The 57,671-nt window shown below is 31.7% G+C and carries 47 protein-coding genes and 1 tRNA gene (1 of these 48 running past the window's edge); 18 read left to right on the forward strand and 30 right to left on the reverse strand.

Annotated elements, in window-relative coordinates; genetic code table 11:
• Positions 1-376 precede the first annotated feature (376 nt).
• The 3 genes from ACFQ0S_RS12180 to ACFQ0S_RS12190 are packed head-to-tail and all read right to left on the reverse strand — an operon-like array spanning position 377 to position 3,508.
• Positions 377-1,141, reverse strand: a complete 765-nt coding sequence (locus ACFQ0S_RS12180) for a TIGR02757 family protein (protein WP_379757929.1) — start codon at positions 1,139-1,141, stop codon at positions 377-379.
• On the reverse strand, positions 1,134-2,837 hold the full coding sequence (locus ACFQ0S_RS12185; RefSeq protein WP_379757932.1) for an LIC_10190 family membrane protein: 1,704 nt from the start codon (positions 2,835-2,837) through the stop codon (positions 1,134-1,136). The genes ACFQ0S_RS12180 and ACFQ0S_RS12185 overlap by 8 nt, the downstream gene beginning before the upstream one ends.
• A gap of 5 nt (positions 2,838-2,842) precedes the next feature.
• Positions 2,843-3,508, reverse strand: coding sequence for an ABC transporter ATP-binding protein (locus ACFQ0S_RS12190; protein ID WP_379757935.1), 666 nt, complete (start codon positions 3,506-3,508; stop codon positions 2,843-2,845).
• 189 nt (positions 3,509-3,697) lie between these two features.
• Here ACFQ0S_RS12190 and msrA point away from each other — a divergent pair, with 189 nt between their 5' ends.
• From msrA to ACFQ0S_RS12205, 3 genes are read left to right on the forward strand one after another with little or no spacing between them, the layout of a single operon-like run.
• The gene (msrA, locus tag ACFQ0S_RS12195) at positions 3,698-4,291 is read left to right on the forward strand and encodes a peptide-methionine (S)-S-oxide reductase MsrA (RefSeq protein WP_379757938.1); all 594 of its coding nucleotides are present in this window, start codon (positions 3,698-3,700) and stop codon (positions 4,289-4,291) included.
• The gene (gene folE, locus ACFQ0S_RS12200) at positions 4,272-4,943 is read left to right on the forward strand and encodes a GTP cyclohydrolase I FolE (RefSeq protein WP_379757941.1); all 672 of its coding nucleotides are present in this window, start codon (positions 4,272-4,274) and stop codon (positions 4,941-4,943) included. Before msrA ends, folE begins: the two co-directional genes overlap by 20 nt.
• Positions 4,944-4,986: 43 nt before the next feature.
• Positions 4,987-5,286 carry a hypothetical protein gene (locus ACFQ0S_RS12205; protein ID WP_379757943.1) on the forward strand — a complete coding sequence of 100 codons (300 nt, stop codon included), beginning with the start codon at positions 4,987-4,989 and terminating at the stop codon, positions 5,284-5,286.
• Position 5,287: 1 nt separating this feature from the next.
• Here ACFQ0S_RS12205 and ACFQ0S_RS12210 read toward each other — a convergent pair whose 3' ends face one another.
• Positions 5,288-5,608, reverse strand: coding sequence for a DUF6787 family protein (locus ACFQ0S_RS12210; protein ID WP_379757946.1), 321 nt, complete (start codon positions 5,606-5,608; stop codon positions 5,288-5,290).
• Positions 5,609-5,647: 39 nt separating this feature from the next.
• Positions 5,648-6,067, reverse strand: a complete 420-nt coding sequence (locus ACFQ0S_RS12215; RefSeq protein ID WP_379757949.1) for a DUF6146 family protein — start codon at positions 6,065-6,067, stop codon at positions 5,648-5,650.
• Between the two features lie 404 nt (positions 6,068-6,471).
• Between ACFQ0S_RS12215 and ACFQ0S_RS12220 the strand changes: the two genes are divergently transcribed.
• On the forward strand, positions 6,472-7,563 hold the full coding sequence (locus ACFQ0S_RS12220; protein WP_379819108.1) for a BamA/TamA family outer membrane protein: 1,092 nt from the start codon (positions 6,472-6,474) through the stop codon (positions 7,561-7,563).
• A gap of 89 nt (positions 7,564-7,652) precedes the next feature.
• Here ACFQ0S_RS12220 and ACFQ0S_RS12225 read toward each other — a convergent pair whose 3' ends face one another.
• From ACFQ0S_RS12225 to ACFQ0S_RS12255, 7 genes are all read right to left on the reverse strand, one after another.
• Positions 7,653-9,443 carry an acyl-CoA dehydrogenase family protein gene (locus ACFQ0S_RS12225; protein ID WP_379757955.1) on the reverse strand — a complete coding sequence of 597 codons (1,791 nt, stop codon included), beginning with the start codon at positions 9,441-9,443 and terminating at the stop codon, positions 7,653-7,655.
• Positions 9,444-9,460: 17 nt separating this feature from the next.
• Positions 9,461-10,642 carry an acetyl-CoA C-acyltransferase gene (locus tag ACFQ0S_RS12230; protein ID WP_379757958.1) on the reverse strand — a complete coding sequence of 394 codons (1,182 nt, stop codon included), beginning with the start codon at positions 10,640-10,642 and terminating at the stop codon, positions 9,461-9,463.
• A 75-nt stretch (positions 10,643-10,717) separates the two neighbouring features.
• Positions 10,718-11,035 (reverse strand): four helix bundle protein, encoded by a 318-nt coding sequence (locus ACFQ0S_RS12235; protein ID WP_379757961.1) that lies wholly within the window; start codon positions 11,033-11,035, stop codon positions 10,718-10,720.
• A 95-nt stretch (positions 11,036-11,130) separates the two neighbouring features.
• Positions 11,131-13,521: a 3-hydroxyacyl-CoA dehydrogenase/enoyl-CoA hydratase family protein gene (locus ACFQ0S_RS12240; RefSeq protein ID WP_379757964.1), complete on the reverse strand. Its 2,391-nt coding sequence runs from the start codon at positions 13,519-13,521 to the stop codon at positions 11,131-11,133.
• Entirely contained in the window at positions 13,505-13,972 is a 468-nt protein-coding gene (locus ACFQ0S_RS12245) for a MarR family winged helix-turn-helix transcriptional regulator (RefSeq protein ID WP_379757967.1), read from the reverse strand. The genes ACFQ0S_RS12240 and ACFQ0S_RS12245 overlap by 17 nt, the downstream gene beginning before the upstream one ends.
• Positions 13,973-14,120: 148 nt before the next feature.
• The gene (locus ACFQ0S_RS12250) at positions 14,121-14,507 is read right to left on the reverse strand and encodes a hypothetical protein (RefSeq protein WP_379757970.1); all 387 of its coding nucleotides are present in this window, start codon (positions 14,505-14,507) and stop codon (positions 14,121-14,123) included.
• Positions 14,508-14,723: 216 nt separating this feature from the next.
• Positions 14,724-16,502: an AMP-dependent synthetase/ligase gene (locus ACFQ0S_RS12255; RefSeq protein WP_379757973.1), complete on the reverse strand. Its 1,779-nt coding sequence runs from the start codon at positions 16,500-16,502 to the stop codon at positions 14,724-14,726.
• A gap of 186 nt (positions 16,503-16,688) precedes the next feature.
• Between ACFQ0S_RS12255 and ACFQ0S_RS12260 the strand changes: the two genes are divergently transcribed.
• Entirely contained in the window at positions 16,689-17,279 is a 591-nt protein-coding gene (locus tag ACFQ0S_RS12260) for a dual specificity protein phosphatase family protein (protein WP_379757975.1), read from the forward strand.
• Between the two features lie 53 nt (positions 17,280-17,332).
• Here ACFQ0S_RS12260 and ACFQ0S_RS12265 read toward each other — a convergent pair whose 3' ends face one another.
• The 12 genes from ACFQ0S_RS12265 to ACFQ0S_RS12320 form a co-directional block, all read right to left on the reverse strand.
• Complete coding sequence (locus ACFQ0S_RS12265) at positions 17,333-17,779, reverse strand: hypothetical protein (protein ID WP_379757978.1); 447 nt, start codon at positions 17,777-17,779, stop codon at positions 17,333-17,335.
• Between the two features lie 335 nt (positions 17,780-18,114).
• A complete protein-coding gene (locus ACFQ0S_RS12270) occupies positions 18,115-19,335 on the reverse strand; it encodes a T9SS type A sorting domain-containing protein (RefSeq protein WP_379757981.1) in 1,221 nt (406 codons plus the stop codon).
• Between the two features lie 428 nt (positions 19,336-19,763).
• A complete protein-coding gene (locus ACFQ0S_RS12275) occupies positions 19,764-19,970 on the reverse strand; it encodes a hypothetical protein (protein ID WP_379757984.1) in 207 nt (68 codons plus the stop codon).
• A gap of 29 nt (positions 19,971-19,999) precedes the next feature.
• Positions 20,000-21,655 carry an ELWxxDGT repeat protein gene (locus ACFQ0S_RS12280; protein WP_379757987.1) on the reverse strand — a complete coding sequence of 552 codons (1,656 nt, stop codon included), beginning with the start codon at positions 21,653-21,655 and terminating at the stop codon, positions 20,000-20,002.
• A 2-nt stretch (positions 21,656-21,657) separates the two neighbouring features.
• Entirely contained in the window at positions 21,658-22,254 is a 597-nt protein-coding gene (locus ACFQ0S_RS12285; RefSeq protein ID WP_379757990.1) for a hypothetical protein, read from the reverse strand.
• Between the two features lie 187 nt (positions 22,255-22,441).
• On the reverse strand, positions 22,442-23,431 hold the full coding sequence (locus ACFQ0S_RS12290; protein ID WP_379757993.1) for a VirK/YbjX family protein: 990 nt from the start codon (positions 23,429-23,431) through the stop codon (positions 22,442-22,444).
• 36 nt (positions 23,432-23,467) lie between these two features.
• Positions 23,468-24,736: a hypothetical protein gene (locus ACFQ0S_RS12295; RefSeq protein ID WP_379757996.1), complete on the reverse strand. Its 1,269-nt coding sequence runs from the start codon at positions 24,734-24,736 to the stop codon at positions 23,468-23,470.
• Positions 24,737-24,821: 85 nt separating this feature from the next.
• A complete protein-coding gene (locus ACFQ0S_RS12300; protein WP_379757998.1) occupies positions 24,822-26,405 on the reverse strand; it encodes a hypothetical protein in 1,584 nt (527 codons plus the stop codon).
• A 215-nt stretch (positions 26,406-26,620) separates the two neighbouring features.
• Positions 26,621-28,396 carry a sensor histidine kinase gene (locus tag ACFQ0S_RS12305; RefSeq protein ID WP_379758001.1) on the reverse strand — a complete coding sequence of 592 codons (1,776 nt, stop codon included), beginning with the start codon at positions 28,394-28,396 and terminating at the stop codon, positions 26,621-26,623.
• On the reverse strand, positions 28,374-29,009 hold the full coding sequence (locus ACFQ0S_RS12310) for a response regulator (RefSeq protein ID WP_379758004.1): 636 nt from the start codon (positions 29,007-29,009) through the stop codon (positions 28,374-28,376). The genes ACFQ0S_RS12305 and ACFQ0S_RS12310 overlap by 23 nt, the downstream gene beginning before the upstream one ends.
• An 81-nt stretch (positions 29,010-29,090) precedes the next feature.
• Positions 29,091-32,750 carry a phosphoribosylformylglycinamidine synthase gene (gene purL, locus ACFQ0S_RS12315; RefSeq protein WP_379758007.1) on the reverse strand — a complete coding sequence of 1,220 codons (3,660 nt, stop codon included), beginning with the start codon at positions 32,748-32,750 and terminating at the stop codon, positions 29,091-29,093.
• A 122-nt stretch (positions 32,751-32,872) separates the two neighbouring features.
• Complete coding sequence (locus tag ACFQ0S_RS12320; RefSeq protein ID WP_379758010.1) at positions 32,873-34,432, reverse strand: right-handed parallel beta-helix repeat-containing protein; 1,560 nt, start codon at positions 34,430-34,432, stop codon at positions 32,873-32,875.
• Positions 34,433-34,600: 168 nt separating this feature from the next.
• Here ACFQ0S_RS12320 and ACFQ0S_RS12325 point away from each other — a divergent pair, with 168 nt between their 5' ends.
• The 4 genes from ACFQ0S_RS12325 to ACFQ0S_RS12340 all read left to right on the forward strand — a co-directional run bounded on the left by ACFQ0S_RS12325 (position 34,601) and on the right by ACFQ0S_RS12340 (position 37,039).
• Positions 34,601-35,029 carry a PaaI family thioesterase gene (locus ACFQ0S_RS12325; protein ID WP_379758013.1) on the forward strand — a complete coding sequence of 143 codons (429 nt, stop codon included), beginning with the start codon at positions 34,601-34,603 and terminating at the stop codon, positions 35,027-35,029.
• Positions 35,029-36,141 (forward strand): chorismate-binding protein, encoded by a 1,113-nt coding sequence (locus tag ACFQ0S_RS12330; RefSeq protein ID WP_379758016.1) that lies wholly within the window; start codon positions 35,029-35,031, stop codon positions 36,139-36,141. The genes ACFQ0S_RS12325 and ACFQ0S_RS12330 overlap by 1 nt, the downstream gene beginning before the upstream one ends.
• A gap of 44 nt (positions 36,142-36,185) precedes the next feature.
• On the forward strand, positions 36,186-36,902 hold the full coding sequence (gene bshB1 / locus ACFQ0S_RS12335; RefSeq protein WP_379758019.1) for a bacillithiol biosynthesis deacetylase BshB1: 717 nt from the start codon (positions 36,186-36,188) through the stop codon (positions 36,900-36,902).
• 63 nt (positions 36,903-36,965) lie between these two features.
• Positions 36,966-37,039, forward strand: a tRNA-His gene (locus ACFQ0S_RS12340).
• A gap of 70 nt (positions 37,040-37,109) precedes the next feature.
• Here the strand turns inward: ACFQ0S_RS12340 and ACFQ0S_RS12345 are convergent.
• The 3 genes from ACFQ0S_RS12345 to ACFQ0S_RS12355 form a co-directional block, all read right to left on the reverse strand.
• Positions 37,110-38,126 carry a M28 family metallopeptidase gene (locus tag ACFQ0S_RS12345; protein ID WP_379758022.1) on the reverse strand — a complete coding sequence of 339 codons (1,017 nt, stop codon included), beginning with the start codon at positions 38,124-38,126 and terminating at the stop codon, positions 37,110-37,112.
• Positions 38,127-38,202: 76 nt separating this feature from the next.
• Positions 38,203-38,757: a DUF892 family protein gene (locus ACFQ0S_RS12350; RefSeq protein WP_379758025.1), complete on the reverse strand. Its 555-nt coding sequence runs from the start codon at positions 38,755-38,757 to the stop codon at positions 38,203-38,205.
• A gap of 192 nt (positions 38,758-38,949) precedes the next feature.
• Positions 38,950-40,092, reverse strand: a complete 1,143-nt coding sequence (locus ACFQ0S_RS12355) for a glycosyltransferase (RefSeq protein WP_379758028.1) — start codon at positions 40,090-40,092, stop codon at positions 38,950-38,952.
• A 43-nt stretch (positions 40,093-40,135) separates the two neighbouring features.
• Between ACFQ0S_RS12355 and ACFQ0S_RS12360 the strand changes: the two genes are divergently transcribed.
• Positions 40,136-41,227, forward strand: coding sequence for a glycosyltransferase (locus tag ACFQ0S_RS12360; protein ID WP_379758031.1), 1,092 nt, complete (start codon positions 40,136-40,138; stop codon positions 41,225-41,227).
• Positions 41,228-41,233: 6 nt separating this feature from the next.
• Here the strand turns inward: ACFQ0S_RS12360 and ACFQ0S_RS12365 are convergent, their stop codons facing one another.
• From ACFQ0S_RS12365 to ACFQ0S_RS12375, 3 genes are read right to left on the reverse strand one after another with little or no spacing between them, the layout of a single operon-like run.
• Positions 41,234-42,160 (reverse strand): glycosyltransferase family 2 protein, encoded by a 927-nt coding sequence (locus tag ACFQ0S_RS12365; RefSeq protein ID WP_379758034.1) that lies wholly within the window; start codon positions 42,158-42,160, stop codon positions 41,234-41,236.
• Complete coding sequence (locus ACFQ0S_RS12370; RefSeq protein WP_379758037.1) at positions 42,160-43,056, reverse strand: glycosyltransferase family 2 protein; 897 nt, start codon at positions 43,054-43,056, stop codon at positions 42,160-42,162. Before ACFQ0S_RS12370 ends, ACFQ0S_RS12365 begins: the two co-directional genes overlap by 1 nt.
• Positions 43,056-43,739 (reverse strand): cell division ATP-binding protein FtsE, encoded by a 684-nt coding sequence (locus tag ACFQ0S_RS12375; RefSeq protein ID WP_379758040.1) that lies wholly within the window; start codon positions 43,737-43,739, stop codon positions 43,056-43,058. The genes ACFQ0S_RS12370 and ACFQ0S_RS12375 overlap by 1 nt, the downstream gene beginning before the upstream one ends.
• A 172-nt stretch (positions 43,740-43,911) precedes the next feature.
• On the opposite strand from ACFQ0S_RS12375, the gene ACFQ0S_RS12380 reads away from it, so the two are divergent.
• From ACFQ0S_RS12380 to gyrB, 8 genes are all read left to right on the forward strand, one after another.
• Positions 43,912-46,926: a tetratricopeptide repeat protein gene (locus ACFQ0S_RS12380; protein ID WP_379758043.1), complete on the forward strand. Its 3,015-nt coding sequence runs from the start codon at positions 43,912-43,914 to the stop codon at positions 46,924-46,926.
• A 73-nt stretch (positions 46,927-46,999) separates the two neighbouring features.
• Positions 47,000-48,760 (forward strand): TonB-dependent receptor, encoded by a 1,761-nt coding sequence (locus tag ACFQ0S_RS12385; protein ID WP_379758045.1) that lies wholly within the window; start codon positions 47,000-47,002, stop codon positions 48,758-48,760.
• A gap of 122 nt (positions 48,761-48,882) precedes the next feature.
• Positions 48,883-49,332, forward strand: coding sequence for a hypothetical protein (locus tag ACFQ0S_RS12390; RefSeq protein WP_379758048.1), 450 nt, complete (start codon positions 48,883-48,885; stop codon positions 49,330-49,332).
• 233 nt (positions 49,333-49,565) lie between these two features.
• Entirely contained in the window at positions 49,566-49,835 is a 270-nt protein-coding gene (locus ACFQ0S_RS12395) for an Asp-tRNA(Asn)/Glu-tRNA(Gln) amidotransferase subunit GatC (RefSeq protein WP_379819109.1), read from the forward strand.
• 1 nt (position 49,836) lies between these two features.
• Positions 49,837-51,234 (forward strand): amidase, encoded by a 1,398-nt coding sequence (locus tag ACFQ0S_RS12400; RefSeq protein WP_379758054.1) that lies wholly within the window; start codon positions 49,837-49,839, stop codon positions 51,232-51,234.
• Entirely contained in the window at positions 51,234-54,566 is a 3,333-nt protein-coding gene (gene gatB/aspS, locus ACFQ0S_RS12405) for a bifunctional amidotransferase subunit GatB/aspartate--tRNA ligase AspS (RefSeq protein ID WP_379758057.1), read from the forward strand. The genes ACFQ0S_RS12400 and gatB/aspS overlap by 1 nt, the downstream gene beginning before the upstream one ends.
• A gap of 183 nt (positions 54,567-54,749) precedes the next feature.
• Positions 54,750-55,769, forward strand: coding sequence for a dipeptide epimerase (locus ACFQ0S_RS12410; protein WP_379758060.1), 1,020 nt, complete (start codon positions 54,750-54,752; stop codon positions 55,767-55,769).
• A 118-nt stretch (positions 55,770-55,887) separates the two neighbouring features.
• A protein-coding gene (gyrB, locus tag ACFQ0S_RS12415; RefSeq protein WP_379758062.1) for a DNA topoisomerase (ATP-hydrolyzing) subunit B crosses the window boundary here: on the forward strand, positions 55,888-57,671 show its 5' portion. The gene runs 157 nt beyond the window's last position; 1,784 of the gene's 1,941 nt are visible here — the first part of the coding sequence; it begins with the start codon at positions 55,888-55,890; its stop codon lies off the right edge, out of view.

Genomic DNA, 57,671 nt, shown 5'->3' on the forward strand with positions numbered 1-57,671 from the left:
ACTTCAAGATACTGAATTTCAGTATCTTGAGCAATATCTAATCAGTATTTTTTACTTCAAATAATTACACCCAACGGGTTAATTACAACTAATTAAGAGCTGAAATTTATATAATAAACAATTTAATAGAGTGCAATTTAGATTGAATTCTAAAAACATCAAAGACTTTAAGTGAGTTTTTATTAATTTTAGAATTGAAAATTATTTCAAATCGCAAGATAATTAGTTGTTTTTTATATCTTTAAGATTTAGAATGTTAGTTTTACTATTGAATTTAAGTTTAAAATCTCTTTTTAAAATCAGTATTAAAATGTAACTTTTCTAACCTATGCACAGTACTATTCTAAATTATAATTTTTAAAAAAAATGTTGTTTTTCAAAAGCCTTCAAAAACACCAAGTCCAAATAAGGCAAAATCATATTTTACAGGATCGATTGGGTCAAGAAATCGAAGGTTTTTATCTAATTCGGCAAGTGCTTTTCCGTCATTTTGTTTTCGATTTAACAATCCTAATTTTCGGGCAACATTGCCAGAATGAACATCTAAAGGGCAGGAAAGTAGGGCAGGCGAAATAGATTTCCAAATGCCTAAGTCGACTCCTTTATTGTCTTGTCGAACCATCCAGCGCAAAAACATATTGATGCGTTTTGCTGCTGAATTATTTAGAGGGTCGGAAATGTGTTTTTGGGTACGGTTTTGATGTGGGACTTCAAAAAATAGTTTTTTAAATTCATGTATGCTTTTTTGTAAACTGTTATTTTCCTGATGGCTTGAAAATACATTTTCTAGACCATAATGATTTGAATAAATATGTTGTAATCCTTTTATAAATGTAAAAAAGTCATCACCATTAAAAGTACGATGCGCAAAATGTTCCAATCGTTCTAGATCATTTTCGTTGTGTGACATCACAAAATCATAAGGTGCATTCCCCATTAGATTAATCATTTTATGAGCATTTTTTATAATCATTTTGCGATTGCCCCAAGAAATGGTTGCACTCAAAAAACCTGCAATCTCAATGTCTTCTTTTTGAGTAAATAGATGCGGAATTTGTACAGGATCACTTTCAATAAAATTAGTATTATTGTATAAAATTACTTTTTCATCTAGGAATGATTTTAATTCTTTACTATTCATTTGGATTTACTTTTTTAGTGTAAAATCCATCTTTCAAATGATGGGTTCGCATTTGTGGTTTAATGTTGTAATGTTTTTCGAAAAAATCAATTTGTGTCTTATTTACACATGGTAAATCGCCATCTCCACTTCCCCAAAAAAAATCATTCTCTACAGGAGAATTAAAGATTAAATTGCCTGTTTTTATTTTTTCATATGGCGTGTTGAATTTTGTGTTTTTATAAGGGTAGATACTATTATTAAAAGAAAAAGTACTCATTTCTAACATAAAATTGTTATTGGAAAAACGATTTAAATTTATCGGGATAAATACAATAATCAACATTGGAATTAAAGAAATCAATAAAAAAAGAGTAATAATTTTTCTTCTATTTATAAAACAAGCTAAGCAAAATAGTGAGAAGAACAACACAAAATTCATAAAAAAACGATACTGTGGAGATGTAGCGAAAAGAATACAAAGTTGAATTGTCATCACAGTATATAGCATCCAAAGGGCTTTCTTATTTAGGAATTTATAGATAAGTAACGGACAAATTACTATTAAAAAAATGCTTATTTTATTAAACAAACCATTCAATTTAGGCAATGACAACCATCTTATAAATAAATCAAATGTAGACATTGCGTTGAACTGTTCATCACTCAGAAAATAGCCATAATAATTTTTTAGTTGTTTATAATATAGCGTTTCAACAGTATCTGAAATAGTATAATCTAATGCAAATAAAGGAGGTAATTTAGAAGGAAAAATTAGCGACCCACTAATAATAATATTCTTCGTAAAGAAAAGCAATAAAATAAGTATTGAAAATACAATTGAAAAAATAAGTTTTTTAGAAATGAACTTAAAATTTCTGAACAATAATAGTATTGGAATTAGAACAAAAGTCAGAGTAGTATTTTTAATATACAGTAAAAACAGAATTAAGATTACCAACAAATTAAATGTTTCGATAGTAGTTTTTTTATAATTTTCTAGAAAGTAAAAGCTAATTATGAATGAAAAAATGTATACCGCTATATCTGGTGATGGCGCACTTATAAATTGAAAAAAATATATATTAGCTAACGGAAGTAGCCCAACAATTAAGTAGGTTTTGTTTCTAGATTCGTAATAATCATTTAGCTTTTGAATGGCAAAAATATTACCTAACAACAAACAAAAGCCACTTAAATCATTCAAATTTTTGAATAAAAATGAAAAATTAAATGCACTTTGCGTAATATGCCAACCGCTTTGTTGTCCTAAGAACAAATGTAAATTTACCAGTCCTTTTACAAATCCGTATTCGTTTAACCATTTGATAGTTTGTATGTAATAAGATTCATTATCAATTACATAAGGTATCGAAGCGCATTGTGCAATTATTAAAAAAAAACTTGTAATTAAAAAAAGCTTTAAAAACTTACCGAGTTGTTTTAATTCATTAAAAAATGTCTTGTAAATAGAAAGAATTAATGCTCTATATTTTATGAATACAAAGCAATTTATTATGAATATAAAAAAGTAAAATTCAACATTTATTCTTCCAAAAATTGCCCAAATACTTGCTAAAATAGTTACTGAAAACAGCCCTAAAATAGAAGTAATTACAAAATTTTTATTTTTTAAACCAGCTATTTTATCAAAACCAAAACCCAAATTGATTGAGGTAAACATAATGTATATCCATGATAAAATAATTAGTAGCATTTGGTTTACCTATTTGAAATCATTCCATCAACCATTATCAGTTTTCTGTCGGCCATGTTTGCTAATTCTTCATTATGAGTTACAATAACAAAGGTTTGATCAAACTCATCCCGTAATTTAAAAAACAATTGATGTAAATTTTCTGCTGATGCAGTGTCTAAATTACCTGATGGTTCGTCTGCAAAAATAACTGAGGGTTTGTTAATTAATGCTCTTGCAACAGCCACACGCTGCTGTTCACCACCTGACAGTTCATTAGGTTTGTGATGTATTCTATCAGACAAACCTAAATACGATAATATTTTTTTGGCTTCAGGTTCGGTTTCAGAACTACTTTTCCCGGCAATATAAGCGGGAATACAAACGTTTTCTAGTGCCGTAAATTCAGGTAAAAGTTGATGAAATTGAAAAATAAATCCTAAGTTTAAATTTCTAAACCTTGATAAGGTTTTGTCATTCATGTTTAGGATGTTTTCATTATTAATAAATAGTTCTATTCCATCAACTAATGAAGGCTGGTCTAGTGTTCCTAAAATATGTAATAAAGTTGTTTTACCAGCTCCTGATGCTCCTACAATTGAAACTATTTCTCCTTTTTTAATATTTAAATCTACTCCTTTTAGAACATGCAATTGATCGTAATACTTATGTATATTTTTTGCTTGTATCATTTGTAAATATGGTTTACACAAAGAAACAAAGTTTTTTATTAAATAGCATAAGCAATATCTATTTATATGCGCCTATTCGGTATATAAGTATTGCTTCATAATAATCTTTAAAAAAAATGTTAGCAAAACGTATCATTGTGTTTAATTTTATTGTAAATTTGTTAAACAAAATTAAAGTTTGTATTTATAATGACAAGTACTATTAATTTATTAAATAATAATCGACCAACTCAAGAATCGGCCATTTTTGCAGGAGGTTGCTTTTGGTGTACCGAGGCTGTTTTTTTAGAACTTGAAGGTGTTTTGAAAGTTGAGCCAGGATATATTGGAGGACAAACTTCAAATCCAACATACAACGAAATTTGCAAAGGAACAACAGGTCATGCCGAAGCGATTAAAATAACTTTTGATTCACAAATAATAAGTTTTGGAGAATTGTTAGAAGTATTTTTCGCTACTCATGATCCAACAACCTTAAATCGTCAGGGAAATGATATTGGTACTCAATACAGAAGTGAAGTTTTTTACACCAATGAAAATCAAAAAGCACTTGCACATAAGTATATTGAATTATTAAACAACAAATTCACTTTTGGAAAACCTATAGTTACTATGGTTAGTGAGGCTTCTCACTTCTATAATGCCGAAGATTATCACCACAATTATTACAATCAAAACAAATCACAAGGCTATTGCAGTTATGTAATTACGCCTAAAATAGATAAATTAAGAAACAAGTTTCAATCTAAACTGAAAAATAAAAATGAGCATACTAACAGATAAAGAGTTATTCGAAATTTTAGGAGATCAACACCATATGACATCTGCAGAAACACCAATGCGACCAGATGCATTCTTAAAATCAGATGTCCAAAAAATGACTACTATTGAAAAACATTTTCATGCAATAATGCAAGAATTAGGTCTCGATATGACTGACGATAGTCTTCAAGGTACCCCACATCGTGTCGCTAAAATGTTTGTTCAAGAGATCTTTAGTGGATTGAATCCTAAAAACAAACCAAAAATTTCAGTTTTTGATAACAGCTATCACTATGATAAGATGTTAGTTGAAGCAAATATTAATTTTAATTCAACTTGCGAACACCATTTTTTACCAATAGTAGGTAAAGCTCATATTGGATATGTTTCTAGTGGTAAAGTAATAGGATTGTCTAAGTTAAACCGAATTGTCGATTACTATTCAAGAAGACCTCAGGTTCAAGAGCGATTGATTATGCAAATTTTCAATGATTTAAAATCAGTTTTAGAAACCGATAATGTAATTGTTGTTATGGAAGCTAAGCATCTTTGCGTTTCTAGTAGAGGTATTAAAGATGAGTCTAGTTATACTTCTACTATTCAGTATGGAGGAATTTTTGATGAGAAAGAAAACAGAAATGATTTCTTTAACATGATTAAAGCCGAAAAATAATTGGCATTAGTTTTGTGTATTCTATTGAAAACTATTATAATAGATGTCACAAGAAATGCAAACTCAAAATAAGATCAACACTAAAAATCGTGATTTAATTCTAGGATTGTTTTTTGATTTTATCGGAATGCTTTCTTTTTCTATACCATTGATTGGAGAATTTTCAGATGTAATTTGGGCTCCTATAGCTGGGTTTTTAATGACTTATTTGTATAAAGGAAAAGTGGGTAAAATTGCTGGAATTCTAACTTTCTTAGAAGAAATTATACCGTTTACAGATTTTATTCCTTCGTTTACATTGACGTGGATTTATAAGTATCTTATAAGAAGAGACGAGATTTAAATTATTCTTGATTTCCATTTTCCTTAGGAAGCAAGAATCCAAGTTTCATTCCTCGTAACATTTTTTTTTCGAAAGCCCAAAAAAAATTAAATTGACCAAACATAGCACCAATAAGTACAAGTAATATTTGATAAATAGGAAAAATCATTAAAAGTCTTATTGGTGTAAACCAATAACCCAAATCCTCACCAGTAATTCCTAACCAAAGACAAAATGGTTCAGACAACCAAGCCGATGCAGATCCTGTTATTGCAAAAACAATAAAAATAATTATCAATTGAAAATTAGATTCAATTCCCCAACGTTTTTTTAATCCTTGCATATTGTATTAATTCCTTACAAATATAAAACTTTATTTATTTTAAAACCTTCTCAAGTTTTGTTTGTATTGATTTTCAAAATACAAAAAGTAATTATAAAGTAAATAGTTTACTTCGTAACCGTATTTAATATTGGGTTGATAATCAATTCTCATTTCATATAAACTTGGGTCGTATCTTAAAGGTTCTAAAACACGATTATTCCATTCGGTAACATACATGCAATTTCTATTTTCTAAAAAGGAGATGGAGTAGAATCCTCTTGGCTGGGCTCTTCCGTTCAGCCATGTTGTATAACCAATGTCTATAATTGTAATTTCATATTCTAAGGAGTCATTAGCAATTCTAATGGTATCATTTGCTGATAGTTTCACTTTTTCATCGGCTTTAATATTGCTTTTTTTCGATGAACAACTAAAAATAAATATGCCTATTAATATAATGAGGTATTGCTTTTTCATTTCTATTTATTTCCTATAAAGTTATAAAATATAACATTGTAAAGATGTTTATGGATTTATTTTATTTAAAAGATAATACGATTAATATTGAATGAGTAATTTGTTTCTGTATTTTTGCAAACAAACATTTAAAATAATTAACTGTTTTATATATTAAAATATTATTTAATTTTTAGAGGTTTAGTAATTATTGATTTTTTTAGGTTAACTATGATATATGTTTGATTATCATGAAAATAATTTTAAATAAAGATTTTCAAAAAAAAACCATTGTATATTTAATGTTTTTTTTTATACATTTTACTTTTCTAGGTCAATCAAAAACTGACTCTACGAAAGTTTGTCCAATAAAATCGCTTCCAGAAATTTTTAAGAAAAAAGATTCAGTTTTGGTTTTAAAACCAATGAAAAACAGTTTTTTTTTAATTATACCAATCATTGGAGTTCAACCAGCCAATGGATTTATTTACGGAACAGTTGCTCAATATACATTTAAGGGAAAAAGTATAATTGACAAATTTTCTTCGGTTAATATTGGAGCAACATATACTACAAAAAATCAATTGTTAGTGAATTTAAAAAACAATCTTATTCTTAATGATAATAAAATATATTTAAGTGGCGACTGGAGATATTTTATTTTCTCGCAAGGAAATTTTGGTTTAGGTACAGATATTATTCCTAATAATAGGAAAGATACAGATTTTCAGTTTGAATCGATTGAAGAACCTATGAAATATAATTATTTTAAGTTTCACCAAACAGTTTCTTTTCAAGTAATTAAGAATCTGTATCTTGGATCAGGTTTGCATGTTGATGGATACACTAATATTGTTGATCAAAAATTAGATGTCGCCAACAATCAATTTACTAATCATTATAACTATAGTAAGAGATATGGCTTTACTGATGCTGAATATTATGTAAATGGGCTTAGTATGAATATGGTTTTTGATTCAAGGGACAATCAAGTAAATACCAATTCTGGATGGTTTGCTAATATAAATTATAGAATTAATCCACAAGTAGGAAGAAACCAACAGGCAAGTCAAGTTCTCTATTCTGAATACCGTTATTTTCTACCTTTAAGTAAAACAAACTTTCAACATGTATTGGCTTTTTGGACCTACGGACAATTTTTAATTAATGGGAATGTACCATACTTAAATTTACCTTCAATTGGTTGGGATCAGCGAAGTAGAGGTGGCAAAGGATATGTTCAAGGACTTTTTAGGGGTTTTAATTTGGTATATTTTGAAACCGAATATAGGTTTCCAATTAGTTGTAATAAACTACTTAGTGGCACACTTTTTTCAAATTTTACAACAGCTAGTAATAAAGAAAATAATATAAAGTTGTTTCAATACATTCAGCCAGCAATTGGTTTAGGGTTGCGAATATTAATTGACAAACCTACACGAACCAATATTATTGCAAATTATGGATGGGGCAGAAATTCCGAAGCGTTTTATTTAAATGCAGGAGAGACTTTCTAGATTTAAACTCTATTCTGTATTTACAGAAAACCACGCTAAAATTTTAAGTAGCGTGGTTTTATTTTATTATTAATTAAATCAAGATTTTTTTAAAAACAATAACTATTTTCTGCAACAAGTTTTTTAGTAATCGTTTCTCTTAAGCCTACAATATTTGGCATATTGGTATATTTTGTAAATCGACGTAAACCCATTAACATCATCCGTTGTTCGTCGCCTTCAGCAAATGATATAATACTTTCTTTTCCTTTTTGGGTAACTACATCAACAGCTTTATACAGATACAATTTTGCCATTGCTATTTGTTCTTGTACTTTATCTTCACCTTGTTTTTTAGCTAATTTTTCAGTTCTAAGAACGGTACTTTCTGCCATATAGATTTCAATTAATATATCGGCGGCAGCCATTAATAATTGTTGATGTCCATCTAAATCAGGACCGTATTTTTGTACAGCACCACCAGCAACCATTAAGAACGCTTTTTTTAGTTTTCCAATTAGTTCTTTTTCTTCTGAAAAAAGCACTGAATAATCAGGTGTGTCAAAAGATGGAATTCCCATTAATTCCTCTTGTACTTTAGAAGCAGGACCTAATAAATCAACATGGCCTTTCATGGCTTTTTTGATTAACATTCCTACCGATAACATTCTGTTTATTTCATTTGTTCCTTCATAAATACGTGCAATACGTGCATCTCTCCATGCACTTTCCATTGGTGTATCTTCTGAAAATCCCATCCCACCATAAATCTGAATGCCTTCATCGGCACAATTTTGAACGTCTTCTGAAACAGCTACTTTCAAAATCGAACATTCGATAGCAAATTCTTCAACACCTTTCAATTCCGCTTCTTGATGTGATGTTCCTTCGGCTTCACGCAATTTGATTCGGGTTTCGATATCTTTGGCGGCTCTATAAGTGGCACTTTCTCCTGCATAAGCAGAAGTTGCCATTTCGGCTAATTTGTAACGTATTGCTCCAAATTGAGAAATAGGTGTGTTAAATTGAATTCTTTCGTTAGCATAATTCACAGCATTAGAGGTTACTCTTCTTTGTGCATCCAAACAAGCAGCTGCTAATTTAATTCGTCCAACATTAAGCGCGTTCATCGCTATTTTAAATCCGTTTCCTCTTTCAGAAAGCATATTTTCAACTGGTACTTTAGTTTCTGCAAAGAAAACCTGACGTGTAGAAGAAGCGCGAATTCCCAGTTTATGTTCTTCTTCATTCATTGTTATTCCGTTACTTGGGTCATTTTCTATAATGAAACCAGTAATATTTTTGTCATCACCAATTCGGGCAAAAACAATGAAAAGCGAACAAAACCCTGCATTGGATATCCACATTTTTTGTCCAGTGATAGAATAGGTTTTTCCATCGTCTGATAGAACAGCTTTTGTTTTTCCTGAATTAGCATCAGATCCAGCACCTGGCTCGGTTAAGCAATAAGCTCCAAACCATTCACCAGAAGCCAATTTTGGTACGTATTTTTGTTTTTGTTCTTCGGTTCCATATAAAGTAATTGGCATAGTTCCAATTCCAGTATGCGCACCAAAAGCAGTTGAAAATGAGCCAGTAGCTCCTGAAATATAATCGCAAACCAAGCACGTATCTACAAATCCCATTCCCATTCCACCATAGGCTTCAGGCACGGAAACACTTAAAAAGCCCATTTCGCCAGCTTTACGCATAGTTTCTTCTGTAAAGGCATAGTCTTTTTTTTCATAACGGTCTTTGTAGGGCCAAATTTCTTTATCTACGAATTCTTTAACCGAATCACGCATCATGATTTGTTCTTCAGAAAAATCTTCGGGTGTGAATACATTTTCACATTTGGTTTCTTTTACCAGGAATTGTCCTCCTCTTGTTATATCTTCCATTATAATGTTGTTTTAATTTATAATAATTCATATACTCCGGCACTTCCTTGTCCGGTTCCCACACACATACTCACAACTCCATATTTATCACCACGGCGTTTCATCTCGTCAAATAATTGTACCGATAATTTAGCTCCAGTACATCCTAACGGATGACCCAATGCAATCGCTCCACCATTCACATTAATAATTTCAGGATTTAAATTCAATTCACGAGTTACTGCCAATGCTTGCGATGCAAAGGCTTCATTCAATTCTATTAATCCAATATCGTTTAATGTTAATCCAGCTTGCTTTAGCGCTTTTGGTATTGCTTTTACAGGTCCAATTCCCATAATTCTTGGTTCAACACCTGCCGATGCAAAATTCACTAATCGAGCAATAGGAGTGAGGTTTAATTCTTTTACTAATTCTTCACTCATAATTAATACGAATGCTGCTCCATCACTCATTTGTGACGAATTGCCTGCTGTAACACTTCCATCGGAGGCAAAAACGGGTTTTAAGTTTCCTAATGCAGCAGTATTAGTGTCGGCTCTTGGTCCTTCATCTTTTGTTACGGTATACGATTTGGTTTCTTTTTTCCCATTTTCATTGATGAATGTTTGTTCAACATTAATAGGAACTATTTGTTTATCGAATTTACCTTCAGCTTGCGCTTTTAATGCTTTTTGATGCGAATTGAATGCAAAAGCATCTTGATCTTCACGAGAAATATTGAATTGTTTAGCAACGGCTTCGGCTGTTAAACCCATTCCCCAATAGTAATCTTCGTTTCCTGCTTTTGCAACAGCGTAATCAGGTGTTGGTTTGTAACCCCCCATTGGAATAAAACTCATGCTTTCTGCTCCACCAGCTATAATACAATCGGCCATTCCAGATTGGATTTTTGCCGTTGCTATTCCGATAGTTTCTAATCCAGAAGCACAATAGCGGTTGACTGTAACACCTGGAACATCGGTCACTTTTAATCCCATAAGGGAAATTAAGCGTCCCACATTTAAACCTTGTTCGGCCTCCGGCATGGCGTTTCCAACCATAACGTCGTCAATACGTTTTTTATCAAAATCAGGTAATTCGTTCATCATGAACTGAATGGTCTCGGCTGCTAATTCATCCGGACGTTTAAATCGAAACAGACCTTTTGGAGCTTTTCCAACTGCTGTACGATATGCTTTTACTATATAGGCTGTTTTCATATTTTTAAGTATTAAGACTGGAGAATTAAGTATTAAGATATTAACCTTTTGTATTTATCCTTTCCAATCTTTATTTTATTTTGTTTTTAATGTTTTTTGAAATGAGAAATTCATATTTGAAACTTCTACTAGTTGGTTAATTATTGGTTGTATTATTTCTTCTTTGATAAGTTTTAATCTTTTAGCTAAAATTAATTGAGTTATCAATTCAAAAGTTGACCCATTTGCTATTCCTAAAAATTGAACAAATTCTTTATTATGATTTCGTCCTGAACCCTCCGCTATATTTGAAGGAATTGAAACAGCACATTTCTTAATCTGATGAATTAAATTAAATTTTTCATCATTAGGCAATAGCAGAGAAATTTCATAGACTTCGACAGCTATGTCCATTGCCTTCTGCCAAATTTTTAGTTTTTCAAAGTTGTGCATATTCTTTTAAGTCTTAATACTTAATACTCTGGTCTTGATACTAATCGGTCTTAAAATTAATTTCTCAATGGTTTTCCCTTAGTTAACATAAACTGAATTCGCTCCAATGTTTTTCTTTCAGTACAAAGCGATAAAAACGCTTCACGCTCGATATCTAATAAGTATTGTTCGGATACTAAAGTTGGTTCGGATAAATCGCCACCAGCCATGACATAAGCCAGTTTGTTAGCAATTTTTAAGTCGTGTTCGGATATGTATTTTCCAGCTACCATTTGATTGGTTCCGACTAGAAACATTCCCAATGCTTGTTTACCCAGTACTTTTACATCTTTACGTTGAATAGGTTGAGTATAGCCTTGTTCTGCCATTTGTAAAGCGATTTGTTTTGCTACTGCAATTTGTCGGTCTTTGTTAACCACCACAATGTCTTTTCCTTTTTGTAAAACGCCTGTATCAAATGCTTCATAAGCAGATGTGGATACTTTTGCCATTGCAACGGCTAAGAAATATTCTTGCAAAACATTCAATTCTACATCGTTTTTATGAAATAAATCAGAAGCTCTTAGAGCCATTTCTTTAGATCCACCACCACCAGGAATTACACCCACTCCAAATTCTACCAATCCGATATAGCTTTCGGCTGCGGCCACAACTCTGTCGGCATGCATCGTCATTTCGCAACCGCCACCCAATGTCATTCCGTGGGGTGCCACAATCACCGGAGTAGCCGAGTAGCGCAAGCGCATCATTGTATCTTGAAAATATTTAATAGCCATATTCAACTCTTCGTATTCTTGTTCGACTGCCATCATAAAAATCATTCCGATATTGGCTCCGACAGTAAAATTAGCAGCTTGATTTCCTATAACCAATCCGTTGTATTCTTTTTCGGCTAAATCGATTCCTTTATTGATGGCAGCTAAAACATCGCCACCAATGGTATTCATTTTGCTTTGGAATTCTAAATTCAAAATGCCATCGCCAATATCGGTAATTACTGCACCGCTATTGCTCCATACTTTTTTGCTTTCGCGGATATTGTTTAAAATGATAAAACTATCTTGTCCTGGTACTTTGTTTTGTGATTTTGTTGGAATAGTATAAAAATAAGTCGCACCATCTTTAATGGAATAAAAACTGGAACTTCCTGATGCTAACATGTCTGTAACCCAAGCAGCTGGTTGATATCCTTCGGCTTGCATTAAGGCAATTCCTTTTTCAACACCAATAGCATCCCAAATTTCAAACGGACCATTTTCCCAGCCGAAACCTGCTTTCATAGCATCGTCAATTTTATAGAATTCGTCGGTTATTTCAGGAACTCTATTGGAAACATAGGCAAACATTGACGAGAATGATTTTCTATAAAATTCGCCTGCTTTGTCTTTTCCTTTTACCAAAACTCTAAATCGATTAATTGGTTTGTCGATAGTTTTAGTTAATTCTAAAGTAGCAAACGAAGCTTTTTTAGCCGCTCTGTATTCTAATGTATCTAAATCTAAAGAAAGTATTTCTTTGCCTTCTTTTTTGTAAAAACCTTGTCCAGTTTTGCTTCCCAACCATTTGTTTTCCATCATTTTGTTGATGAAATCTGGCAATTTGAATAGTTCGTGTGCTTCGTCGTTTGGGCAATTGTCATAAATTCCGTTAGCTACGTGCACTAAAGTATCCAAACCAACAACATCAACAGTTCTAAACGTTGCCGATTTTGGTCGGCCAATAACTGGACCAGTTAATTTATCCACTTCTTCAATAGTTAATCCCATATCTTTTACCAAATGAAACAAACTTTGAATTCCGAAAATTCCAATACGATTTCCAATAAAAGCGGGAGTATCCTTTGCAATTACTGAAGTTTTTCCTAAATATTTTGATCCAAAATCAAATAAGAAATCCAATACTTCAGGAGATGTTTTTGGTCCAGGAATGATTTCAAATAATTTTAAATAACGTGCTGGATTGAAGAAATGGGTTCCGCAAAAATGTGCCTGAAAATCGTGACTTCTACCTTCACTCATAAAATGAATAGGAATACCCGAAGTATTTGAAGTTACTAATGTGCCTGGTTTACGGAATTTGTCTATTTGTTCAAAAACTAATTTTTTAATATCCAATCGTTCTACAACTACTTCAATTATCCAATCGTAATTAGCAATTTTAACCATATCGTCACTAGTATTTCCGGTTGTAATTCTGCTTGCGAATTTTTGGCTGTAAATTGGCGAAGGGTTTGATTTTAAAGCATTGGTTAAATGTTCATTCACTATTCGATTTCTAACAACTTTACTTTCTAAAGTAAGTCCTTTCTTTTCTTCAACTTCCGTTAACACATTTGGAATAATGTCTAAAAGCAACACTTCTAAACCAATGTTAGCAAAATGACAAGCAATCCCTGAACCCATAATTCCTGATCCGACGACTGCCACTTTTTTAATTATTCTTTTCATCATTATTGTTTTCGTTTGAATTAAAAATATTTTTAAATTGTATTAGTTCATTTATGGTTTCTGAGACTTCAATAAAATGTTTTAATTTTTCCTCATTAACATTTAATCGTATTGTTTCATTGAATTTGAGTACAGTGTTTTTTGAAAGCTCTCTTTTTTGCTTACCATGTTCGGTAAGATATATTAAAACACCTCTACCATCTGCTGGATTTGGTTTTCTATATATAAGTCCTTTTTCTTCCATAGATTTTAAAGTTCGGGTTAGGCTCGTAGCTTCCATACCCATTTTAGGTCCTAATGTAGTGGATGGGGTACCTCCTTCCTTATCAATACTTAAAAGCGCAAATCCCGTAGCCATCGTTGCTCCATACTTTGCAGCTTCTTCGTTGTATAGTCTTGCTACTGCCTGCCAAGTAGACCGAAGAATATAATCTATTGTTTTATCTTTCATAATTTTACTATATCGATTTCAAATATAGTAAAAAATACTATGCATGCATAATAAATATAAATTATTATTTTGTTAAATATTTATAGCTTTCAAAAGGGGAAAAAAAACTCCTCAATTTATTGAGGAGTTTTAAAAGTAAAAAAAATGACTATTTTAATTTTCCATTTACAATAGCAATAGTACCACCTACTATAGCTGATAATGCAATAGATATCGCAATATCAAGTCCCATGTTTTGATAATTAGGATTTGCTTGCATAGCATTCATGAAGAAATTATTATGAAACCCTAAAAATAATCCGAGGACGGCTCCAGCTCTTATTCCAGAAATCATATTAGATATTCCCGCCCATTTGTTAAATATGTATGACACCAAAAATCCAAAAGTCATACATCCTAAAAATATAAAGAGCATATTCAAATTCTCATTTGCTGGGAATTGATCTTTAAAAAGGATTCCGTAAAACAACCATCCTAATAAAAAGTCAACAAATCCTCCAACAATACCTGAAACTAAAAAATTTTTTACATTCATAATTTTTACATTTAATTGGTTAATGTAATAAAAGTATCAAAAAATATTCCTTAGTTAGACATTTGTTAAAATTATTAAACATTTTTATTTTAAATTGATAATAATGAGAATTGTATAATTTTAATTCAAAAAATAAAATGGTTTTATCTTTCAGTATAATAGTGTTAGAACTATAAAAATTATATTATCAAGGAAAAGTTTCGCTTTTTTTTATAATTAAACAACATCATAAATTTTATTATACAAATTGATGTATTTTTCCATTACGACTTTACGTTTTAATTTCATAGTAGGAGTGAGGTGTCCTGCAGGAATGGTCCATAAATCGGGAGTTAATTCGAATCGTTTTATTTTTTCCCAATTTCCAAATTTTTCGTTGATAACATCAACTTCTTGTTGGATACGTTTAATTACCTCTTGATTTTGTATTATTTCTTCATTAGAATTTCCAACACTAATATTGTGAAGTTTTGCCCATTCTTTTATAAAATCAAAACTTGGTTGAATAAACGCTGCTGGCATTTTTTGCCCATCTCCAATTACCATGATTTGTTCTATAAAACGAGATTGTTTCATCGCATTTTCAAGCAATTGAGGCGCAATATATTTACCACCACTTGTTTTGAACATTTCTTTTTTTCTATCTGTAATTTTGAGAAAATTATCGCTGTCTACTTCACCTATGTCACCTGTATGAAAATAACCATCAACTATGGCTTCCTTAGTAAGCTTTTCGTCCTTATAGTAACCCATCATAACATTAGGTCCTTTGCACAGAATTTCACCATCAGGAGCTATTTTAATTTCAACATTTTTTATAATTCGTCCAGCAGTACCAATTTTAAATCCTTTATTTCTTTGATCATTTACTGAAATTACGGGTGAAGTTTCAGACAAACCATAACCTTCCATAACAGGAATCTCTGCCGCAGCAAAAATTCTAGCCAATCGGGGCTGTAAAGCAGCACTTCCGTTAACAATCAAGTTTAATCTTCCTCCAAGTCCAGCTTTCCATTTACTAAAAATTAATTTCCGAGCTAGTTTCAGTTGTAAATTATACCAAAATCCGTTACCTCCATTTGGTTCGTATCGCAAACCTATTTCAACAGCCCAAAAGAATAATTTTCTCTTAATTCCTGTAAGTTCAGATCCTTTTGCAATTATTTTATCATAAACTTTTTCAATTAATCGAGGTACGCCTGTCATTACTGTAGGCTGAACTTCTTTTATATTATCAGAAATTTTTTCAATGGATTCTCCAAAATAAATAGAGCAGCCCATAAATTGATATATATAGGTAACCATTCTTTCATAAATATGACAAATAGGTAAAAAACTTAATGCACGACTTTCTCCAGCTGCAAAAGGAATTCTATCTGAAGAATCTAAAACATTAGAAACAATATTGTTATGAGATAGCATCACTCCTTTAGGTTTTCCTGTAGTTCCAGAGGTGTAAATTATTGTAGCTAAATCTTCAGGATTAACGTTGCTTTTTCTAGCTTCAACTTCATTTTGATTAGAGGAATCTTTGCCTAAAACTAGTAATTCATTCCAGTTTTTACAACCCTCAATTTCATTAAAAGAATACACTTCTTTTAGTTTAGGAACATTTTGTTTTATTGCATTAAGCTTAGTTAAAACTTCAATATCAGACACAAAACAATAGATGGATTCTGAATGATTTAAAATATATTCATAATCATATTCAGAAATTGTTGGATATATTGGCACATTTTGAGCACCTGTTTGTAGAATTCCAACATCCATAATGTGCCATTCCGTTCGATTGTTAGTCGAAATAATAGCAATTTTATCATTTTTTTGAATCCCCATTCTCAACAAAGCTCGTGAAATGGAATTGGCTTTATCAACATATTCTTGTGTAGATGTTTTTATCCAATTTCCATTTTGTTTTGTTACTAAAGCATCAGGAAGGTTGTAAAGAGCTAATTGATGGTATGCAAAATCGAATAATCTGGTTATTGTATTCATGTTTTTTCAAAAATTTGTATTGCAAATTAATTAATAATTATTTCTTGCACAATTTTTCTTCGTTATTATAAATAATTTAAAGAAATATTTAACTTTACACAAATAATCTTTAATAATATATTAATAAAAACCAAGAAATTTAATATAACCATTGAACTCAAATTATAAAATACTAAATCTTTAAAAATGAAAATAAATAAAAAAATAATTTGGTTTTTTGTTGTTGCAATAATATTGTTTTTTGTTGGGAAAGAAGTTTATGTTATGAATATTAATCACAATTTTGAGACTATAACTGAAGGGAAAGTATATAAATCTGGAGTTATTCCTCCAGATGAAATTGAGAGTTATGTAAAAAAGTATAACATAAAATCTATAGTCGATTTAAGAATGCCAGGTACTAATGATTTAATTTTAAATCCAGAAGCTCCCGGAGAGCTAGCTGCTGAGAAAGCTGCTGTAGCAAAAATTGAAGGTCTAAATTACTATAGTAACCCTTCCGATCAAGTTCCAACCAATAAAAATATTGAAATTTTTACAAAAATTATGGATGACAAAGCTAATTATCCGGTACTAATACATTGTTATCATGGAACTGGTAGAGCCGAAATGTATTCGGCAATTTATAGAATTGAATATGAAAATTTCACCAATGATGAAGCGAGAAAAGGAGTTAGAACACTTATAAAATGGAGTTCTTTTGATGACGGAAAACCCAAAGGAGAATATTTGAAAGCCTACAAATCGAGAAAGGAATTGGCTGCGCAAAACAAATAATTGGATTTAAAGTAAAAAAACTCAATCAAGAAAAATGAGTTTTTTCATGAATATTATTTTTCAGCTGTTTCAGAATAGTCTTTCATTCGCTCTCCTTGTATATACATTTTTAAAGTATTAAAGTGAATGGAAAAAGGCACTTTTTTCCAACCTTCAAAAGCATCATTTTCTGTGCTTGAAGTATATTGATACCAAAGGGAATAGGCAGCACTATCATATCCTTTTATATAAATTGGAACTCCATTTTCGTCACATTCTATTCCCCAAACCATTTCTCTTTTAGGCTGTTCGTGTAATTGATAAATTCCCATACCATTAGCATTCAATTCTACAATAGGTTCTGCACCTTCAAAGTAATAAGTCCCTGTAATCGGGTAGTCAATATTTGGAGTTATATAATGTATTCCATCACTAGTTTCTATTGAAGTGAATGAGTTTTGAGCGAAAATTTTTGTTGCAAAAAGAAGTAATGCAATTACTATTGTGTTTTTTAATTTCATAATCTACAAGATTTTAATTCAAATATATAAATTTTGAATAGTACGAAATACAATTTTCTTTAATTAAATTGTTAAATTTAATATTAAAGTAAAGATTATTTTCATTATCGTTTTTTAATCCAAACCTTGCCTTCAAAGAAGCTTCATGCCAATTAGAAATTAGTAGAAAAGATAGTAAAGACATTTTATAGAAACACAAAAACCATCATTTTTGCTGAACTTATTGCTTGAGCAATTAGAAAAGGTTGGGTATAAGTAAACATATAGTACTTGACAATAAAAAAGGTTCAACTTGTAATAGCTGAACCCTTTTTTAGAATTAATGAAATTATGTTTTACTCTTTTACAAATTTACTTGTAAACTTTACTTTTCCTGAAAACGCCTCTATAAGATAGATTCCTTTTGACAAATCTTGAACATTGATTTGTTTCGCATTTTCATAACATTTTAAAACGGTTTTGCCTATAATGTCACTAATAATAACTTTGTCAATTTTGTTATTAGCAATATTTTGAATGTTTAGGAAATCCTTAGTTGGGTTGGGATATACCTTTATTTTTTCAATGGTTATTTCAGGCTGTTTTGTGCTTAGTGTTATTGAACTATTATAATTATAAGTTGTTCGACTATTATTAGAATAAGTACTCGTGTTGGCATCATAATTAAATTCATTTTCTACTAGCACTTTATTTACAAACGGAAAATCTTCAAATAGATAATCAAATCCTGTTTTATCTTTAAACGGATTTGCAAAACTAGACATTAGGCTAGACGTGTCGAATGTATATTCTTTTTTGAATTGGTTATTGAATTGGTTGTTGTTTGCGTCACTATAGGTGTAATACTCTGTCTCTTTGGCTTTATTCCCCGATGTGTCCCATTCATATTCGCTTTTATTTCCATTTGGAACCCATAAGCTATTGAAATCATCCCATTTTGCTGATTTTTGATTTATAATTTTGTTATTGGCATTGTAGGTATATAGTGTTTTAGTATCATTTACCCATTGTGTTCCATCCCAAATTTCCTGCAAATCGCTAATTACTCTATTATTGGAGTTATAGGTTAATGTTGTACGTGATTTATCAGTTACCCACTGCAATCCTTCCCAGGTAAATCCTATAGCAGTTTCAGGCAAATTAGAACTATTATAAGTAATAACAGTTTTATAAGTATTTACCCAACTTGAATTGAGCCACTCTTGACTTACTATTTCTGTAATTTTCCCATTAGTATAGGTATATGTTTGTTTATAAGAATTTTCAAGTGTGCTCGTTAGTATATTCCAATTTTGATTTAATTCTTGAGTAACTTTGTTACCAGCATTATAAGTAAAGGTAGTTTTACCACTGTTTTCCCAAGTGCTATTACTATTATTCCAATTCATCCTGTATTCTCCCACTAAGTTGTTATTGTTATCATATTCATAATTGGATCCACTGCTTTTTTCCCAAGTAGTGACAGAATAATACTCATCAATACTTGATAATAGTTTGTTTTGACCGTGTGCTGTAATCGCAACCACAAAAAGTAACAATAGTGTAATTTTTTTCATATTCTCTATTTATTAATTTACCTACTCTGATTTAGGATTTTCGGTTTGCTCCTTTAAAAATAACATAAATACAGTTTTAATTTTGGATAGGGCTATGTTTCCGATAGTTTCTGTTAATAATGATTTCGCGTTATCAGTCTATAATTCTAAACCTTGATCTTGATACCTATGAATAAACCCAAATCTATAGATCGGAAAACCAAAAAATTCGTAAGGTAACTTTTAACTAACAAGTTTGTACACTTATTAGTTGATCAAAGCTTTGATATTTAGCATATTACCAAACAAAAACCTGTTTAAGGAAACTAATTAACAAATTTAAAACTATTTTTTCGGTTTTCAAAATATTGATTAATTTTATGAAGTAAAACCGCCTGAAAAGGTAGATTAAAACACAGGATTATTAATAATTGGCATTTAAACTCGATTTAAATAATTTCAAAAGTCTGTTGCCCTCTCAGAGATATTGAACCATTTAAGGTTTTTTCAGTTTCAAAAGTTAATTGCTCTATAGTATAGCTTATTTTCCCAACAGAATCAGGTGTGTTTTTTCCTGTTGTAGTAATTGCATTTGTGCATTTCCTGTAGTTATGTAAAAAAGCATTACTAAGTATTGTAAATGTTTTTGTTTTCATAATTGTTTGTTGTTTGGATTTCAAATGGGCTATTTATCTAAAATTATTTTCTTAACAGTAGTCCCGTCATTATTTTTAAAATTCAAAAAATAGATACCATTATCAAGAGTGTTCAAATCTAGTCTTGATTTTTTCTCATTGATTTTTTTAGTAAGTACTTTTTGCCCAGCTACGTTATAAATAGATAATTCTGCTTCTTTTAAATCGGTTAATTCAAGGTTAATTATACCTTTTGATGGGTTAGGATAAACTGTTATTCCTAGATCGTTTTTATAATTTTCATTTATTCTTAATGTAACGTCAAACTTCCAAAGTTCTTCTCCAAACCCTCCGTTTATGGAACTAAAAAAGAGTGTTGAGTTATTAACAATAGCATATGCTGGATTTTCAAAAACACCATTCACATTTTTTAACCCGTAATTTAGGTTCAAATTTGGGTGTGGTATTGTACCTGTGCTAGAACCATCTGTTTTCCAAGTATTCGTTTTGTCAACACCATTTGAGGCATGAAATAAAAGAGAGCCTTTAAACTCCAAAAATGAATTTGGTTGTCCACCCCCAATTCCTGCAAAAATATCTTTTACCATTACGGTTCCATTTGTTGTTCCATCACTTTTCCATAGTTCGTTGCCTTCATTAGTTGTGTTTGCTGAAAAATATACGTTACCCTTATAGCTCGTTATTTCTCTAGGAAATGAGCCTGAAGAAATACCATTAATATTTTTTACCATAATGGTTCCAGCACTGGTTCCGTTACTTTTCCATAATTCAATGCCATTTACCCCATCATCTGCATTAAAAAATAATTCGCCGTTACAACTTGCCATATATGTTGTACCTCCTCCCTCACTGATGCGTATGTTTTTTACAAAAACGGTTCCCTCGTTAGTTCCATCGCTTTTCCATAATTCAGAATACGTTGGAGCAGCATATTTATATACAGCAACAAAATATAACGTATTATCTACCTGTGTAAAAAAATTCGATGACCCCCAGGGTCTCGTTGTTGTATTGCAGATATCTTTTATCATAAAAGTTCCTGCGCTTGTTCCATCACTCCTCCATAGTTCTCTGCCTTTGCCATCATCAGCTGTAAAAAAAAGAGTCCCATTTATATTCATTAAATTTTGGGGATAAGAGCCACTTGTTGGATTAATGTTTTTAACCATTAGAGTTCCTTCAGTAGTACCATCGCTTTTCCATAATTCAGATGCTCCGTCTGTAGTGCCGTTACTAGCTGCAAAAAATAATGTCCCATTAACGTTTGTTAACCAGAATGGCTTAGACCCTCCATAACTTCCTGTTGCTGAGCTTATTTTCTTTACAATAAAAGTGCCCTGAGTAGTTCCATCGCTTCGCCAAAGTTCATTTTCATCATTAGTAGTATAGGCTGCAAAAAACAAAATACCATTTAAGTTTGTTAAAAATGTTGGACCAGAAGAATTTGTTCCTGAAGCAATATCTTTTACCATTACGGTACCTGCGGAAGTTCCATCACTTTTCCATAGTTCGTAACCTTCGTCGTCTGTAAATGCTGAAAAATATAATACACCTTTAATATCCGTTAAATTATTTGGATAGGAACTTTCTCCACCAATTTTGATGTCTTTTACAATTTCTTGACCTATTGCAAAACAGCCAAATAAATTTAATGCAATGGCTAATAAAGTTGTTTTTGTTTTCATAGTTATAATTTACTCGTTCTAATTATAAAAGCATAAGTACCCGATACGGGGATGATAACATCAGTTGCTTGGGGCAAAAAGGTATTCATTTCGTAAGTGCATTTAATTTTAAAAACGGCAAATTGAGGTTCACTTTTAATGTATTTTATTTCGGTTACTTGATTGTATTCCGTTGTAGAAAAACCAGCTTTGCTAATCAGTTTTTTTGATAAATCATCAAGAGAACTCTCGTTTAAAGGTAATTTTTGAGAAAGTTGAAAAGGTTCTTCGTTATAACCATATTCCATAATTTTATATTTTTTATATGTTCGAGGTCGTACCATTTCAGAACTATCTTTTGGGTATGTAAGTAAAAATGCTTCTTTAGTAGAGGCAGAGTATGCAGAAACACTCGATGTGGTATCATTAACAAAGCTAGGGTAAAGATTTAAAAGTGAGCAATCGATCTTGCGTTCCCAATCGGGTGTTTTGAAGGCAAAGTGCAAATCTAGATTGGCCGAATTTGAACTATCGGAATCATTATTTTCATTGGTTGAACAAGAAATTAATACTATTAAAATAAGAATTAGATACATGCTTAGAGTTGTAATGGTTTTCATTTTGTTTTTTTAATAAAAAAAGTGTTTTATTATCATAATGATAATCTTTCAAATAACTTTATATTTTCATTACAAAACAATACCCACTAATGGGTATATTTAGTCCTTAAATTTTGTTTATGAATTCTTAGTTAAACAATACTTTTTCTTGTATTTAGTTTACACATTAATTGGTAGTATTACTATTTTAGCATAATTTTTTTACTGTGTGAGCAATTTTTGATGAAATATCATCACACAAACTATAACGTCTGCGGTAAAGTGCCCGTTTTTCAGTTTGAATTTCTTCATAACTTCTGCGGTTTGGCAGGATAGGTAATTCAAACCACCCATCCTTAGTCAGTTTGCCTCCAGACTCTATCCATAATGAATTGTAATCAAATTTAATTCCATGATTCCATGGTAGATGAATAGTATACTTACCACGAGATATATGAAGATTGTTATTTACACCATAAATAGCTCTAAAGCCAAGATTTCTAACAAATTCTTGAACAATAAAAACAATGAATGATTTGGGACGAAAGCCGTGTAATTGTTTCTGTACCATTTTTGAAATGTTTTTATCATTAACTCTATGGCCTTGTATACTACCAATCCAGCAAACCCAAAGGCCTTCTTTCTTTTCTTCAAATGAAAAAGTTGCCGATACAATCACTTCGTCAATCTGTTTGCATTTAAAAGATAATACCAATTCTCCTTCTTTACTTTGCTCACAATTCAAATTCAAATGCCCTTCAAGTGTTTCATTGAGATTGAAACTTGCTATTTCTATTCCTTCTCTATTGGTAATTACGTTTTTAAAATACTCACTTTTGCTTGAGATAAACCTATGATTATCAAGGATGACTTTTGCTTTTTGTTTTTTCGTCCATTTATTTGATATGTATCTTCTGAACGGTTTTGTGGCAAGCAACTTTCTATCTGTAGCAACTTCAGTATAACATGGTTTTTTAAGATTTGATAACCAGACTGAAGCAAATTGCGAATTAAATAAAAATCTGAAAAAGTATTTTATTTGCTGTTTTCTGCGTTTTTTTGTACTTTCATCACTATACACTTGTTTTGCAAGTTGCCATCCATTAATTGCTACTGAAATAAATGAAATTTTAGCTACCCAATTATTCAATAAATATTTTTTGTTTATTAATCGTTTGTAGGTATTAAAAGAGTACATACAAATGAGATTTATACTTATACTTTGAATAAATAACTATTGCTTAATAAGTTTTATATCTAGACAACCACAAGAATCTAATTTCCCATAATATGGTGATGATGGTGCGTAACCAGTTAAACTGCAACCTATAAAGCTATAAGTAATGGTACAATCAGAATTGTATGTAAATGTTCCTGCCACTTCTGAGCCATCATTAAATCTTATTATAGTCCGCCCTCCTTCATATAATGTCAGAATGGGCGTTGCATAATATGCTGGAGTACCGTCTGGGTTAGGGTAGCAGGTGTTATACAAATCAATGCTCCAAGTTCCTAGTATTGTATTGAGGTCGCAGGAAATTTTTATCACAACACTCGAAGATAACGAACACCCATTACCATCAGTAACAGTAACGCTGTAAGTACCCGATTTAAAGAAAGACGCATTATCTCCAACTTGTCCATCACTCCATTTAAAGCTGTAATTTCCATCTCCTCCAATACCTTTTGCTGTAACAGTAGCTACATCATTAAATAAAATAGGGTCGCTAATTGTCATTGCAAGTGTACTTGTATTGCAATCGAAAGGTTCTTTAACAGTATCATCAATTACCTTTTGTTCGTCTTGATTGATAGGATCTTCTTCTAATGGTACTTTGATTGGTTCCGGATTTTTATCGACCAGGCTGTTGATGTAGTCTGACAATTCCTTTCTTGATTGTTTAGTATTTTCCCAATTCTTAATTGCGTTCTCTTTTTTTTCATCATAAGATTCTTTAATTGAATCCCATACTCCAGATAAACCAAGTGTTTGAGTCCATTTATAAAAGCTTTCAATTGCCGTATCAATAAGGGTTTCACCTCCGTCATCATTTGTGTTGGATGAATTATACCTTCCTGCAGGAATTGGCAATGTAGTGTAAAAGTATGTAGTTTTTATTTTGTTTTTTGTTCCTAAGAATTCAAATTGATGAACAGAAACGGTGTTGTTTTTAATAACATACAGCAAGCCTCCCAATTCGGGCTTGTCTAATTCATAAACACGTATAGAGTCTAAAGTTTTATTAATTCTTGTAATTGTTTTTACCCCAGTTGTTTTGCTAACAAATAAATTTGCGTTAACGGTTAAGTCTGTTTCAGTACCTGTCCCAAAAAACGAACTCGTTCCTGTTGCACTTACTGTTCGTAGCAGTAAATCATTTTCGTAAACTGATTCTGAGTTATAATAACCCGTAAAATTAGATGATTCTTCCTCTTCCTTAACACAAGAGTTGGAAAATAAAGCAGTAATAACTGCAAATAATAAAATGGATAGTTTTTTCATGTTTTTTTGTGGCTGTTATTTTTTAATAAATTTTTTAGGTACTGATTACCATCAATTTTAGCATGTAAATAATAGATTCGTGTGGTTAGTTTTTAACAACCTTACTATAACCTCCAACTGCACCATTACATGCACCTTCATTACCTGATAAATTTAATCTACCAAAATAGAATCCATACTCACGTCCACTACACATCCATAGAGTCCCATCGCAATTTATACTCCAAGAACTCCAACCAGTATCTCCATTAATAGCATCAGATTCTTGTTGATTCAATCCTAATCTCCAAACTGATTTATCCGCTCTTAATTCATAATCTTGAGTCACAATTTTTGAATTTTCTATAACTGCTGTTGAACAATCTTTATCAGAATATAGAGTCCAGGTCCAATTTCCTATAATATCTTCTTCATTGAGATAGCAGGAAATTTTTATTACAACACTGGAAGTTATTGAACATCCTTGGGCATCTTTAACAGTAACGTTATATGTTCCGTCGATTAAATTAGTTGCTGTGGCAGTTGTACTCCCGTTACTCCATATATAAGTATAAGGCGACTGACCACCTGTGACAATTGCCGTAGCACTATTGCCGGTTGTGTTAGTGGTAACGGCTAGAGTAGATAAGGAGCAATCCATTTCCCTCTTTAGAGATACAAGCATAAAACTCAAACAACCATTGGCGTCTTTTATACCAATCACATAACTACCGTCTTTGTATTTATTAGGAAACACTTGACTTTGTTGAAAACCGGAAGTTACCATGTAAGTATATGGAGCTTGCCCTTTTGCAACTTCAGAGATTAGGATGCTTCCTTCAAAATCCATAGAGGCTCTAAAAGTCATGTTAGTATTAACGCAACTTGATATTTGCAAGTTTTGTGTGGGATTACTTGTAGCAGACACCGGATTGATGATTGGTGTTTTCGACGGTGGAGTAGAACTTGAAGGGGTATAATCTAATTCTGCGGCTCCCACTTCCGGAGTTAGAAAATATAAAACTGCCCCAACTGCAGCCATAGTCACTAAAGGTGCTGCGACAGCTGCTGCTATTACCGCTGCTGATGCAGTTATCAATCCTGACACTATTGGCACTATAATTTTTACTGTTACAAAACCTATTGTTAGGGATTGTGCTATTAATTTAAAACCGTCATTGCCACCTCCTCTATTTGCAAAAAAAGGATTTGATGAAGCTACCCCATTATTGGTTTCTACTCTAGCTGCATACAATAATTCAGAGGTCTTATTTTCCCAATTGTAATTGTAATAGGAAAGATTGTAGGCATTGGACACACCTTCTATATAGTCAAATTTCAATACCACAGGTGATTTCACTCCTTTTACAGAAAAATAGGAAGATGCCAATCGATTGGTCAGAGGGTCCATAATTAAATTAACGATAGTATCACTATTTGCTTTTTGATACGTTAATGTTCTTATTTCACTAGGATTGTTTTCGGAATCAAAAGCTCCATAAAAATTTAATGTTCCTTTCGAGTCTGTATTTTGAGCTTGCAATGCATCGGCATTTGCATCTCCAATCGGATTTTTATAAACCGTAAATGCAGAAGTTGTAGGTTCATTAACTTTAGTATCTTCCTTAGAACAGGAATTTAAGAATACAGTAGTAATAACTGCAAATAATAAAAGTGAGTGTTTTTTCATTTTTAATTAGTTTTAAATTAGGATTATTTTCCCGTTTATTGGCTTTGATATTATATTCCATTCAAAATGGTAAATTGTAAGCAAATAAATGTTAATTAAATACACAGGACAATACCCACTAATAGGGATATTTACAGTTAAAATTTTGGGGTTAAAAATGGGCGTGGGTTTGAAATCCCTTTTTTTAGAAGATTTTTTTTAAGGGTAAAAAAAGTTTATTTCTTTTTTGGAATACTCAATTGAATAATGGTTCCTTCATTTTTAACACTATTAATTTCAAAAATTCCATTGTAGTTGTGAATTCTTTTTTCAATATTTTCAAGTCCAAAACCTTTTGGGGTTCCTTGACTATTAAAACCAACACCATCGTCGGTGAACTGAAATCGATAATTTTTAGAGTAACCATAAAATTCTATAGTTATATGGTTTGATTCTCCATGTTTTATAGCATTATTGATTATTTCTAAACAAATTAGGTAGATGTCATAGATCCATATTTCATTTATATTTTCAGGAAAATCATAAGTAAAAAGTTCAATTTTAACATCTTGTAATCCTTTATTTAGAATGTAGATTTGACTTTTTAAACTGTCTAATAATGCACCTTCATCAAGCGATTTAGGTAAAATTTGATGGGATATTTCTCTGATATCATTGGCAAGTTCTTGAATAGTTGTATTGGCATGAGCTATATTTTTTAGTTGTAAAAGTTGTAAAACATAGGCGATTTTACTTCCTAGATTATCGTGAATTATATTTGCAATATTTCGACGCTCTCTAATTTGCACATGGCTTATTAACCGAATCGACTTTTCTTTTTCGGCTAAAATTTCAAGATTTAAAGCATTGTTTTTTCTAAAGGTTTCTATATAATTTTTGGTTAATACATACCCGAAAAAAAGTACTTCATACAATCCAATATATATGACCCAATCCTCGTGAAAATCAGCTTTGATAATACTAAACGATTTTAAAACAAAATAGTTTCCCCAAAGAAAATGCGGAATAAAAGCGAAGAGAACATAAAGGCTATTTTTTTTATTTATTTTATAGTTTGCAATTGATGCCAATGTTATTGTTGAAAAAAGAATTAAAAAAGCACTATATGTTATGTAGAAAAAAAATTGTAATAAATTTAAAAGATTTGTATACAACACCACCAAACTGGAGAGTATTGACACAATAATTAAAAGATTACAATAGTAAATAATTTTATGTTTTTGAGGTTGATTCTTTTTTAATTCCAAAAAATCCATCATAAAATAACTTAAACTAATAAACCAAAAGCATGCTGTGTAAATTTGTAGTTCACTAAAATATATAAATTCGTTAAATAAGTTGTTTTTAAGATAGTTAGAAATTATTGTAATATATAATATCGTCAGAATGGAGTATAAAATATATTTTAAAATCAATTTACTTTTAGTGATAAAGTAGAGAATGAAATTGAAAATTAATAAGAAAAGTATACTTCCTAAAAAAAGAGTTATAAAAGATGTCTTCCTCGAGGAACTAATGGATAAAGTTTTTTCGTTATCAAAACTATAAGAAAATTCAAAAAAAGAGATTTCCTTTTTTAATTTAACTTGGATTGTTTTGTTTTCATTAGGCTTTAATGCAATACTGAAACATTGCCCTTTCATAAACGGACTTACAAAATTAGTTCTATCTCCTAAAAGTTGAATTTTTTTTCCATCATAAAAAAACAAACTATCGATATGATTATTTTCAAAACACAACCAGGTTTTTACACTATTTTTTAAATCAGTATTTTGTATCTTAAAAACACACCAAATCGATGCGTGATTATTATATCCGATACTGATTTTGTTGTTTATTAGGGGATGAAAAGTTTTAGTTTTTAATGTAGAAAGGGTATAAGTTGAATTCCAATCAACAGTGTATTTTCCATCAATTTCCAATTTATCTTTGTCCATTGAAAACGAAAAATTGGAAATTAAAAAAAAACTAAGAAAATAAATTATTTTCATTGGCAAACTTAATGAGTGAACTATTATTGTTAATTTCTAACTTTCGGCCAATATTTTTCCGATGCGTATCAACCGTGTTTTTTGTTATGAATAAAAGTTTAGCAATTTCTTTACTGGTTTTACCTTCAACAATGAATTTAATAATTTCCTTTTCTTGCTTAGATAATCTAAATTTATTAACTGTAGATTCATCTTTAGAATCAAATTCATTTATAGTTTTTATGTTGTTTTTATTGGTATAAAATGGAGTGTTTTTTTCAGATTCTATTACATCAACAAGTTCTTCTAAAGAAGTCTCTTTTCTCAAAAAAGCATCAATGCCTAGTTTCTGGGCTTTTTTTATCAAGAAATTTTCATAGTAGGCTGTAAGGATAATAATTTTAGCGTCTTTTAGCGCATCTTTTAATTCTTGTATCAATATAAAACCGTCAACATTATCAATGTTCAAATCGCAAATAAATACATCTACTTTGTTTTGTAGAATATAAGTTTTACAGGATTTTGAATCATTGAAAGTCAAAATAGTGTAATCTTCCTCAAATTTCTTCAAAATTTCAAATAATCCACTTGAAAAAAGAATGTGGTCGTCACAAATAACAATATTTTTAGGCATAAATAGTAGGTTTTCAATAAATTTTAAGTCGTGAATATATGAAAATTTATTACCTAATATTTTATTTTCAAAATAAATTAGTTAATTAGATTCTTTATCTATCCACAATCTAGCATTTACAAAAGCTTCTAACCAAGGCGAAACTTCATCGTTTCTGTCTTTTGGATAATGTGCCCAGTTCCATTGAAAAGTAGAACGCTCAATGTGTGGCATCATCACTAGGTGACGACCAGTTGTGTCGCATAACATTGCAGTATTAAAGTTAGAACCATTTGGATTTGCAGGATAGCTCTCGTAACCGTATTTCCCAACAATGTTGTAGTTTTCTTCTGGCTCAGGCAAATGGAATTTTCCTTCCCCGTGCGAAACCCAAACACCTAAAGTGCTACCAGACAATGAAGATAACATTACCGATTTGTTTTCTTGTATAATAACAGATGTAAATATACTTTCGTGTTTGTGACTGTCATTATGTAGCATTTTTCCGTGTACTTTGTGTTCTGGATTTATTACTTCCAATTCCATGAATAACTGACAACCGTTACAAATTCCAACCGACAAAGTATCTTTTCTTTTGAAGAAGTTTTTCAATGCTGTGTTTGCTTTTTCGTTGTATTTGAATGCTCCAGCCCAACCTTTGGCAGAACCCAAAACATCCGAATTGGAAAATCCACCAACAGCTCCAATAAACTGAATATCTTCCAGATTTTCACGTCCCGAAATCAAATCGGTCATGTGAACATCTTTTACGTCAAATCCTGCTAAATACATTGCATTGGCCATTTCACGCTCGGAGTTACTTCCTTTCTCTCGAATGATAGCTGCTTTCGGTCTTGGTTTTGAATTGTCAATTAAAGGCTTTATTCCTGTAAAATGTGTAGGAAAAGTATATTTTAATACTTGGTTTTTGTAATTGTCGAAACGGGCTTGTGCCGTACCGTTTTTAGCTTGTTTTTGATCTAATAAGAAAGATGTTTTAAACCAAATATCTCTATATTTAGCTATCTCAAATTTGTAGGATCCAAAGTCTAAAGTTGCTTCATTGGTTACAGTTCCTATATTGTAGAAAGTCACATTATTCGATTTCAATTTGCTTTCGACAAAGGCATCATCTTTGGCTTGGAAAACTATCGCGATGTTTTCAGAGAATAAATATTTGATGATGTCTTTCTCTTCGAAAACAGAAAAATCAATTTTCGCTCCCAAATTCACATCGGCAAAACACATTTCCAATAAAGTAGTAATCAAACCACCGCTTCCGATATCGTGACCCGCCAAAATTTGATTGTCTAAAATCAATTCTTGTAAAGTATTAAACGCATTTTTAAAGAAAGCAGCATCTTTAATTGTTGGCGCTTCGTATCCAATACTATTCAAAGTTTGTGCAAAAGAAGAACCTCCTAATTTGAAATCGTCTTGGGACAAATTAATATAATAAATAGAGCCACCGTCTTTTTGCAAAACGGGTTCTACTACTTTTCTAATATCGATACAATTTCCTCCAGCAGAAATAATAACCGTTCCCGGTGCAATTACTTCGTCGTTTGGATATATTTGTTTCATCGAAAGTGAATCTTTTCCTGTTGGAATATTGATTCCTAATTCGATGGCAAAATCGGAACAAGCTTCAACCGCAGCATACAAACGAGCGTCTTCTCCTTCATTTTTACAAGCCCACATCCAGTTAGCCGAAAGAGAAATCCCTTTCAATCCGTCTTTAATTGGAGCCCAAACGATATTAGACAAAGATTCTGCAATAGCTGTTCTTGTTCCTGCAACAGGATCAATTAAGGAAGCAATAGGAGAGTGTCCTATTGAAGTTGCAATTCCTTCTTTTCCTATGTAATCCAAAGCTACAACACCACAATTGTTCAATGGCAATTGTAATGGTCCAGCACATTGTTGTTTGGCTACTTTTCCACCTACACATCGATCGACTTTGTTGGTCAACCAGTCTTTACAAGCAACTGCCTCCAGTTGTAATACTTGCTCTAAATAACTAGCAATATTTTTTACATCATATCTTAAAGCGGGATAATTGTAATGGATGGTTTTGTCTGTCATTACCGTTTTTGGCGAACTTCCAAAGAAATCTTCCAAAGCATAATCCATTGGTTTTAATCCAGTAGTTTTGGACTCGAAAGTAAAACGGTGGTCGCCAGTTACGGCTCCCACTTGGTACATAGGGGAACGTTCTCTATCTGCAATTCGTTGTAAAATATCTATATCTTTTTGACCAATAACCAATCCCATTCTTTCCTGAGATTCGTTACCAATGATTTCTTTGGCCGAAAGGGTAGGGTCACCCACAGGCAATTTATCCAAGTCAATCAATCCTCCCGTTTCTTCCACTAATTCCGAAAGACAGTTTAAGTGTCCGCCAGCTCCGTGATCGTGAATTGAAACAATAGGATTATGATCGCTTTCAACCAAACCACGAATGGCGTTAGCGGCACGTTTTTGCATTTCTGGATTGGAACGTTGGATAGCATTCAATTCGATACCTGAACCAAAAGCTCCAGTATCAGCTGAGGAAACTGCAGCGCCACCCATTCCTATTCTATAATTTTCTCCACCAAGAATGACGATTTTGTCTCCTTCTTGTGGTTTCTTTTTTATGGCTTGATCTAATTTTCCGTAACCAATTCCTCCTGCTTGCATGATTACTTTATCGTAACCAATTTTTCGGCTGTTTTCCTCGTGTTCGAATGTTAATACTGAACCAGTAATTAACGGTTGTCCAAATTTATTTCCAAAATCAGAAGCTCCATTCGAAGCTTTGATTAAAATATCCATTGGAGTTTGATACAACCATTTTCTTTCGGCTACAGCATCTTCCCATGGTCTGTTCTTTTCCAATCTTGAATAAGAAGTCATATATACTGCTGTTCCAGCCATTGGTAATGAACCTTGTCCACCTGCTAAACGATCACGGATTTCTCCTCCAGATCCTGTTGCAGCTCCGTTGAAAGGCTCTACAGTTGTTGGAAAATTGTGTGTTTCTGCTTTTAAGGATATAACCGAATCAAATTCTTTTATTTCATAAAAATCTGGTTTGTCAGCCGTTTTTGGAGCAAATTGTTGTACTCTTGGACCTTTTATAAAAGCAACGTTGTCTTTGTATGCCGAAACGATATCGTTAGGGTTTTCCTGAGATGTTTTTTTTATTAGTTTAAAAAGAGAAGTCTCTTTTTCTACGCCATCAATTAGGAAAGTGCCGTTGAAAATCTTGTGGCGACAGTGTTCTGAATTGGCTTGTGAGAAAGCAAAAATTTCTGAATCGGTTAATTTCCGACCTAACTTTTTTGATAGATTATCTAAATAGTCTACTTCTTCAACACTTAATGACAAACCTTCTGAATGGTTGTAAGCAGCTATATCGCCAATTTTTAGGATGGATTCGGGTTGCATGTGAATCGTGAAAATATCTTGATTCAATTCGGTATATTTTTGCGAAAGCATTGGGTCGAAATCTGTAAAATCTTCCGAAACTTTATAAAATTCTTCGATTCGGATGATTCCAGTAATTCCCATATTTTGGGTAATCTCGACTGCATTAGTGCTCCAAGGAGTAATCATAGCGGCTCGAGGTCCAACAAAAAAATCCGTAAGTACGGATTTTTCTATTTTATTGGAGTTGGCAAAAAGCCAATTGAGTTTTGAAATGTCTTGAGCTGAAATTTGATTTGTAGTTTGTACAGCAAAAACCGTGTTTGTTGGGTTTTCGAAGAAATGAATCATTGTTTTGTAGTTTTATTCCGCTACGCTCCATACAGTTCGGGCGCCTCGAGTGTGTTGTTGCTGCAAATTTAGTCTAAAAAATCACAATCTACAATGTACAGTTATAAAGAGTTTTTAACATACTATTTTGGAAATGCAGCACTTTGGTAGGCTCCAATATCTGGAATTAGCGATCTTGTAATTCCTAAAATATCAGTTGGAATTCTATATTTTGCATTTCCTTTCTCAAATGCTGATGAGGTTTCATCAATATTCAATTTATTCTGGTCTACATTATAAAACTTAGGCTCTTTATTTTTTATATTTCCTGATTCTTGATTTCTAATAAAATTATAAATTTCATCATTGGCAATTCCTGTTCCTCTATCATTAAACTTAATCAAACAGTTTTCAAATGATGAATTAAAAGACGCAGAATCTACCTTGTCTAAAAACAATTCGACATTATTTGAACCATATATTATACAATTGTTGAAAGTTGCTCGATCTAAATTCGAAACTGTAATGCTCTCGTCTTCGTTTTTTTCGAAATTACTTATGTAAACTGACAATTGTTTTGAACTGTTCCAATTATTATTAAAAGTGCAATGTGTAAAACTATAATCTCCACCTATAGTACAAGCTAATCCTGCTTGACCTGCATAATTAATGGCTACATTTTCTCCTAGAATTGTGGAGACTCTCGCTAAAATGCCGTAGTTAGAGGAATTGTAAATTTGAGAATTGGTAATTGTTAAGTCGCTTTTTTGCATCAAAAAACCTAAAGAAGCATTTTTTAGGGTTAAATGATTAACGAAAGAGGTACTTCCATCTCTCAGCCAAACAACACCCCATTGTCCTGGTACATCCGAAAATTCAGGTTCTAGTCGATCGCCCTCAAAAATCACTTCATTTTCTTGAGGTTTATCAGGATTTGGTGATGCAGTTCCGTTAATTCTTAATTGTGCTTTTGGTTGAACAATTAATCCAGATTCTGAATGAAAATGTACTCTAGCACCAGCATCTATCTTTAAAATTTTTCCTTCCGGAACACCTGCATATCCATAAATAACATAGGGTTTTTTATTTGTAAAATGAAATTCGTTTCCATTTATAGGATCATTCTCATTCAGTTCAAAACCATTAATTCGTACCTCCAAATTATCTTTATCAACTCCTAAAAGTAAACTTTCTTTAGTGCCATTTTCAAATTTTTGAGGATATAAAAAAATTGCATCTTGAATTAAAGTTACCAAATTTACTTTCTGTAGATTGCTTCCTGAATCAAATTGAATCTCATCAGTATATAGAAAATCAGTAGGATTTGCATCAGATATGCTAGCAGTAGTTTCAATAAATATATATAAACTATCTTTTGCCAAGAGTTCAACGTTATTAAAAGATTTCCCATCTCCAATGCCATTGCCATCTTTATCTTCACCAGTCATACCATCAACCATCATTCTGTATTTCGAATTTGCATTTTTTAATTTTATGGTTGGAATCGCAATGTCTTTATTACTGCGATTATAAACTTTTAAGGTATAGGTACTAGAACCGATATTAGTAAAAACAGTATCTAAATATACGGTATCTTTTGAGAATTGAAGGTTTCCAGAACTTGGAACTGTATCAAAGTCCTTTCTACAAGAACTCATTGAAATAAGAATTCCCAGGAAAAGAATATAAATAAATTTAGGCATTGTTTTTTGAATTTTGGTAAAAATAGTAAAAAATGTTTACAGGTTTATTTCTTGATTTATTTAATTCTAACGCAAAATTTTTAAAAATAGTCTTTTTTCAATCATCTTTAATTCTATTCGCTTTTCTGTATAATCTTAATGTGCTATTTTTACATCAAAAATAGACTAATGAGTTTTGATAAAGATAAAATCCTTAAACAATGCAATGCATTTTCTAAAAATACTCTAATGGAAACTTTAGAAATAGAGTTTATAGATGCAGGAGAAGATTTTCTTGTGGCAAGAATGCCAGTAAATTCTAGAATTCATCAGCCTATGGGTTTATTACATGGTGGCGCAAGTGTTGCCTTGGCGGAGAGCGTTGGTAGTGCAGCATCGATGTTATTTATAAATCATGAAGTCAGTGAAATTCGTGGAATAGAAATTTCAGCCAATCATTTAAAGGCTGTAAAAGAGGGTTTTGTAATTGGTACTGCAAAGAATATTCATAAAGGAAGTAGTATTCATTTATGGGAAATTAAAATTACCGATGAGGAAAATAATTTGATTTCACTTTGTAAGTTAACCAATATGGTTTTGCCTCGAAAAAAAGTATAATGAATCCACTCGAAAATTTAACGTTGACTGCAATTTTAGAAAAAGCAAATCATCAATTAAAAGCAGAATTACCTTTTGTATTGTACAACAAACCCTGTTCAAATCAGTTAATTGGACTTTTTCAGAAAAACGATTCTTTACATTTTGTTGAAAATTTCGAGGAAGTAGGTTTTGTTTTTGCTCCTTTTGATGGAAAAAGGGTTTTCATTCCCGAAAATCAATCTGAAAATCAAACTGCTTATTTTGAAATAAATAGTAGTCTTGAAACTGATTTTAATATCAATCTAAAAGAAGATACTGAAGCAAAAATTAAGTTTATAAAACTTGTTGATAAGGGAATTAAAGGTATTGAATCAGATGAATTTACGAAAGTAGTTTTGTCTCGTAAAGAAGTTATTGAAGTTTTTCATTTAGATGCAATGATTTTGTTTCAAAGATTGCTAAACGAATATCCATCGGCATTTACATATTGTTTTTTTCACCCAAAAGTAGGGTTGTGGTTGGGCGCATTTTCTGAACAGTTATTACAATTAAAAGGCATTGATTTTCAGACCGCTGCTGTAGCTGGAACACAGTTAAACTTAGATTCGGAAAAAATAGTTTGGAAAAGTAAAGAGCAACAAGAGCAGCAATTGGTAACCAATTTTATTTTAGATAATGTAAAAACAGTTTCTTCTAATTTTACTGTTTCTGAACCATATACACTAAAAGCGGGTAATGTTGTTCACATAAAAACAGACATAAAAGGAACATTAAAAGCAAATTCTAATTTAAAAGAACTTTTAGAACTTTTACATCCAACACCCGCAGTTTGTGGGCTTCCAACTAATAATGCTAAAAATTTTATTTTAGCAAGTGAAGGTTATGATAGAGAATACTATTCTGGTTTTTTAGGTGAATTGAATAAAGATTTTAGTTCTCAAGAAAAAAGCACTGATTTGTATGTTAACTTGAGATGTGTAAAATTTGAGATTGCTTCGAATCTCAAAATGACAAAAGCAAATATTTATGTTGGATGTGGCATAACAAAAGAAAGCATCCCTGAAAAAGAATGGATAGAAACGGTAAATAAATCGATGACAATTAAGAAGATTTTAGATTTAGATATTTAGAATTTTATCTTTGTACCTTTGATTTAGTAATAAAAAATAAAAATATGAAATTAGACATACTTGCTTTTGGAGCCCATCCTGACGATGTTGAGTTAGGTTGTGCTGGAACAATTGCTAAAGAAGTAGCATTAGGAAAAAAAGTAGGAATTATAGATTTAACTCGTGGAGAACTAGGAACTCGTGGTTCTGCGATAATTCGGGATCAAGAAGCAAATGCGGCTGCAAAAATTTTAGGAGTTTCCATACGCGAAAACTTGAATATGCGGGATGGATTTTTTGTAAATGATGAGGTACACCAATTAGAAGTTATTAAAATCATACGCAAATACAAACCAGAAATTGTTTTGTGCAACGCTATTGATGACCGTCATGTCGATCATGGTAAAGGAAGTAAATTGGTTTCAGATGCTTGTTTTCTTTCGGGATTATTTAAAATTGAAACCCAATACAATGAAGTTAAACAAGAAGCTTGGAGACCAAAGTTAGTGTATCATTACATACAATGGAAAAATCTTCAGCCTGATTTTGTAGTAGATATAACTGGCTATAATGACAAGAGAGTGGAATCTATTTTGGCATATACCTCTCAGTTTTATAATCCCAATTCTGATGAACCAGAAACGCCTATTGCTTCAAAAAATTTTCTAGAGAGTTTAAATTATCGTGCTAAAGATTTAGGTAGGATTATAGGAGTAGATTATGCAGAAGGTTTTACTGTTGAGAGGTATTTGGCCATCAATAGTTTAGGGGATTTGATATAATTTTTTTTAATTATTTCTTTGTAAAATAAAACTTTTGCAATACATTTGCACTCGTTAAAAATGGTGGTTGTAGCTCAGCTGGTTAGAGTATTGGTTTGTGGTGCCGAGGGTCGCCGGTTCGAACCCGGTCAGCCACCCAAAATGTTAAAGCTTCGAGGAAACTCGAAGCTTTTTTTGTTTTTATACTTTTTTATTTCAGGACATATCTTACTTTCCGTCTTTATCTACAACTAATCGATTTTCACGGTCAGCTATTTCCCAAGCGGTAGCAAAAGCCAATTGTGTTCTTTTTGCTAATGCATCAAATTCAATTTTATCTACTTCGTCAGTTGCTTGATGATAATCGTCATGTGTTCCGTTAAAAAAGAAAACTGAAGGAATTCCATTTTTTGCAAAGTTATAATGATCAGAACGATAGTAAAAACGATTAGGATCTTTTCTGTCATTGTATTTGTAATCGAGATTTAAATGAATGTATTTTTTATTTACATCTTCACAAATGTTATATAAATCACTTGAAAGATAATCTGAACCAATAACATATACATAATTATTAGAGTCAGCATGCGCTTCGTCTCGGCGACCAATCATGTCAATATTTACATCGGCAACAGTATTAGCTAAAGGAAATAAAGGATTTTCTGAATAAAAGCGCGATCCATGTAAACCATGTTCCTCACCCGTAACATGAAGAATTAATATTGAACGCTTAGGTCCATTTCCGTCCTTTTTTGCTTGAGCAAAAGCTTGCGCAATTTCTAATAAGGCTACAGTCCCTGAACCATCATCATCTGCACCGTTATATATTTCATTATTTATTATGCCTATATGGTCATAATGAGCAGAAATCACGACTATTTCATTTGGTTTTTCAGAGCCTTCTATAAATGCCCAAATATTTTCAGAATCAAGTAAATTTTCATTTCTTTTAGCATTTAAGAATGCAGCAGGAATGTTTTGATAATAATTTTTAGCTCCTTTCGGAAAAGGAATATGATTTACTTTATAATGATTAATTAAGTATTCTCCTGCTTTTTTCTGGCCTTTAGATCCCGTTTCTCTACCTTCCATTTCATCTGATGCCACAACATACAGATGTTTTTTTAGTTCATCAGCGGTTATAGTGTTGATGTATTTGCTGACTTCAATAGTACCAATCTTTTTTTGACTAGCACAACTTAAAATAACGAAAGATAGTAAACTTAGTAAAGTGATTTTTTTCATATTTATTTAAATGAATAACAAATATCTAAAAAAACATTCAAATTATCAAAATAGGCTATGATTTATTGTTGAATTTTTAAAATTTTAAAGAGTCAGCAATTTTATTCAAACGCATTTCGGTTATTTTTTCTTCATTTAGAGATTCTGCAAGTAACTCAGCAATTGCATTTTCATTCATATTTGCTGCATAAGTGGAGAGTATATTATATGTAGCAATTTCATAATGTTCTATTTTACTTAAAGCAAGTACAATTCCTGCATCTCTAACACTACCAAATTTTGTGGTTTCAATTATTAAATCTATCTCATTAATTAGGGATTCAATAGATTGATTTCTTTGTAAAATAGGGCTTTCGTTTGAACACAAAAAAACATCTTCTAATCGAATAACATGATTTTTTGTTTCTTCAAAGTGAATTGTAATTGCTTCAATGAGTTCAAATGAGCAAGAGTTCTTTATAATTTTTGGAAAAGCTATTAGTAACGCTTTTTCAATATAATATAAAGATTTTATTTCGCTAAAAAGTAATTCTTGAATTTGTGCAGTGCCATTGAATTTAAATTTAACATAACGTAAATCATTGTCATTTACTACATCATTGTGTTGGCGGAATTTTTTTGCAGCATCCATTTTTCATAGTTTTTAGGTTATAATAATATTTAAGGTAAATTCTGGGGCGAATTAATGATGCAAATATACTCATTTTTTAAATTCTCAAGCATATTTAACGTTTTCTATTGATAACGATAATTTGTAATTTATATTATATAAATCCAAAAATTATCAATTTAAAAAAGGGGATTATAAAATGTTATGAAATGATTAAGACAACGCATTATTCCATATATCAATGTATTTTTTTGCGCTTATAATATAATCATGCTCTTGTTCTATAAAAATCCTAGCTCTTTCGCTTATAGCCTTAATTTCTTTAGGATTTTCAATCAAAAACGACAATTCTTTTACTAAATATGTTACATCGGGTATTGCATTTATAGCGACTCTTTCAGATAATTTATAGTGATTTACAAATTCAGTTTCGGCACCTGTAAAAACTACTTTTCCTTTTGCCATGGCTTCTAGAGCATTGTAACCTTGATCGTGGGCATATACTTGATCTAAAACAATATGCGCTTTATTGTATAAATCTATATATTTTTTATAAGGAACATCTCGAGTAATTATAACTTCTACTTTTGGGTAATATTTCTCTTCTATAATTTTTAATGCTTTTTCAAAAAAATCATTTCCTTTTTTAAAATAACTTTCTGAATTAATACCATGAAAAATAATAATTTCGTTCGCAAAATTTAAAGGTAAAACTTTAAATTTATCAATATTAATAGGATTTGGTATCAATCCTAAATATTTGGATTGATTTATTAATGGAATGTGATAATCCATATCAGAAGCTATTATTCCAATTGTATTTTGTTTAATAAAATAATGTAACTTTTTGTAGGTTTCTGTTCTGAATTTTAAAACACTTAGGTAATTTTTTTGCTTTATTTTCCCATTTAAATAAGGTTGCGCAACCGATTTTATAGCAGTGTTTTCAAAAGCATATTTTACAGATAAGTAATCAGTGCCACAACTTAATAAAAATGATTTTTTATTGTTTTCGAAAAGAAATTTTAATATGCGTTTCTCATAATATAAACCGCAATAAAAGCTGTTTTCATTAATGAGCTGAACTACATCAAAACCAACGAGGTTTAATTGATATTTTTTGAATTGTTTATAAGTAAAATAGGAGGTAATATTAAATCCGGTAAGTTTATATATTCCAACTTTGATTTTTTTTGGAAAACTAGAATTCCATTTTAATACTATTGGATAGTCTACGGGATAATTTTTAAATCCATCATTAAATCCTATAATGACAACATTATGACCCAATTTTATTAAACCCTCTTTTAGAGAATTATGAAGTCTACTGTATTCTCCTACAAGTAAAATGTTCATTTATATTTTTATATTTGACAAATATATTTACATTTTCAGAATAATGAATCATTCTAAAACTAAAATTGCCATAATCACTACCTCTTTAGGAGGAGGAGGTGCTGAACGGTCTAGTGCATTATTGTCTATACTATTATCAGACTTGGGGTATGATATTCATGTTGTAACTGTCTTAGATGATATTACCTATGATTACAAAGGTAAATTACTAAATTTAGGGAGTTTAAAGAATAATAATGATACTTTATTTGGAAGATTTAATAGATTAATAGTTTTTAATAAATTTCTAAAAGAAAATAATTTCGATTGGATAATTGACAATAGAATTCGCTCATCAACATGGTCTGAATTAGTGATTTCTAGATTTGTTTTTAATCCTAATCGTGTTATTTATGTTGTAAGAAATTTTAATGTTGGGTTGTATTTTCCTAAAATTAAATTTATTGCTAAAAGAATTTATAAAGAATCTCCTTATATAATTGCTGTTTGTGATGATACAAAATATGAAATTCAAAAAGAGTATGGTTATAAAAACGTATTGCGAATATACAATCCTATAGATAAATTAGCTTTATTGAATGCAGCTAACGATGAAACTAAAGAAGGGAATTTTATTCTTTCATATGGAAGAATTGATGATGAAGTAAAAAATTATTCACTATTAATTGAAGGTTATTCAAAATCGATTTTGCCTAAGAATAATATAGCTTTATACATTATTGGAGATGGCAAAGATGTTGAGAAATTGAAGCATAAAGTAAAACAATTAGCATTAGAGGATAAAATTATTTTCAAGCCAAAACTAGTTAATCCTTTTGGATATGTAAAATCGGCTCTTTTTACTGTTTTAACAAGTAGACATGAAGGATTTCCAAGAGTAATCATAGAATCTTTAGCACTAGGAACTCCAGTAATTTCAGTAGACTGTACTTCAGGACCTCGAGAAATTATTAATAATAAACAAAACGGATTATTGATAGAAAATTATAACCCTAATGAATTGACTAAAGCCATGAATCTATTTATTGAAGATTCTGTTTTATATAGTTATTGTAAAAATAATGCTTCGAAAAGTGTTGCTCATTTATCATTACAATCTATTTCAAATGAGTGGCAAAAAATCTTATCTAAATAAAAATTATCATTTAAACACAGAATTCATTAAACCTATTCTTGCTAGAATGTGATTTATCTTAATCAATATTTTGAGAACAAATGGTTGAAGATGAAGTAGTACTCTTTTTTTAATGGATAAATTCATTAAATTAATTCCTTCATAGAAAAAATAAAAATTTGACATATCGTTATTTAATTTGCATTTTAAAGCAATTGAAAAGCGATTATAATCAAGAAGTTTTTTAAGACTTAAATTACTTTTTTCCAGTTCAATATATTTATTGAAAAAGTAAGGGTTAACGCTGTAAGAATAATTTTTGGATAAGCTATTGGTATCATATACATATTTGGCCAGTACTTTCCAATTAAAAACTATGGGATAAATAAGTCCAATGCGAATCCACAAATCTACATCTTCTGCATTTTTAAGATTAGCATCAAAATTTCCTATTTTTTCAAAGACACTCTTATGAAAAACGGCACAAGAACTCCAAATTACACTTTCTTTTTTACTAGCTTCAAAGTAATTTACAACTTGACAATCGTTTAATTTCTTGATAGAGTAAACAGCAGGAATTATTTTATTTAAAGTTTCAATTTCAAAAGCCGCCGTAAATACTTTTTCATTTGGAAATTGATAAATATTCTGAAGCATTTCTTTTAAAAAGTCCGGTAACCAATAATCATCAGCATCTATAAAAGCGATGTACTCTGATTGCGCAACTGAAATACCATAATTTCGGGCACTAGAAACTCCTTCATTTTCTTTATAAAAATAGCGAATTCGAGAATCAGAATATTGTAAAACTTTTTCTTGGCTAGTGTCGGTAGAACCATCATTTACAATAATCAGTTCAAAATCCGTAAAGCTTTGATTGAGAACACTATTTAAAGTATTTTCAATAAATTTTTCTTTATTGTAGAGTGGAATAATGACTGAAAATTTCGACATTAATGATGATTTAATGAACAAAAATAACCTAATTTATAAAGGTCAAATACTAGTAAGGAAGGATTTTTTGAAAGAAGATTTTTTTTCATTTTAGATTTAAATACATTAAAGCAAAAAAGCACAAATTTATCCAGTTTAAAATAAAATAATTTTGAATAAAAAACACTTAATGAAGTTTCATTTGGAGCAATAATTTTATTCTTAATTAAATAATTTAGATTTTTTATTCCTCTAAGATTTTTTTCTAAAAAAACAACTGAATTTTCCAGATTCAAATGGTAAGCTGGATTTTCTATATGGCAAATCTTTATTTTGTTTTTCTTTAATTCAAGTGTAAATACCAAATCTTCGTAACCGTATTCATTAATATTTGAATGAAAAGGGATAGATAATAATATTTGTTTTTTTATTACTAAATTAGAAACTAAAGTTGTATTGTAAGGTTTTTTTTCTCTCTCAGAAACAACTATAGCCTCCCGTTTTTTTCCATAAACCCATCTAAGTAATTCAGTTTCATTGGGATTTTCTTTTTCGTAGTCAATTCCACCATAAAATACTTCATGAGTATTTTGATTTATGAGATTAATATAGTTTTTAATAAAGGAAGAACGTATTGGTAAAGTATCACAATCCATGAATAAAACCCATGAATACTTTGCCTTTAAAGCTAACAAATTCCTGTTCTTAGCTCGTCCTAAATTTTCAGAATTAATGAAATAACTACAATGCGCCAGTAGATTTATGGCTTCATTATCTCTAACTATTTCTTTATTATCAGAGGCATCATCGGCAACTAAAATTTCAAAAACAATATTTTCTTTTGTTGCTTGTTCATGTAAAACTTTAGCTAAATGCAAAGTTTTATAATTATATGTAGGTATAAGAATAGATAGCATTAAACTGTTCGCTGAACTACTTCAAAAATTTTGCTATCTTCACATTTTAGTGTTTTAGACGGAAATTTCATCAATAATGCATAGTCATGAGTTGCCATAATAACCGTTTTACCGTTTGCATTAATTTTACGTAAAACTTCTAAAACTTCCACACTAGTTTGAGGGTCTAAGTTCCCAGTGGGTTCATCTGCTAATATTAATTCGGGATCGTTCAATAATGCTCTTGCAATGGCTACTCGCTGTTGTTCACCTCCAGAGAGTTGATGTGGCATTTTATTGGCGATTAATTTCAAATCTACTTTATCTAAAACTTCATCAATTTTATTCTCCATTTCAACTTTATCGGTCCAACCTGTTGCTTTTAGAACAAAAAGCATATTTTCTTTTACGGTTCGGTCTGGTAATAGCAAAAAATCTTGAAAAACAATTCCTAATTTACGTCTTAAATACGGAATGTCATCATCTTTAAGTCCCGCCAAATCGTAATCGACAATACTTGCTTGCCCTTCTTTTAATGGCAAATCAGCATAAAGTGTTTTCATAAAACTACTTTTTCCAGATCCTGTTTTTCCAATAATATATATAAAATCTCCCTTATTTACTTCAAGATTAATATTTGATAAAATGACTTTATCTTCTTGATAAATAGTTACGTTTCTTAAAAATAAAATAGGTTCAGACATAATGCATTTGTTTATGGGGTAAAAGTAATAAGATAACGTTGGTATTCAAAATAAATTTTAGAACTAATTAAAATTGAAATCAGATTGTTAAAAAAGATGTTCATAATAAAAATAGCATTTACTTCGTTATGCAATACAGAGTAATACTTTTGAATCAATAAATAGAAATAAGATGCGTAAATTTTCAAGGTTATTTTTTCTGCTTTTTCTAATGATGTTCACTGTGGTTTCCGCTCAAAAAACGGCAATTTACACTAATGATTTGCAGGATTTTAATAGAGCTATTTCTTTATACAAAGAAAATCAATATCAATCGGCTCAAATAATTTTCGATAAAGTAAAATCAGCAATAAAAAGTACTGATATACAGGCTGATTGCGCTTATTATAGTGCTATTTGTGCCATTCATCTGAATCAGAGTAATGCAGACGTTGTTATGGAAAATTTCGTTAGAGATTATCCTACAAGTCCAAAACAAAACCAAGCTTTTATTGAAGTGGCGCATTATTATTTTGATCATGGAAAATTTCCACAAGCTCTAGAATATTTTGATAAAATAGACGAAAGCAGTTTGAGTTACGATGATTTAGATCGTTTCAATTTTCAAAAAGGCTATAGTTATTTTAGTGCCAATAAGAAAAAAGAAGCGACTCCGTACTTTAATAAAGTGCTAAATTCAAAAGAATTTGGTTCGCAAGCCAAATACTATCTCGGTTTTATGGCTTATGATAATGATGATTATAAAAATGCAACTAAGTATTTTGATCAAGTTTCTAGTGAAGAAAAGTACAGTGAAAAGCTTTCGTATTTTAAAGCAGATATGAATTTTAAATCAGGAAATTTCCAAAAAGCTATCGATTTAGGATTGGTAGCCATGCCAAAATCAACTGCATTGGAAAAATCAGAATTGAATAAAATAATTGGTGAAAGTTATTTCAATTTAAAACAATACGATAAGGCAATTCCTTATCTGTCAGCCTACAAAGGTAAAAAAGGAAAATGGAATAACACCGATTTTTACCAATTAGGATATGCCTATTACGAACAAAATGATTTTGAAAATGCTATTTCACAATTCAATAAAATCATTGAAGGTAAAGATGCTGTTGCTCAAAACGCTTACTATCATTTAGGAAAAAGTTATATGAATACAGATAAAAAGCAACAAGCTTTGAATGCTTTTAAGAATGCTTCTGAAATGCAATATGACTTAAAAATTCAGGAAGATGCCAATTTAAATTATGCTAAATTGAGTTACGAAATCGGAAATTCATATCAATCGGTTCCTGATGTTTTGTCGGCATTTATTAGTAAATATCCAAATTCTCCAAGTAAACAAGAAGTGGAGACTTTATTAATAAATTCGTTTATTACTTCAAAAAATTACAAAGGAGCTTTAGAGTTATTAGAAAAAAATAAAAATTTCGCCAATAAAGAAGCTTATCAAAAAGTAACTTTTTATAGAGGATTAGAATTGTATACTGACGGTAATTATAAAGAAGCGTTGCCAATGTTTAAAAAATCTATTGCCGAACCTAGAAATGCAAAGTTTACTGCAAGAGCTACTTTTTGGCAAGGAGAAACTCAATATGTGCTCGATAATTTTAATGACGCATTAATTAGCTACAAACAGTTTGTCGCTTTTCCAGAGTCTAAAACTACTCCTGAAAACAAAAATGTCAATTATAATATCGCCTATTGTTATTTTAAACAAAAGGAGTACGACCAGGCAGGAAATTATTTTCAAAGTCAAATAGACTTAACAAAAGACGATAAATTTCGTTTGAATGATGCATACTTGCGTTTGGGCGATTGCCGATTTGTAACTGCTAAATATTGGCCAGCCATGGATGCCTACAATAAAGTAGTTGAATTAAAAAGTGTCGATGCTGACTATGCTGCTTTTCAAAAAGCAATAAGTTACGGATTTGTTGCTAAAAATGATAAAAAAATAGAAGACTTAAACAAGTTTGTAGCAACGTATATTAAATCGCAATATCGTGATGATGCTCTGTTCGAACTAGGAAACACCTATGTTACCGAAAAGAAAAATGATTTGGCCATAAAAACCTATGATCAATTAATCAACGAATCTAAAAAAGGTTCCTATGCATCAAAAGCAATTTTGCGTCAAGGTTTAATTTATTATAATGCAGAAAATGACGCATTGGCTTTAGTGAAATTCAAAAAAATTGCTGCCGAATATCCTAAAAGCCCTGAAGCCCTCGAAGCAGTAGCAACAGCACGATTGATTTATGTTGATAACGGAAAAGTAGATGAATATGCAACTTGGGTTCGTACTTTAGATTTTGTGAATGTGTCAGATGCTGAGTTAGATAACGATACCTATGAAGCAGCAGAAAAACAATATTTGCAAAATAATACAAAGCAATCTATCGCTTCGTTTAGTAGCTATGTTTCGAAATTTCCAAACGGAATTCATGCTTTGAAAGCCAATTTTTATTTGGCACAATCCTATTTTGCTGATGGATTAGAAACCAATGCAATTCCGAATTATGAATTTGTAATTGCGCAATCAAGAAACGAGTTTTCGGAGCAATCCTTGTCAAGATTGGCTCAAATTTATTTAAAGAAAAATGATGTTTCAAAAACAATTACAACATTAAAACGATTAGAATCCGAAGCCGATTTTCCTCAAAATGTCACTTTTGCACAATCTAATTTGATGAAAACCTATTACGAGCAAAAGGATTATCCTAATGCTGTAATTTATGCTGAGAAAGTCTTGGCAAATCCTAAAATGGACGATAAAGTAAAATCAGATGCTCAAATTATTGTAGCACGTTCTGCTATTCAAACCAACGATGAACCAAAAGCGAGATTGGCTTATGCAAAATTACTAACCATTGCAAAAGGGGAACTAGCAGCTGAAGCACTTTATTATGATGCCTATTTTAAAAATAAAGATTTAAAATTTGAAGCTTCAAATACTACAGTTCAAAAACTAACTAAAGATTATTCAGGCTATAAATATTTTGGAGCAAAAGGATTAGTGCTCATGGCTAAAAACTTTTACGGTTTAAAAGACAGTTTCCAAGCCACTTATATTCTAGAAAGTGTGATTAAAAATTTCACCAATTTTCCAGATGTAGTTTCTGATGCTCAAAAAGAACTAGACGGGATAAAAGCAGAAGAGTCAAAAACCAATTCATCAATTCAGAATTAGATAGTAGAAAAAAAAGAATAGAATATTGAATGTATTTTGAATCAATATTCAAACTTCTAAAATTAAAAAATATATGAAAATCCAAATTCAACATAAAATCACTGTTTTTTTACTTCTTGCCAGTTTGCAAATTGTTTCTGCACAAAAAAAAGACGAAAATATCGGTACTGAAGTAGTAAACGTGGTAAAGCCTTATACACCTACAATTTCAGATGCATTCAAGATTAAAGAAACTCCAACTCTGGAGGATGATGACAATACTAGGACAGAAAATATTAAATATACCATTTTCTCTTTTCCAGTAGCTTCTACGTTTTCGCCATCAAAAGGAAAGGCTGCAAATGTGGATAAATCGAAAGAAGAGCGATTATATAAAAATTATTTTACGGGAGGATTGGGCAATTATTTAACTGTTTTTAGTGAGCTTTATGTTACAGAAAACATTGGCGATAATGATTATTTTGCCGGAATGGTAAAACATTTGTCTTCAAATGGAGGAATAGAAAATATTCCTGTAAACGATAGTTTTTTGAATACTTCATTAGACTTAACTTATGGCAGTAAAAAGAGTGATTATTCATGGAGTACGGATTTAGGCTATCAAATTCAAAACTACCATTGGTATGGTTTGCCTTTAGATTATGGAGCATCGTTGAACGAAGTAGAAAGAAATGGAATTTATGATAGCTTAGACAAAGGTCAAACGTATCATAATTTTTATTTAGGCGGAAAAATTAATTTTAATGAAAGTATATTTAATGAAATTTCATTAAAATACAATCGTTTTTGGGATGGTTACAACTCCTCTGAAAACCGATTCGTTGCAAAGCCATCCTTTCAGTTAGATATTGTAGAAAATCTGATAAAAACCAATTTGATTGTTGATTATGTTGGCGGAACTTTTGCCAAGGATTTTTTATGGACAACTGCTATAGACTATGGTTTTGCTAATTTTGGTGTAAACCCAAGTTTTGCTGTCAAAAAAGACGATTGGTCTATCAATTTAGGGGCTTCAATTTTCTATAGTTTAGATACAAAACGAAGTGACAATCAACTATTCTTTTATCCACAAATCAATGCTTCTCTAAAAGTTGTAGGCGATTTAATGGTTTTTTATACGGGTATTGAAGGTAGTTTGGAACAAAATTCGTATCGCGATTTTACGAATATAAACTCATTTCTATCTCCAAATATATTGATTGCTCCAACAGATAGGCAATACGATATTTTTGCAGGATTAAAAGGAAAATTATCAAACTATGTAAGCTATAATGTAAAAGGGTCTTATGTAAATGAAAAAAACAGAGGGTTGTTTAGAAGCAATTCGTACAATGAAAATGTTCCTATTCTAGAGGAGTATCAATATGGAAATTCATTTGGTATTGTATATGATAAACTAAAAACCTTGAGTTTTTTCGGAGAATTGAAAGCCGATTTCTCTAAAAATATTTCGTTTGGAATCAACGGAACTTTCAGTTCTTTTTCTACTTCAAATCAGCAAGAAGCATGGAATTTGCCGGCGATTCAATTAAGTACAAATCTAGATATAAATATTACCCAAAAATGGTATGCAGGAGCAGCTGTATTTTTTGTAGGAGAGCGAAAAGATTTGATTCAAAGAACTAATGTATTTCCATTGTTACCTGAATCAAATATTCTGAAAATTGACAGTTATTTTGATGCTAATGTACATGTTGGATATAAGTATAGCGAACGATTTACCGCTTTTTTACGATTGAACAATATTGCTAATCAAGCGTATCAAAAATGGTTGAATTTTCCAGTGCAGTCCTTTCAAATTATGTTGGGAGGGAATTATAAATTTGATTTCTAATGACTTAATCTAACCACAAGGAGCACAAAGAAGGCACTAAGTACGCAAATAGAAATAAATTAAAATCTTCGTGAGCCTTGTGCTTTCTTTGTATTCTTCGTGTTTAAACTTTTTACCCCATTATGACTTTCAAACAAAAAATACATCAACAGTACCAACAGTTAGTCCAAGACAGAATCGATGTTTTTAGAGATATGATTGTTGCTTTAACTGAAGATTCTAAAAATGATGCCAAAGGTTCTGCTGGTGACAAACACGAAACGGCTTTGTCGATGATGCATATTGAGCAGGAAAAACTCAATCACAAATTGAAAGAAGTACTAGCTCAAAAAGCGATTTTAGACAAGATTGATTCCACAACAATTGCCACAACCATTATCGTGGGAAGCTTAGTCAAAGCCAATGGTTTTTATCTTTATTTAAGTACAGCACTTCCTAAAATTGCTGTTGAAGGAACTACTGTTATTGCTTTATCTCCGCAATCGCCATTAGGAAATAAACTGATGGGAAATCAAGTGAGTTTTTCGTTTGAAATTAATGGAACGAACTATTTGATTGAAGAAATAGCATAAAAAATCAATTTTAATTTACAATGCTTACATTCGTTTTATCTGTGTCCAATTCTTTCTAACTGACTGCTATTACAATATAGTTTCATAACAAAGAAATCAAATTTAACATAATGTTAAATTAACATCTTCTTTCACAAAAAACTGTTGAAATCATAAAAATAAAACATCATTCCCTAATAAAACTTTCGTAATTTTGCCGACTTAAAAGTTTGACTTTAAAACGAAACGAAATTATGAGCAAAACAATGACAGTCGACATCTTGTCAAGTATCAAAGGAGCAAAGCCTTCCGAGAGCGTGAACCAATTATTTGAGGTAATTAAAAATGCAATTCCATCAAATGAAAATGCCGTAAATAATGTCAATCATAATTGTGTATCGGTTAATAATTTAAGAGAGGATGTTGTATTAGAGAGTTCGGATTTGGAGAAACAACTCATCTTGGAAAATTTCCCGAACAAAAAAAATGGTTTTTTAGTAGTTGCTAAAGTTATAGAAGGATAAAATGGATTCTCAAATAAAAAATATACACCAACAGTTGGTTTCAAAACAAATATCTTGCACCGCTTTGGTACAAGAAAAATTAGGGTTACTGAAACAAAATACTTATAACTCTGTCAATTCCTTATTAGATACTTTGGCCTTAGATTTAGCTGCAAAAGTAGATGCTAAAATCGCAAAAGGAGAAACCATAGGTTTGTTAGAAGGCATTCCTTTTGGAATTAAAGATGTATATATGGTGCAAGGAACTTACGCTACTGCAAGTTCTGATTTGCTAAAAAATTATAAATCGCCTTACACAGCAACAGCCATTCAAAAATTATTGGATGCTGGCGCTATACCTTTAGTAAAAGAAAACTGTGATAGTTTTGGTCACGGTTCGTCTAGCGAAAACACGATTTTTGGTGCTGTAAAAAACGCTATCAATCCTGCATTAGTTGCTGGAGGGTCAAGTGGTGGTTCTGCAGTGAACGTAGCCAAAGAATTCACCGTGTTTTCTATTGGTGGCGATACGGGCGGTTCAATTCGTCAACCTGCTGGGTACAATCATATTTATGGTTTTAAACCAACTTACGGAAGAATTTCTCGATTTGGATTGATGGCGTATGCTTCTTCAACAGATTGTGTGGGTCCATTGGCGAAATCAATTGAAGATATTCGAATTGTATTAAACGTAATGAGCGGAAAAGATCCAAAAGATCAAACTTCATTTGCTTCAATGGAAATTAGTGAAGAAGCAATAGCGACTTCACCAGTCAAAACAATTGGGTATTTCAAAAACTTTATTGAGAGTGACGCCATTGATGCACAAATAAAAAGGGACTTTTTAGCTGTTATCGAAAAACTGAAAGCCAAAGGAATTGCAGTAAAAGAATTGGATTTCTTTAAATCGGATATTTTAGTTTCGACTTACTATACCTTGGCAATGGCTGAAACAGCTTCGAATTTGTCTCGTTTAGATGGAACCAATTACGGAAACCGTATTGAAGCGGAGAATTTAATCGAAAGCTATGCGGTAACCCGTTCTGAAAATTTTTCGGAAGAAACAAAACGAAGAATTGTTGGTGGAAACCAAGTGTTGTCTCAAGGTTTTTCGGATGAAATCTATTTAAAAGGATTGGCTGTAAGAGATCAGATTTCGGAGAACTTCAGTAAAGATTTTCAAGAAGTCGATATTATTTTGTCGCCAGTTACACCTAGTACTCCGCCTAAAATTGGAGACAGTTTGAAAGATCCTTTGGCGATGTATTTGTCCGATGCTTACACAGTTGGTTTTAGTTTAGGACAATTACCAACTTTAACGGTGCCACAAGGAACGAGCACTGGACTGCAAATCACTGCAGCAAAAAATAATGATGAATTAGTATTGCAATTTGCAAACTTCTTAAAAGATACACTATAATGGAATTGGAGCAATTAACAGCGGCAATTAAAGCCCACGATTTAGAATTGGTAATCGGACTGGAAACTCATGTTCGATTGAATACCAAAACCAAGTTGTTTTGTTCTTGTCCCAACCAAGAAATTGAAACACCTAATGAGAATATATGTTCTGTTTGTACGGGACAAATGGGCGTTTTACCTGCTATAAATAAAGAAGCAATCACCAAAGCAATTTATTTTGGAAAAGCGGTGAACTCGTCATTTAGTAATGAGGTAATTTCTTGGGATAGAAAGCATTACGAATATCCAGATAACCCTAAAAATATTCAAATAACGCAATATCATAATCCGATAATTCCTGACGGTCACGTTTCTTGTTACCGAAATGACGGTTCTCAATTTACCGTAAATTTAACGCAGGTTCATATCGAAGAAGATGCTGCCAAATTGATGCACGAAAAGAAAATTTCGTTAGTCGATTTTAACAAAGCAGGCGTTCCATTGATTGAAATTGTTACAGAACCTTGTATCAGAAATATTGAAGATGCCTCGACTTATGCGCAATACATTCAACGTATTGTTCAAAACTTGGGAATATCGGAAGCGAATTTGGAAAAAGGAGAATTCAAATCGGATGTTTCCGTTTCTTTACGTAAAAAGCATTCTTACGAATTAAATCCAAGAACCGAAATCAAAAACTTGAACTCGTTTAAGTTTATGGTAGAAGCTTTGAAGGAAGAAGTGGAGAAACAGTTCAATTATTTTATTGAGCACAAAGAGTTTCGACCAGACCAAACTACAGTGTTGTGGGATGCTGATTTGAAGCAGACTAAAACCATGCGTAAAAAAGAATTTGAAGCGGATTATCGTTTTATCTCTGAACCGGATTTACCTTTCGTAAATATTAAAGCGGAGATTGAAGCCATTAAGGTCGACACAAGCGCTTTGCCTTATGCTGTGGAATCTATTTTAATTAATGGTGGCGTTTTGCCACAAGATGCTAAATTTTTTACAGCAGATGCGTTGCGTTCCAGAACATTTGTGACTTTAAATAACGAAATCAATGATCCGTCGTTTGTTGCTAAAACTTTGGCAAACAATGTAAAGGCGGAAGACTATTCCAAAATCCATAATATTGAGCATTTAACAACCATTTTTGTGTTGTTTAAATCAGAAAAAATCACGGCGGTTTTAGTTCAAAATGCGATTGCAGGTTATTTAAAAGATCAAAATTTTGATTACAACAAGTACTTTGAAGAAAACACCATTTCGGAAGATAAAGTACAAGAAGTTATTGCTAAAGTGATTTTAGAAAATGAGGCTGTTGCCAATGATATTAAAGCAGGAGACCAAGGAAAAGCAGGGATTTTAGTTGGTAAAGTTTTAGGTGTTATCGGAAAAGGAGCGAACGGGAAAGTAATTCGTCAAATTATTATAGACCAATTAGGAGCCGCCGTTGTTTTAGAAAAAGAAGAAGCATCAGAAAAAATATCGAAAGAATCTATTTCGGAAAATAAAGAGGTTCAAGAAGAAGCTCTTCCTGAAATTCCTATTATTATAAAAGAAACGTATCGTACTCATAAAATTTCTCAATTATCTGAAGAAAACATTCAACAAGAAGTCATGTTGTCGGGCTGGGTTGCCAGTGTGCGTGACCACGGTGAATTAATGTTTATCGATTTGCGTGATTCAAGTTACGAGATTTTTCAAGTACGAATCAGCAGAGAGTCATTTTCTAATATCGATGAGTTAGTGAAACTGAAACCGGAATCAGTAATTTCGGTTACAGGTATTGTAGTTGGACGTAATGAAGATGATTACAATGCAGGACTACGTACTGGTAAAATTGAATTGGAAACTTCGGTTTTAGAAATTTTAAATTTATCTAAAACCTTGCCTTTTGAAATCAAAAGAGCTGCTAAAACAAACGAAGCCATTCGTTTTCAATACAAGTTCTTAGATCATAGAAATGAAGAGGTTAGAAGAGCCATCGTAAACCGTCATAAAGTAATCAAGTTATTACGCGACATTTTAGACGAAGAAGAATTTTTAGAAATTGAAACGCCAATTTTAAGTGCAGGAACCGATGAAGGAGCACGCGAATTTATTGTTCCAACACGTAAGCAAGCTGGTTTCTTTTATACACTACCACAAGCGCCGCAACAGTTCAAACAGATGTTGATGGTGAGTGGTTATGAAAAATATTTCCAAATTGCGCGTTGCTTTAGAGATGAAGATTCTCGTGGTGATCGTCAACCAGAGTTCACTCAATTGGATATGGAAATGGCGTATGCCAGTATGCAGCAAATTATAGATTTAAACACCAAAATGTTTAATGAAGTAGTGAAGAAAATATATGGCAACAAGTGGATTTTACGTCCGTTTGAAGTCATTACCTACAAAGACGCCATGGATTTTTACGGATGTGACCGACCTGATTTACGTTACGGCTTAAAAATGCAAGACATTACCAATATTGTAAAAGAAACTACTTTCCAGGTATTTAGTAAACCAATTGAAGACGGTGGAATTGTAAAATGCATCAAAGTTTCGGCTCAAGAGCAAGGCAACAAGCGAATGTCTAAAGGCCAAATCGAAAACCTAACCGCTATTGCGCAACAGCACGGTTTGGGTGGATTGGCTTATATTATTGTAAATGAAGAGGAGCTGCAATCGCCCATTATTAAGTTCTTAGGTGAAGATATTGCTGCAGGAATTATAAAAGCGACTAATGCACAAGTGGGCGATATTGTATTCTTCTCAGCAGCAGATTATACAACGGCAAATAAAGCTTTGGATGCGGTTCGTCAGGAAATGGGTAAAATATTGCACTTGATTAATCCAAAAGAATTATGTCCGGCTTGGGTAATTGATTTCCCAATGTTTGAAAGAACAGATGAAGGAAGATGGACATTTACACACAATCCGTTCTCAATGCCTGCTATTTATGATTTGGAAAAACATATGAAAGGCGATGATAAGGAAATAGGTACGATTATAGCTCAACAATACGACATTATCTTGAATGGTTACGAAATAGGAGGAGGATCAGTTCGTGCCCATAAATCGGAGATTCTGGAAGCTACCTACAGAAATATGGGTTACAACAAAGAAGAGATGATAAAAAGCGTGGGAACGATGTACAAAGCTTTCCAATACGGAGCACCGCCACACGGAGGAATCGCTTGGGGAATCGACCGTTTAATGATGATTTTAGAGAAAAAAGCATCCATTAGAGAAGTAATGGCTTTCCCAAAAACAGGAACCAGTGAAGATTTATTATTTGGAGCACCATCGCTTTTATCTGATAAAAAAGTGGAAGAAATGAATGTCAAGATCATGAGGAAATAGGGGGTTTCAATTGCAATGACAATAGCAAATTCAATTGAAATTATACAAATAAGTAAAGTCTATCCGTTTCAAATAGAGACCTGTTTCTATTTTCAATTTTTTCTTTTTTTATTGTCTTTGCAATTGACATTGATTTTTGAAATTGTCATTTTTTTTTAACAAGTAACCGCTTAAAACTTGATTTTGGGACTAACTTTTTCTTTCCAATTTTATGATTTGCCATTACAGCATCCTTTTCAGATTTCTAGGTATACTGTCACGGTACAAAAAACCGCGATAGTTTGTATTTCTGATGGAATTCATTTCGGATACGGAGAAGCAACTGTAAATCCCTATTACCATAGTACTCAAGAGCGATTAAAAGAAAGTTTCATCAAAATACAAGCACTAGTCGAAGCTGCTTCTGGACTTCATCCTGAGGAACTCTGGAAAAACATTGAGCCAATTCTTAAAAACGATTATTTTGCATTATGTGCATTTGATATAGCCTATTGGGATTTTTATGCTAGAAAGAACAATAAACCTCTTCGAAGTTATTGGTCCGATGAAGAGGCTATTACTCCACTCACATCATACACCATTGGCATTGATTCCATCGAAAAAATGCAACAAAAAATCTTGGAGAAACCTTGGCCTATTTATAAGATTAAATTAGGAACTTCTAATGATATTGAAATAGTAGAAAGCTTACGTAAAATTACAGACTCGGTATTTAGAATTGATGTTAATTGTGCTTGGAATGCCGAACAAACGATTAAGAACAGCAATATTCTTAGAGATTTGAATGTGGAATTTATTGAACAACCGCTCAAGGCTGATGATAGTGAAGGTATGAAAAAAGTAAAATCCGAATCCTATTTACCAATAATTGCCGACGAAAGTTGTCAGAGAGAAACAGATGTTTCCATTTGCTGTGAATTGTTTCATGGAATTAATATAAAACTAATGAAGTGTGGTGGAATTACTCCTGCTTTGAGAATGATTAAAGCGGCAAGGGAAGAAGGATTACTTCTGATGGCCGGTTGTATGACTGAATCAACAATTGGAATATCAGGATTAACTCAAATTGCATCGCTTTTAGACTATTTAGATGCTGACGGAGCCTTGTTACTAAGTCAAGATATTGCAAGTGGCGTAACATTTGATTTTGGAAATATTGTATATTCAAATTCATTCGGTACAGGAGCTAAATTATACACATAAATAATCAAAAAATGTTAATAACTTCAATGCTAAATGGGCTATTTTCGGCTTATTATCATTCCTGTTTTCATATATTTGCGTGTTAGACAAAAAAAGACATTTTTACGATAATTTTATTATGAGCGACGAAATAAAAAAGAACAATTATTCAGCAGATAGTATTCAGGCATTAGAAGGAATGGAGCACGTTAGAATGCGTCCATCGATGTATATTGGAGATGTAGGGGTTAGAGGTTTACACCATTTAGTTTATGAAGTTGTCGATAACTCGATTGATGAGGCAATGGGAGGCCATTGTGATACTATTGGTGTTGCAATCAATGAAGACGGATCGGTAACTGTAGAAGATAACGGTCGAGGTATTCCAGTAGACATGCATAAAAAAGAAGGTATCTCTGCTTTAGAAGTAGTTATGACTAAAATCGGAGCAGGAGGTAAGTTTGATAAAGATTCTTACAAAGTTTCGGGAGGTCTTCACGGTGTGGGAGTTTCTGTTGTAAACGCTCTTTCAAAACGAATGAAGTCTACAGTTTTTAGAGACGGAAAAGTTTACGAACAAGAATATGAAAGAGGAAAATCAATATATCCAGTAAAACAAGTTGGTGAGACTACAAAGCGTGGTACTATGCAAACGTTTTATCCAGACGATCTTATATTTACACAAACTACTGAATTTTCCTTTGAAACTCTTTCAGCACGTATGCGAGAGTTATCTTTCCTTAATAAAGGCATTACCATTACTTTTACCGATAAAAGAGAGGTAGATAAAGATGGAAATTTTGTTCAAGAGGTATTTCATTCTACCGAAGGTCTGAAAGAGTATATTCGGTATTTAGATGGAAACAGAGAACCAATTATTTCTCATGTTATTTCAATGGATTCTGAAAAGGGCGAAATTCCTGTTGAGGTGGCTTTGATATACAATACTAGTTATACAGAGAATATCTTTTCTTATGTAAACAATATCAATACACATGAAGGAGGAACGCACTTGCAAGGTTTCAGAACAGGTTTAACGCGTTCGTTAAAGAAATATGCTGATGCTTCCGGAATGTTAGATAAACTGAAATTTGAAATTGCTGGAGATGATTTCCGAGAGGGATTAACCGCCATTGTTTCAGTAAAAGTCGCTGAACCACAATTTGAAGGACAGACTAAAACCAAACTCGGAAATAGAGAGGTCGTGTCTCCTGTAAGTCAAGCAGTTGCAGATATGATTGAAATTTATTTGGAAGAGAATCCAAATGATGCTCGTATCATTGTTCAAAAAGTAATTTTAGCTGCTCAAGCACGACATGCTGCTAAGAAAGCACGTGAAATGGTGCAACGTAAAACCGTTCTTGGTGGCGGTGGTTTACCAGGAAAATTATCCGATTGTTCCGAACAAGATCCTGCAAAATGTGAAGTATATCTTGTCGAGGGAGATTCGGCAGGTGGAACTGCAAAACAAGGTCGTGACAGAAATTTTCAAGCAATTTTACCATTAAGAGGTAAGATTTTGAATGTAGAGAAAGCCATGCATCACAAAGTTTTTGAAAACGAAGAGATTCGAAACATATTTACTGCCTTAGGAGTAACTATTGGAACAGCTGAAGATACCAAAGCTTTAAATTTAGAAAAACTACGTTACCATAAAGTAATTATTATGTGTGATGCCGATGTCGATGGTAGTCATATTTCTACTCTAATATTAACATTTTTCTTCCGTTTTATGAAGGAATTAATCGAAGAAGGTCACGTTTATATTGCTGCACCACCTTTGTATTTAGTTAAAAAAGGAAACAAAAAAGAATATGCTTGGACGGACAATCAGCGTGATATTGCAAATGAAAAAATGGGAGGTAGCGCAGCAATCCAGCGTTATAAAGGTCTTGGAGAAATGAATGCAGAACAATTATGGGA

The sequence above is a fragment of the Flavobacterium myungsuense genome, assembly GCF_042677265.1.
GTDB classification, from domain to species: domain Bacteria; phylum Bacteroidota; class Bacteroidia; order Flavobacteriales; family Flavobacteriaceae; genus Flavobacterium; species Flavobacterium myungsuense.

Excerpts from the sequence above, each read along its gene's own strand:
- ACFQ0S_RS12180 (WP_379757929.1), bottom strand. The coding sequence starts at position 1,141 with ATGAATAGTAAAGAATTAAAATCATTCCTAGATGAAAAAGTAATTTTA.
- ACFQ0S_RS12185 (WP_379757932.1), bottom strand. The coding sequence starts at position 2,837 with ATGCTACTAATTATTTTATCATGGATATACATTATGTTTACCTCAATC.
- ACFQ0S_RS12190 (WP_379757935.1), bottom strand. The coding sequence starts at position 3,508 with ATGATACAAGCAAAAAATATACATAAGTATTACGATCAATTGCATGTT.
- msrA (WP_379757938.1), top strand. The coding sequence starts at position 3,698 with ATGACAAGTACTATTAATTTATTAAATAATAATCGACCAACTCAAGAA.
- folE (WP_379757941.1), top strand. The coding sequence starts at position 4,272 with ATGAGCATACTAACAGATAAAGAGTTATTCGAAATTTTAGGAGATCAA.
- ACFQ0S_RS12205 (WP_379757943.1), top strand. The coding sequence starts at position 4,987 with ATGTCACAAGAAATGCAAACTCAAAATAAGATCAACACTAAAAATCGT.
- ACFQ0S_RS12210 (WP_379757946.1), bottom strand. The coding sequence starts at position 5,608 with ATGCAAGGATTAAAAAAACGTTGGGGAATTGAATCTAATTTTCAATTG.
- ACFQ0S_RS12215 (WP_379757949.1), bottom strand. The coding sequence starts at position 6,067 with ATGAAAAAGCAATACCTCATTATATTAATAGGCATATTTATTTTTAGT.
- ACFQ0S_RS12220 (WP_379819108.1), top strand. The coding sequence starts at position 6,472 with ATGAAAAACAGTTTTTTTTTAATTATACCAATCATTGGAGTTCAACCA.
- ACFQ0S_RS12225 (WP_379757955.1), bottom strand. The coding sequence starts at position 9,443 with ATGGAAGATATAACAAGAGGAGGACAATTCCTGGTAAAAGAAACCAAA.
- ACFQ0S_RS12230 (WP_379757958.1), bottom strand. The coding sequence starts at position 10,642 with ATGAAAACAGCCTATATAGTAAAAGCATATCGTACAGCAGTTGGAAAA.
- ACFQ0S_RS12235 (WP_379757961.1), bottom strand. The coding sequence starts at position 11,035 with ATGGACATAGCTGTCGAAGTCTATGAAATTTCTCTGCTATTGCCTAAT.
- ACFQ0S_RS12240 (WP_379757964.1), bottom strand. The coding sequence starts at position 13,521 with ATGAAAAGAATAATTAAAAAAGTGGCAGTCGTCGGATCAGGAATTATG.
- ACFQ0S_RS12245 (WP_379757967.1), bottom strand. The coding sequence starts at position 13,972 with ATGAAAGATAAAACAATAGATTATATTCTTCGGTCTACTTGGCAGGCA.
- ACFQ0S_RS12250 (WP_379757970.1), bottom strand. The coding sequence starts at position 14,507 with ATGAATGTAAAAAATTTTTTAGTTTCAGGTATTGTTGGAGGATTTGTT.
- ACFQ0S_RS12255 (WP_379757973.1), bottom strand. The coding sequence starts at position 16,502 with ATGAATACAATAACCAGATTATTCGATTTTGCATACCATCAATTAGCT.
- ACFQ0S_RS12260 (WP_379757975.1), top strand. The coding sequence starts at position 16,689 with ATGAAAATAAATAAAAAAATAATTTGGTTTTTTGTTGTTGCAATAATA.
- ACFQ0S_RS12265 (WP_379757978.1), bottom strand. The coding sequence starts at position 17,779 with ATGAAATTAAAAAACACAATAGTAATTGCATTACTTCTTTTTGCAACA.
- ACFQ0S_RS12270 (WP_379757981.1), bottom strand. The coding sequence starts at position 19,335 with ATGAAAAAAATTACACTATTGTTACTTTTTGTGGTTGCGATTACAGCA.
- ACFQ0S_RS12275 (WP_379757984.1), bottom strand. The coding sequence starts at position 19,970 with ATGAAAACAAAAACATTTACAATACTTAGTAATGCTTTTTTACATAAC.
- ACFQ0S_RS12280 (WP_379757987.1), bottom strand. The coding sequence starts at position 21,655 with ATGAAAACAAAAACAACTTTATTAGCCATTGCATTAAATTTATTTGGC.
- ACFQ0S_RS12285 (WP_379757990.1), bottom strand. The coding sequence starts at position 22,254 with ATGAAAACCATTACAACTCTAAGCATGTATCTAATTCTTATTTTAATA.
- ACFQ0S_RS12290 (WP_379757993.1), bottom strand. The coding sequence starts at position 23,431 with ATGTACTCTTTTAATACCTACAAACGATTAATAAACAAAAAATATTTA.
- ACFQ0S_RS12295 (WP_379757996.1), bottom strand. The coding sequence starts at position 24,736 with ATGAAAAAACTATCCATTTTATTATTTGCAGTTATTACTGCTTTATTT.
- ACFQ0S_RS12300 (WP_379757998.1), bottom strand. The coding sequence starts at position 26,405 with ATGAAAAAACACTCACTTTTATTATTTGCAGTTATTACTACTGTATTC.
- ACFQ0S_RS12305 (WP_379758001.1), bottom strand. The coding sequence starts at position 28,396 with ATGAAAATAATTTATTTTCTTAGTTTTTTTTTAATTTCCAATTTTTCG.
- ACFQ0S_RS12310 (WP_379758004.1), bottom strand. The coding sequence starts at position 29,009 with ATGCCTAAAAATATTGTTATTTGTGACGACCACATTCTTTTTTCAAGT.
- purL (WP_379758007.1), bottom strand. The coding sequence starts at position 32,750 with ATGATTCATTTCTTCGAAAACCCAACAAACACGGTTTTTGCTGTACAA.
- ACFQ0S_RS12320 (WP_379758010.1), bottom strand. The coding sequence starts at position 34,432 with ATGCCTAAATTTATTTATATTCTTTTCCTGGGAATTCTTATTTCAATG.
- ACFQ0S_RS12325 (WP_379758013.1), top strand. The coding sequence starts at position 34,601 with ATGAGTTTTGATAAAGATAAAATCCTTAAACAATGCAATGCATTTTCT.
- ACFQ0S_RS12330 (WP_379758016.1), top strand. The coding sequence starts at position 35,029 with ATGAATCCACTCGAAAATTTAACGTTGACTGCAATTTTAGAAAAAGCA.
- bshB1 (WP_379758019.1), top strand. The coding sequence starts at position 36,186 with ATGAAATTAGACATACTTGCTTTTGGAGCCCATCCTGACGATGTTGAG.
- ACFQ0S_RS12345 (WP_379758022.1), bottom strand. The coding sequence starts at position 38,126 with ATGAAAAAAATCACTTTACTAAGTTTACTATCTTTCGTTATTTTAAGT.
- ACFQ0S_RS12350 (WP_379758025.1), bottom strand. The coding sequence starts at position 38,757 with ATGGATGCTGCAAAAAAATTCCGCCAACACAATGATGTAGTAAATGAC.
- ACFQ0S_RS12355 (WP_379758028.1), bottom strand. The coding sequence starts at position 40,092 with ATGAACATTTTACTTGTAGGAGAATACAGTAGACTTCATAATTCTCTA.
- ACFQ0S_RS12360 (WP_379758031.1), top strand. The coding sequence starts at position 40,136 with ATGAATCATTCTAAAACTAAAATTGCCATAATCACTACCTCTTTAGGA.
- ACFQ0S_RS12365 (WP_379758034.1), bottom strand. The coding sequence starts at position 42,160 with ATGTCGAAATTTTCAGTCATTATTCCACTCTACAATAAAGAAAAATTT.
- ACFQ0S_RS12370 (WP_379758037.1), bottom strand. The coding sequence starts at position 43,056 with ATGCTATCTATTCTTATACCTACATATAATTATAAAACTTTGCATTTA.
- ACFQ0S_RS12375 (WP_379758040.1), bottom strand. The coding sequence starts at position 43,739 with ATGTCTGAACCTATTTTATTTTTAAGAAACGTAACTATTTATCAAGAA.
- ACFQ0S_RS12380 (WP_379758043.1), top strand. The coding sequence starts at position 43,912 with ATGCGTAAATTTTCAAGGTTATTTTTTCTGCTTTTTCTAATGATGTTC.
- ACFQ0S_RS12385 (WP_379758045.1), top strand. The coding sequence starts at position 47,000 with ATGAAAATCCAAATTCAACATAAAATCACTGTTTTTTTACTTCTTGCC.
- ACFQ0S_RS12390 (WP_379758048.1), top strand. The coding sequence starts at position 48,883 with ATGACTTTCAAACAAAAAATACATCAACAGTACCAACAGTTAGTCCAA.
- ACFQ0S_RS12395 (WP_379819109.1), top strand. The coding sequence starts at position 49,566 with ATGAGCAAAACAATGACAGTCGACATCTTGTCAAGTATCAAAGGAGCA.
- ACFQ0S_RS12400 (WP_379758054.1), top strand. The coding sequence starts at position 49,837 with ATGGATTCTCAAATAAAAAATATACACCAACAGTTGGTTTCAAAACAA.
- gatB/aspS (WP_379758057.1), top strand. The coding sequence starts at position 51,234 with ATGGAATTGGAGCAATTAACAGCGGCAATTAAAGCCCACGATTTAGAA.